We start from the raw sequence: 55851 nt of genomic DNA on the forward strand, positions 1-55851 counted from the left end.
CGACCCTACCCGACGCAGTATTCTTCAATTGCTTGCCAACAACGACATGACGATTGCCGAAGTCGCTGACAACTTTCAGATGACCCGGGCCGCGGTGAAAAAGCACCTGACGATCCTTCGCGAAGGCAATCTCATCTCGGTTCAAGCAGAGGGCAGGTCACGGCTGAATTCGCTGAACACGGATGGGCTGAAGAGAGTAATGAGCTGGTTCGATTACTTCGATGCCTTCTGGGACGAGCGCCTCAACACTCTCAAGACAGAAATTGAAAAGGATATGCAATGACCGATACCGTACTCCAGAAATCAATCTATCTCAAAGCGACGCCTGCACAGGTCTGGGCCTATCTGACTGACCCCGACAAGCTGGCGATCTGGTTCCACAAGCCCAAGACGGCGCTGGTCGAAGGCGAGTATGAAATGTTTGGGACCGAAAGCGGCGATAGGCTGATGTGGGGGAAGGTCCTGGTCGCGAAGCCGTTCACGCAGCTTGAATACACCTTTGCGATTGCGCCTATGGGGGATCAGTCCAGCACGGTCAGATGGTTTCTAACTGAAGTTCCGGGCGGCACAAATCTATCCCTGAGACATGAAGGTCTGCCACAAGGGGCAGAAGCCTATGGACTTACACTAGCGCTCGACAAGGGGTGGGATGATCACCTTGCAAGGATGCGTACCTCCGCCCATGGCGACTAGAACAATCGCTTGCGTTGGAGGCACGGTGTCTGACGTCGCCCTTATAGTCTTAGCTAACTTTTCACTATTATGAAGCAAGGGGTTTGGCCGTCTCACATCGGCCAAACCTGACATTCGTTGCGCCGCAGAAAATAGGTAAAGTGGGCTCTTCAGGAACCTTCGCCGCGTGTTCCTCGAACGGCAAGTCTAGGACGACCCGCCTTTCGCTGCACCGTGTGCGAACTCAACAGATGCGGACGAAGCGGCCCTACGATTTTTCTGTGCAGATGTCGGCTTTGAGAAAACTGTTCAACAAACAGTGGTTTTTGGGAGGCGGACGATAGACCGCCCCCCCTGGGCAGGCGATCTTATCAGGCGGCTTTCACAAGTGCGAAACCGATCTCTGCACCGTGACCCAGTCCGTATCCGAGTTGAATCATCATCTCAGCCATCGGTTCGAGATACCGTGCGTTGCTGAGCGGGCCGCTTTCGATTGCCACCATTCCCAAGTCTTCGACAAAAGTCACGACCAGTGCGCGCGCATCAGCATCATCCCCTGCAACATAGACTGGCACTGGCGAGTCCGTACCAGCCGCCTGTGCCTTGAGAAGATCGGAAAAGACCGTGTTGAATGCTTTGACCACCCGCGTGCCGGGGATCATCGCAGCCAAAGTCTCCCCTGCAGACGTATTATACCCGACCGTCAGGCTCATGTAATCCGGTGCCAGCGGGTTGGTCACATCTATCAGCACCTTCCCGTTGAGCGCGTCCTGAACGGTTTTCCTGGATAGCAGCGCCTTCGCAGGATCATAGTGCAGGGCGAGCACGATTAGGTCGGCGGCCTTGATTGCGGCTTCTGCGTCTCCGTCCTGACCCACAACGCTCACGTCATATCCGGCTTTGCGGCTCAACTCGGCGATTGGCCAGCCCATGTTGCCGCGCCCAAGAATTGCTACCTTCATCAGTTTTCTCCTGTTTTGATGTTGATACCGGACATATAGCAACAGGAGGGTTGGCAGACTTTCCATTATCTGCCAAATAATATGGATTGGCAGCCAAATTCAAGAGACGCGATGACAACGCGGATTAATCCTGACCAGACGCCGATGCCTATCTTCGTTTTGAAAGAGCGGTATGAGCATATCCGTGTGCCGTTCCACGCGCATCGCCGCGCACAACTCATCCATGTGAGCCAAGGAACACTCACCGTTGCCACCCGGCATCATCAGTGGACAATCCCACCACAGCGCGGCGTCTGGATCGCACCCGGCACCGAACACAGGATCGTTTCTGCCACGCCTTTTACGCTGACAACCTGCTATGTCGAGCCAGAGCGCTACGGCGCACGACAACAAGGCGTTGTCGCCATCGATGCACTGACCCACGCGTTGTTACCCGAAGTTGCGGACCTCGGACCGGACTGGAAAACCCCAGAAGCCAAACGGTTGGTCGGCGTGTTGTTTGACCGGCTGAATACCTTGCCTGCTCCCAAAGCGGGTTTGCCGATTTCATCTTCTGCGCCATTGGCACGGTTGGCGAAACTTCTATTGAATGACCCCTCTAATCGCGACCCGCTATCGAAACTGGCCCCACGCGCGGGTCTAAGCGAACGCACCGCCGCGCGGCAATTCTTGTCGGAGTTTGGTATGTCCTTCGGTGTATGGCGGCGACAATTGCGGCTTCAAACGGCGCTGGCTCGACTTGGTGCAGGTGTCTCGGTCACTCAGACGGCATTCGACGTGGGATACAAAGACGTATCATCGTTTATCACGGCATTCCGCACGGAATATGGAACTTCTCCGGGCCAAATGTTCCGAGACAAAATTTAAACGCTCAAAAACCCTCCTTTTTGGAACAATAGAAAAACAGCTTATTTTTGACTGCCAAAAACCCCGTTCAAAACTCAAGTGGTTGTTGAAGGTTTTGGACTCTATTGTGGTAGCAGCCATTCGCCGCGCAGCAGAAATTTGGTAAAGTGGGCTCGAAGCCGATCTTCGTTGCAAAGTGCGTCTAGGGCGGCTTAGCGGGACGGAGCGACCCTTTGAATGTGCCGTCCGAAGGTCCGCTTTCACGCTGACGTGACGTTTTGAAAAACTTCGTATTGCGCCGCGAATGCGCGCTTGTAGGCGGGTCGATCAGCAGCACGGGCGATGTAGTTCATGAACACTGGATAGCTTTCCAATATCCCTGACCCTTCCAGCCTGCGGATCGCGTGGACCATCAGAATATCGGCGGCGCTGAAAGAACCTGCCAGCCAAGTTGCGTCACCAAAGGCATTAGCAAGCTGATCCAGCCGCATTCGTATACGGTCATCGACCATAGCGAACCGCTCGGTCTGCCAACTTTTTTCAGCCTCGAAGTATTTCACGTAATCGCGTTCCACGATGGGCGGCTCGACAGTGTTCAGAGCGGCAAACATCCAGCTGAGGGCCTTGGCCCGAGTAACGTTGTCTTCGGGCAGCAGGCGCGCGTTTCGTTCCGCGATATAAAGGACGATGGCCCCGGATTCGAACAGCACCACTTCACCGTCTTCATAGGTGGGTATCTGGCCAAAGGGCTGAAGTGCGAGGTGCGCCGGTTGCTTCATTTCCTCAAAGGCCACAAGGCGCACATCATAGGGCTGACCGGCTTCTTCCAGCGCCCAACGGATACGCATGTCACGAGCGAGTCCCGCGCCCTTGTCAGGAGACGATTTGCAAGCCGTGATGGTTGGCATCTTCGCTCACTCAACCCTTCGTATTCTGGTTTTCTGTATGCGCTTTGAAATTGTCGAGGATCGCCTGCCAGCCGTCACGCTGCATGTCGATGGCGTTTTCGGTCTCAGCGTCGAACGTGGTTGTCACCTTTGTGCCCCCTCGCACCGCCTCGAACGTGGTGCGCGCCTTGCGTCCGTCTATCATCGCGAGCGTCAGGGCCTTCTTGGGTTTCATTTCCTCGTAAGTCGCCACGAAATCGAAACCCATGCTGCCGTCTCTAGCCTCCATCCGTGCTTTGTGCGTGCCGCCGACGCGCAGGTCAGTTTGTGCTCTCGGGCAACACCAGTCATCGGAAGCAAAATTCCACTGCATGATGTCGACGGGCGAGGTATAGGCCTGCCAGACACGCTCTACCGGCGCATTGACGGTGGTGCTGATGGTGATCTTTTGGTTCGTCATGTTCATACTCCTGTTCGCCTGTCGGTCACGGTAGCATCAACCGCCGCGATTTTGATTCGGTGCATTGTTATTGTCGCTTCGAAGGCACGAATTACAGTCGGGTTTGGAGCAATTTGTCGAGCTGAGCCAATGTGGCTTCCATGCCCTGCTGCATGCCCATATCGATCACCTTTTGCAGCGCCTCGGGCGTCTCGTAGGTCGAGATTATCTGCACAAGAATTCGCGGCGTTGCGTCTTCAAACGTCACATCCCATGTCGAGACGGGCATGTTACGATTGATGCCTCCGTCCAAGTCGCTGAAAGCATCTTGCGCGTGATAGCCGTCCTTTGGTGTGATCGTCTCATAGTCAAAGCGGACCCAATGTTCGTTCCCATCAGGATCGACCATGGCGAAATGCCAATGCCCGCCTTTCTCGAAAGCCATGGATTTGGTTTTTGCCGTGAAAGGTTCGGGAGCGAACCACTGGTCCAGCAGATCGGCCTTGGTATAGCAGTCCCAGACCAAATCCTTTGGCGCGTCGAACTCGCGTAGGATAGTAAGCCTATTGGTCTGCATGTCAGCCTGAAAGCTGTAGTGGAGGTCGGGTTTCATCTGCCTTTTTCCTTCAGTTGTTGGAGCAGTTGATCGAGTTTTCGGTATCGCGATGCCCACTGCTGGCGCTGATTACTGAGCCAGTCCTCGACAGCCGTATATTTTTCTGGATTGAGTTCGCAGGTTCTGACGCGGCCCACCTTTTCGGTGGTGATCAGGCCCGCGTTCTCCAGCGTTCTGATGTGTTTCATGAACGGTGGTAGCGCCATATCGAAAGGCGCGGCCAGATCACTGACAGAGGCCGGACCATCGCCGAGCTGTCTCAAGACCGCTCTGCGAGTGCTGTCCGCGAAAGCGAGGAACACTATATCGAGTTCGGGGCTATTGTTATCCATGGGGGTAAGTATAGAGCGAGTCGTTACTTATCACAAAGGGTAAGTGTCGTCTTGTAGTTCCATGAAACAAGACCGGCCTTTCACGAGCGCCGCAGCATCCTGCAATTTGGGCTCCAAGCCGCCTTCCGCACCGCAGCACATACCCTTGATACGTGGCTGCTTGAATGTTGGCTGTCGCCATCGGCGCAGGGCAGCCCCGCACCTGCAGCGAATGCACACTGTCCGCCCCTTGATGTCGGCCGTAACGAACGGCCCAAAGCGGTCACTCAACGAGGACATGAATTTCTGCGGTTGCAGCCCGCATTGCCGCCGTTCGCCGCGTTTGCACAACTCGGAGCTGGTCGAACTAACAGTGTGCGGACAAAGCGAGAATTCTCTGCAAATACTCCAATGGCCGCTTCTGCCGAGAAGCTTTGGGACTAGAGGATCGGGATGTAGGCCATCGGCGCGAAAGCGACGAATAGTTCTACAGAGATGTCGGTAACTTATAATGGCAATACTAGACCCTTGTTATGATGGTTGGACCAAACCAGCTTACCTCGCTTTATGATTGGAAGACATTTGATGCGGCCAGATACAATGCATGCGGTTTTATTGACTGGTCACGGCGGCATGGAAAAATTGGATTACCGCACGGATGTGCCCATACCGCAGCCAAAGCCTGGTGAGTTACTGATCCAGGTCGCTGCGGCAGGTATCAACAACACGGATATCAACACCCGTATTGGCTGGTATTCGAAGGCGGTTAACGAGGGCACGGATACCGGTGGCGCAACTGGCTTTGACAGTGTGGACGATGATGACGCTAGCTGGTCAGGCACGCCGCTGACCTTCCCGCGCATCCAAGGTGCCGATGTCTGCGGTTATGTCGTGGCTGTTGGTGACGGGGTCAGCGACGCGCGTATCGGAGAACGGGTCTTGGTCCGTAATATGTTGCGCACCTACGTTGATTTTCGCCCCTATGAATGTTGGACTATTGGCAGTGAATGTGACGGCGGGTTTGCCCAGTTTGCGGTGGCCCCAGCGATCGAAACTCATGCGGTCGCCTGCAATTGGACCGACGCTGAACTCGCCTCTGTGCCTTGCGCCTATTCGACAGCGGAAAACATGCTGCATCGCGCAAATGTGGGCGCTGAACGGGTACTGGTGACGGGTGCATCTGGTGGTGTCGGGTCCGCAGCTGTTCAACTGGTCAAACGACGCGGCGCTGAGGTGATTGCGCTGTCATCGGCCTCCAAAACGGCAGAGGTTATGGCGCTTGGCGCGGACCGAGTGATCGACCGTAATGCCGACCTGGTCGCCGAGCTTGGGGCTGGGTCCATGGATGTGGTGATCGACCTTGTCGCGGGGGATCAGTGGCCATCGTTTCTGGATGTGCTTCGTCGTGGCGGGCGTTATGCCACCGCTGGTGCCATTGCAGGACCGCTGGCACAGATCGACGTGCGCACGCTTTACCTCAAAGACTTAACGCTGTTCGGCTGCACCTTTCAGGAAGACGAAGTGTTCGCCAATCTAATCGGTTATATTGAGGCCGGTGAAATCCGCCCGGTTGTGGCGCGGACTTATCCGCTGCGTGATATTGCCCTTGCCCAGACAGATTTTCTTGCCAAAAAGCACACTGGAAAACTCGTTTTAATCCCGCCGCAGGTGACGACATGAAGATTGCAAAAGTAGAACTTTACCAAGTTGATTTACCTTATTCAGGTGGGGTTTACCTGCTGTCCGGCGGGCGAGAATACACCAGCTTTGACGCCTCGATTGTGCGCATTGTCACGGATGACGGCATCGATGGATGGGGCGAAAGCACACCATTTGGATCAAGCTATATTGCCGCCCACGCCCTTGGCACCCGTGCTGGCATCGCGGAAATTGCACCGCATCTGTTAGGGCGCGACCCACGCCAGGTTGATCGTATCAACGACACAATGGATCAAGCACTTGTCGGGCATAACCACGCAAAAACCGCGTTGGATATTGCCTGTTGGGATGTTTTCGGCAAGTCGGTGAACCTACCTGTGTGCGAATTGTTGGGCGGATCAACAGGCATTCGGATGCCGACGATCTCATCAATTTATGCCGGTGATCCTGAGCATATGCGCGCGCGCGTTGCCGATCACCGCGCACGTGGCTACATGGGACATTCCGTCAAAGTTGGTGCGCTTGATAGCGAAGGCGGCCCTGCGCTGGACGCTGAACGCATTGCGGCGTCCCTCGCGGATCGCCAACCGGGCGAATATTTCATCGTCGATGCTAACGGCGGATTGATACCGGAAACTGCATTGCGGATGTTGCGGATGCTGCCTGCGGGCCTAGATTTTGTACTCGAGGCGCCCTGCGCCACTTGGCGCGAAACATTCAGTTTACGCCAAAGGTGTGATGTACCGATAATCATTGATGAGCTGGCACAACAAGACTGTGACATCTCCCAAATCGTGGCACAGGACCTTGCGGACGGCATCGGGTTGAAGATTTCCAAGGCAGGCGGCCTCACCCACGGACGCCGTCACCGTGACATGTGTGTCGCTGCTGGGTTAACTGTGTCTGTGCAAGACACCGTCGGTTCGACCATCGCCTTTGCGGGCATCGCCCATCTGGGGGCGACGGTGCCACAACGATACCTGCGCTGCATTCTGGATTGCCGTGATATGGTTACACTTGAAACCGCCGATTTTGACGCACCCATTACAGATGGCGGCGTCCTTACGCCCATGTCTCCAGGCCTTGGCATCACGGTCAAACGAGACGCCTTGAGCGACCCCGTCGCAACATGGCGGTGATTAAAGTTTATCGGCACAAACCCTGAAGCCGCCATTCGCTGCGGTGCCGAAAAATGTTAATTTGGGCTCATTGCCGCCATCGGATGCAGCACAGCATTGACCCGATCTTGGCTTCGTTTGGTGACACGAGCGGCCCAAACCAGCCATTCGACGGCATTCGAAATCGATTTTCCAATCTCCCAAAACCAGACATTCGCGGACTGCGCAACATCTTGAGATTTCAAACGGGTTAAAGTTCGGTTTTGCTGCCTTTTAGGCCCAACGTTGAGTTTGCAAAGTTCAATCTACGGGCGGATTGGACCACGTTGATGCAGAAAACGGTTGAGAAAGCGCTCGTTTGACCAATCCAAGATGATCCTGACCATAAAACGGTTCTCCATCGACAATATAGGTTGGCGAGCCAAAAATGTTCTGCTCTCGCGCCCAAATCGAATTTTCTTCCAACTTATCTTGAACCGTTTCCGACGCCGCCTGTTCCATCAGCGCATCCGCATCGTGCCCTAAACCCGCAGCCATCTTGGCAAGCGTTTGAGGGTTTGAAAGGTCGGCATCGTAGCGCCAATGGGCTTCGAGCAAGGCATGCGCCATCATATCGGTCTTTGTGCCAGTCTCTTCGAGCGCCAGGATCATGCCGGAGGCGAGGCTGTAATCGGCATCGTGGCATGTCGGTCGGAAATTGATAATTGGAACGTCGCGATACTCTGCCCATCTTTCAATTTCGCGCCCGAAGAAATAGTCCACATGCGCCTGCGTTCGCGCACGAAAAGGTTGGCTGCCTTGCGCTTCCACAACTGGAGATAACAGAACCGGCTTGTGGACCAGGGACACATGATATTCGACGCATAGTTTGCTCAGTTCCGCAGAGCCAAGGTAAGCAAAGGCAGAATGGGCTGAATAGATGTATTCGATAATAGGCAAAATACCACTATGGGGGATTCTGCATCGAATGCCCAGTATGTTCGGCCCAGAGGCGACATTGCTCAACAATCCTGCCACCGCAACGCAGCTTTCGTATTGCTCCCATTTTGGCGATTTGCACCTTTTTTTTGGTCTAACGGTCGGCCAGCAACCCCCGCTGACTAATGACCGCGCGACTCTGCGTCCCTGTTTATCCTGCTCTTTCAAAGCAATTGCCGTTTGCCACAGCCCATGAATTCAGTGACTAAGGTTTAGTGGGTCCCAATTAGATTGAAGTGAGGATCAGGCGGCTGACCCTCAGGCCTGCAACTGGGTCGCCTGACCCTCGATGAAGGCATAGGAGTGCGTGTTGATATCTCCACTCCAGCGCCAGATCGCGAGAAATCCTTCAGAACCAGTACAGAAGGCGTGCGGCATTAGGCTGGGGTGATGGATCATGTCACCCTCCCCCCGCATCCGGGTATCATCTCCTGCTGTCCACAACGCTTGCCCCGCGATAATGACATAGGTCTCGTCAGCATCATGAATATGCAGCGGGTAGTAGCTTTCTGGCCGCATATAAACCAAACCCAGCCTGACATCGGGCGCTGGGATCGGCCCTTCCGGCCCCAATAGGGTGGCCACGCTAATCATTGCGGCGATACTCTTTTCGGTACTCCTTTCGACGGGATTTGATCCCCAGGGCAGCAAATTATGTGCCTTAAGAGCCGCGCGTGCTGCCGGGTGTTCGCTACCAGCCAAGACCGTGCGAATGCCTTCAGCTAGGCAACACGGCCGCACCGGATCAAAGCTCACCGGCGATGGCGTCACCATGAGTGTCTTTGCCGTATGAGGCCCTTGCGGATCGGCCTCGGCCTCGTAAACTCGTGAGATTGCCTCAAGCATTTCTTGAAAAAGATCGTTCTGAACCATCGCCCCCACACTCCGAAAGACGCGTGAATCTAGGCCGATTTGCGCGCTTCAATCTGCGAGGAATGCGACCGGGTCAGGTCGCAATTATGCTGTCAGGAATTTTCGCGACATACGCGTTTGGATACCCAACACATTGTCGGGCAGTGGATGAAAGAAAATTGAACTGTTCCAATACCTGAAGAGCTCTCACCGCCTTCCTGCTGCGGCATTTCTACTAAGGTCACGTTTCCGGGATCGACGCTCTCGGCCCAGAGCGGCCATTTGCTTGGAACCAATCTGCTGCATTGCAGCTTCCCAAAAGCGGACGTCCTGTAGATGCACCCTCTATTCAAAAATGTCTGACAGCTTGGGGGCTCCGCACAAATCGAGACACGTTCGGCAAAGTTCGCTGAGGGGACCGTAGACAGGCACTCTTCCCAACTCACTTTCTTCCCCATAGCGAAGACGTCCAGAACCAAGAAGGTCAGAGATAATTTCGAGAATGCCGCGATCAATGCTGTCGGCATCAGCACCCAATTCAACGCACCTATCTAAGCATGCGATAAGGTTGTGACCAAGCTTTCGCACAATTTTCTCGTCCTCGCCGTGGTCCAGCAAAAACGCTTTCAGGGATAGCTCTATGGAATGTGCGCACAGAGTCATTACGGGCGGTGGTGCGGCAACCTCATATCCGGGCCAAAACCCGACCATCTTATCAGCAGCGTCAGCTGCCTCAAAATTCAGTTTTGCCAGATATTTATAGTAGTTTGCTCTTGAGGTTTCGTCCACGGAAAACACCTCTCTCCCCTCCTCGTGCTACAGTGACAACATATTCTATTCGGTCGACAACGCCTCAGTACCACTATTTGAATGCCTACTGTGGCTTCGATACATCCAAGACCACTATCTTCGTGGCTGAAGAAAGCTCACGGGGCTGATTTTTGCTCAGGGCTTCTAACATCTCTTCTGCGTCGTTGGGCCGCTCACCGACAGATGGCTTGGGGATTGTTTTCCCTACTACTGGGCCGTGCCAGATTACCAAATATACGCCCGTCCCATCTGTCCTGTAATTTTCTGAGTACGCCTCCAATTGCTCACTTGCAGCACTCCAGACATTGGCATGCCACTGTCTCTTGATCTCCACCGGAAGATCAAAGTCGTCGCACGTTAGCAACAGATCAACCCGCGTCTCGTTGGCCATCGCCCCTTCCTTGTGAACACGCACTCCATAGTTTTCCAACGGTTGCTCAAGACCATCTAAGAGCCTGTCCCTGCAGTAGTTTTCTATGTGGGGTTTGTCCCCTTCCCAATACGTCAGATACGTGTCAGTTTGCCCAGTTCGGATCCTAGTTTGGTAAATCTCCAACGCCTCCAAAAACAATATCTGAAGGTCAGACACATTCGTCGGCTTACCCGAAAGCAGTACGCTTCGGACATCCCCCAAAGTGGCAGTAGAATGATGCGTCTCAGCAAACGCACGCCGCGCGTTAGCTAGTGCGTGGAGAACATGGTTTTGATAATCGCCCATGCGTCCAGAGTCTGCGAGGTCTCTGAGTTTGGCAATTGCGTCCTTAGTCTTCCGATCACTGATCAAGTTGATGAGACCGTGTATCCAATTGGTAGCGTCCCAGCCGTTGTGTGACCCTGACCATCCGCTGCTCGGTGGGCTCACCACTGGCCACCGAAGTGCAAATCTATCAACCAAGAAATGGAGTTGCTCGACACTCAATTGCAACGAAGTATGCTCCTCAGTCCTGCGGTTCGATACGATAGCTTTGAATGCCCATAGGTGCTCATCGCTATCATCCGCAAACGAAACAAGAGCAGAGTGGAAACGACTGAAATCAAGCGCGAACGCCGCCGCATGCCATGCGCGCCGATGTTCGTCACTTGCCCACTCGTTTTTTTGGATTCGGGTCTCAACCAAATCTGCTATTTCAGAACGATCAACAAAGCGAACAGCAGCTTTTAGAATGCTCCAGACAGCGCCTTCTGATGCTTGCTCAAACCGCTCCAGCCACTCGACGGCAAGCTCAGGGAGAACGTCTGCGAACTGTTCTTCCGTCGTCGCTCGATGCAGACCAGAGACGTGTTCCTCTTTAACTTCCAAGCCTGGCTCAATCGTGTCCTTGAGAAAATTGAGTTTCGTTGCTCTGTCCTTGAACAGCACATCTTCAAGCTTCGGCTGTAGCTTTTCAGATGCGTTTCCTGAAAAATGTAGACCCCACCTACATGCTGAAAGAGCACAGAGCAGAACTTCTTTGGGCAAACAAGTCAGTGGCTTGCCCGAAAGGTAGACCTCCACACATAATGCTAGTGAGATTGTCTCAAGGTGGAATACCTTATTCTCGCGCACCCGCAGATCAGCGCAGTCTCTGACGCTCGGGATGTCACTCCGATTTCCGGCTGCTTCAAAGCCTGAAATGACAGAAGAAAGATTCTCTTTCCCAGCCATCTCGGCGATTCTTTCTTTAGGGGACGCGGATTCTTTGAATTCATAGAAGTGACCGAGCGAGGCCCGTGCTGCGTCGTACAGCGCGCCAAGGTTTTCCCCCTGCTCAATGCTCTTGCGGACCTCCGTGAAACTCGCATGTCTCCTTTGGGCCTTGAGTTCTCTTTCTTCATTATCCTTTCGTCGATGCTCTCGATGTTCCGCCTCATAGTCGTGCGCGGGTGGACGCAATAAGTCGTCAAGTACCGGTTGAAGCTCGGGGACCGCTACCGCTTGTTCTTTTGCCAGTTCCATCGCAATCCCATCAAAGTCACGATGAGACTGGGCCCACCGAACGAGGTTCTTCCATCGTTCTAGCCAATCCAAAGGTCTGTCATTCGCGGCAATTAGTCTATGCAGGTGATGGACGATGTCGGACTCTCTTAGATGCAGACCGGACGAAAGGTCTGAGAGTCGAAAAAATGTCATCCAGCCATGGCTATCGTTTTCGGCACTATCTAGGGCGAGTTCCTGGATCTGGCGTCTAATGTCGTCATTTTCGCTGAACCAAGGCTGCGCGACCTTTTCCCAATCCGATTTCCTGTATGAGTAGCCACTTAGTCGCGAAATCAGCGACCACAATTCTCCTGCCGCTGGTTTTTTGTCGCGCGATAGGACACGCGGGATGAACTCGAGTAGCCACTCCTCTAGCCCTTTGTGAATGCCCCGCTTGGCTCGGTCAGGATCTTCAGGAATGTCCACGGCAATCGCCTGTGAGATTTCCATGATTTGTTGGTCGGAGCATTCCCTTGAAATACGAAACCCAACGCCAGCGACATTTGGGTCATCCTCGTTTGAAGTGGCTGCTTCATAGGCTTTGATGTGAGCAGCTATCTCTTTCCCGGAGAAAAGTGCATGGTTGTGCGAAATGATCTCGTCTAGCGAAATCCTCAGACTCTCAGTAGTTCCACTCGCCAACAATTCCTCGGAAAGTGCCTTCCAGTCCGTGGGTTTCGAGCTACTCGCTAAAACGTCAATCGCCGCATGTCTTTCTCTTGGTGTCGCATTCTCGTTTATAACGATGCCCCTAAGATCATCCGCGACCTCGGCTGCCAAATCGGTTCCCTGAATCGCATCCAAAAGCGTGCATCTCAATTGGTATGATACGTCAACGTCCGAGACAGCTGCTAAAAACTCTTCCTTTATCGAAATTCGACCAAGACTTCGTCCAAACCGTGTGTACCAGTCCTGACCTCTGAAAAACGGATCTGTTTCGGACAGCGCCTTGAGTGCATCGAGCAAGGCCTTCACTTCACCGTCGGAGAAACCCGATAGATCGCCATATCTCAAACATCCGTAAGGATCATTTCGGATGTTTTGTAGTCTATTCGTTTCGTCTAGCGAAATCGTCCATGCATGGAGCCCTCGAAGTGCAGGAGGCACTTCTCCTGTGCCAAACGTTAGGTAACTCATTACTCGTGCAGGTGAGAGTGTTCGCGGATTTGCCCGAAATTCTCGCGCTAGCCAAAGGCCAGCTAAGAATTCAGCAACCGTCCTATGCGCTGGTTCGACGTTGTCTCTTTCAGCCGTTTTGAAGAGTTTGGTCTTGCAAGCCTGTTCTAAACTTTCCTCTGGATAGGCCTCACTGGCCAATTCTGCAGGTCTATGAAGAATGGGGGAGACCTGGCCACCCAATGAAATGGCGCGTCCTCCCGACATTAGCAGCTGAACACAAACCCACCCGGCTGCCTCGATGATCTGATCGGGAGTTGGCCGATCTGCGCCCTTCGCCTGATGGACTACATTGTCTTCGGCTGCCATCGCCTTGCAAGCAGAAAGGAACAGCTCTGTCTTCGTAGTTGGCCAACCATGGGTTTGGACCGCCCGAGAGAGCATTTTTAAAGTCTGAGGGTTTCTCAGAAGGTCAGTAGCCTCATTCTCTTCTGCATCTTTCAGGAACTGCTTTGCGTCCCCATCAAACGAGAAGTTATCGAGCAGCGCCAGGACCTCATCGTCGGAGAGATCGCCCATATGTGCAACTCTTGCCGTCTCACCGAATGCGGTCCTAATCCGAGGATCAAAAAGTGCGGACCGCCATTCGTAAGACCTGCAACTTACCAGCCAGTTCCTGTAGCCAAGTCGCTTAATCTCAATAAGTATTTTGGTGAATGCCTTCGGAATTTCTTCCGAGGCTACCTCGTCCAATCCATCAATGACCAGAAGCTGATCTTCAAATTCAGGAGTACTGTCAAAGAGGCCACAGACTACATCCTCCGCATGTATTTTCTGCCCGTTGAGCTGAAAGGCCATCTCGTTGCAGGCCTCGGTTTTGCCGCCGCCTGGTGCACCCAATAGAACCTTTGGCTGCTGCAATCGGGCGAAATCCAAGTCGGCCACCGTCGCTTGCGTTCCATCTTCCTTGTCCATTTGAAGAAATCGGTTGATGTACACGCGGTCGCTCCTGTCCGTCCTTGATCACCGTGAGCATTGCCCAATGATGTGCTGACGCCAAGGAGTAAATAGGAACGAAAAACCGCTAACGATCAGGAGCATGCAATATGCAAAGCCGCTCAATGTCTGCTTTCGTTCATGAATATGGGTGCTCTCGGCATTGCAGCGAACTTCCGCTTCCCGCCCATTCTGTGGAACAACTCCGTGTTGCTGCCGCAGAAATTGGCCCCTTGATTGGGGGGCAAGCGCCTTTCCTGTCAAGCGTTTCGTATTTGCTGCGGTGCAGGAAAGATCTGGGCCAGTTTGCGGAGGTTTTGGGCGGTGGCAACGAGTAAAAACTCGTCGTTTGCTCTGTTCGGGCCGTATGCAACATGGCGGGCGAACCTGCCCGGTGCATTCCGTCCCGCAGAACACCGGATTACAATAAAGGGACACCGGACAATAGACCCTGAAGGTCTCTAGTATAGCTTCAGCGTAAAAGGCGCCGCGCATGGATCTTAGCTGAGTCGCCAACCCATCCAGAAAGGCAGGACCTCTTCCGCAATGATCGGGAGCCGAAGTCGAGGCAAAGGGCTGAGCGTAGGCAGTCATTGGTCATGGCACTCTTTCGCCCTTCTCTTTTTCTGGGCCCTAGAAATACGCATTCGGCCAGCTTCAGTTTTCGGACCTGTGCTCAGCCCCCCATGCATCCTGCATCTTTTTCGCCCGGGGACGGGCTTGGCCTGGCACAATGAACCAGTGCGGGTCTTGGCTGCGCAGCTACTGATTTTATTTCCACCAATGGCGCCTCCTTCCTCGGGCGTGGGTTCAGCCAACTCCCGGGGCCTCTCGATTGTAAGATGCGTGATAAGTCGTTTAAATCGCACCGACCTAAGCACCGTGGAAACATCAAGGAAACCAATTCCAAGCTCTTGCAAAATTTGCATTGGCACCTTCGCATAGGCGCTCAGCAAGGTTTTCCGCTCCCAGTAACGGATCGTATCGGGATGCACCTCAATGTGTATCGCCAGTTGTCGGCGCGAAAACCCAAACATGCGGCGAAGCTCTTTCAGGTCTGAACCGGTCACCTTTTGTCCCTCGCGACATCAAACTCTCACTTTACCATGTAGCCCACCCGGCGTACAATAATTTGGATAAGTCCCCAATAATTTCCTTGTTTCGCGCAAGCTTAGCTTGGTGGAGCAATATAAAGTCAGCCACTAGTGCGGAGGGCATTTGTATCGAAAATTTACGCCAGTTTTTCGATGGCATTGTTTCCCTCAACATTCATAGCTTTTCTAACACCCCATGTCGTGCGCGCATGCGGGCGCACGTAGATGTTTAGAAAGTCGTCGAAGTGATGCCAACAAGGGGCACTGACGGCCCCGTTCGACTTGCGCCGTTCGCTTGACACAATAGTTCCAGATGCGCCTCGACAAGGCCTAATGTCCCGTAGATGGCAACCTTGGTGACGCATTCACGGCGAGTGTCAGGGATTGACACATGGCGTTCCAAGACGACTGTGCTAACGCTTGAGAAAAAGATCAGGGGACGAGGGCTTATTCGGGCGGATAGACACCTCAGGCGGCAGACCGGTAATGCCATGAACATCGCCAACTAGAAGCGGGCTGGATCGTCGCCCTGAGCGATAGCAGGATTAAAATGGCCCTAGCCGCTATCCGAGCTCGAAGCTTCGCGACCGGTCAACGACTGGCCCTATGCAGTAGATCATCCAGTGCAAAGCGCAAGATACCATCCCCGCGCGGCCTCTCTCAGCTTGACCTTATTGCCCGCGCGCGAAATGGTGCCTCCGACCATCGATCCCGGATCTTTCACGCAATACTTAACCCGCTGTGGCTGGTGTTTATCGATTTACCGTTAATAAGGCTCCCCAGATGAACCCAGTGACCCAATCCGAGATCAACAAGGCTGCGTGGGGCGCGTGTGATACGTTCCGGGGGGTGGTCGATCCGTCGATCTACAAGGATTATGTTCTGACCATGCTGTTCCTGAAATACGTCAGCGACGTCTGGAAGGACCACAAGGCCCGCTACGTGGCCGAGCATCCTGAAGCGCCCGATCTGGTCGAGGCGATGATGCAGCAGGAGGCGTTTGTGCTGCCTGAGGGCTCCAGCTTCGATGCGCTTCACAAACGCCGTCACGAGGCTGGGAATGGCGAGCGGATCGACAAGGCCTTGCATGCGTTCGAGGAGGCCAATGGCGACAAGCTGCGCGATGTGTTCCAGGACATCAGCTTTAACTCCAACAAACTGGGCGCCGAGGAGCAGAAGAACGACATTCTGCGCCACCTGATGGAGGACTTCGCCAAGCCGCAGCTTGACCTGCGCCCGTCGCGGGTGGGGCAGCTGGACATCATCGGCGGCGCCTATGAATATCTGATCAGCCGCTTTGCTGCGACGGCGGGCAAGAAAGCGGGCGAGTTCTATACCCCCGCCGAGGTTTCCACTCTGATGGCCCGGCTGGTTGATCCGCAGGAGGGCGATGACATCTGCGACCCGGCCTGCGGCTCTGCCTCGCTGCTGATGAAATGCGGGCGGCAGATCCGCGACAGGACCGGGACCAAACGCTATGCCCTGTTCGGGCAGGAGGCCATCGGCTCGACCTGGGCGCTGGCCAAGATGAACCTGTTTTTGCACGGTGAGGAAAACCATCAGGTCGAATGGGGTGACACAATCCGCAACCCCAAACTGCGCACCTCTGATGACATGTTGCGCCATTTCGACGTTGTCGTGGCCAATCCGCCGTTCTCGCTGGATAAATGGGGCACCGAGGCAGCCGAGACGGACAAGTTCGGGCGGTTCCGCCGGGGTATCCCACCCCGGACTAAGGGCGACTATGCGTTTATCCTGCACATGATCGAAACGCTGAAGCCCAAGACGGGCCGCATGGCTGTGGTGGTGCCGCATGGGGTGTTGTTTCGCGGCTCCTCCGAGGGGCGGATCCGTCAGAAGCTGATCGAGGAGAACCTGCTGGATGCGGTGATCGGCCTGCCGGAAAAGCTTTTCTTTGGCACGGGTATCCCGGCGGCGATTCTGGTGTTCCGCAAGTCCAAGCCGGACACGTCGGTTCTGTTCATCGACGCCAGCCGCGAGTTTCAGGCAGGCACTAACCAGAACGCGCTGACCGAGGTACAGTTGGACAAGATCACCGGCGAATTTTCCGCGCGCAAAACCGTGGACAAATACGCCTATCTCGCCACGGTGGACGAGATCGCCGAGAATGATTTCAACCTGAACGTCCCGCGCTATGTGGATACATTCGAGGAAGAAGCTGAGATTGATCTGATGGCGGTGCGGGGCGAACGCACACGACTGAAAAGCGATCTGGTCGAGTTGGAAACCCGTATGGTAGGGTACTTAGAGGAGCTTGGTTATGGCTCTTGATCAGCATCGTGCCCTCAAGGAAGTAGGTGCCGACGAGATTCCTGACGGGTGGTCGCTGTCCGTAGTAGGATCGGCCTGCCGCATAAACAACACGCTTCGCCACCCTCTGTCCGTGGAAGAGCGGAAATCGATGAAAGGGGACTACCCCTACTTCGGTCCGACCGGATGCTTGGATAAGATAGACGAATATCGTATTGATGGTCGCTACGCCCTTATAGGTGAGGATGGCGATCACTTCATCAACTTTTCAGGCAAGCCTCAGACGCAAGTCGTGAGCGGCAGGTTCAATGTCAATAATCATGCCCACGTTGTAGGCGAAGGTCCAAACTGCACAGTTGATTGGTTCTTCTATTCTTTCCATCATCGGCGATTAATACCGCACCTATCCCGACAGGGCGCAGGCCGATACAAGCTCAACAAGGCCGCGCTCGAAAAAATTCCAATGTTGGTCCCCCCACTCCCCGAGCAACGGAAGATCGCGGAGATCCTGTCGACCTGGGACCGGGCCATCGAGACGGCGCAGGCGCTGCTGGCCACCGCCCGCACTCAGAAACGCGCCCTGATGCAATCCCTCCTCACCGGCAAGCGCCGCTTTCCCGAGTTTGAGGGGCAGGAGTGGCGGGAGGTACGGCTGGGTAGTCTTGGCTCTACTTTCAACGGGCTGACCGGCAAGACAAAACAGGATTTTGGAGAGGGAATGCCCTATATTCCGTATCTGAATATCTTTCAGAACTCTCGAATTGATCCATCGCAATTCGACTACGTTGATGTTGATGTGAATGACCGGCAAAACCGTGTCTATTTCGGGGATATTTTCTTCACTACATCGTCGGAAACGCCAAATGAAGTAGGGATGTCTTCGGTTCTCCTCGACGATATTCCAGACGTGTTTCTCAATAGCTTTTGCTTTGGTTTCAGGCTGCATGATTTTGAAACGCTTCGTCCTCGTTTCGCGCGCTTTTTATTAAGGGGCCAAGACTTTCGGAGATTGCTACACCGGCTCGCTCAAGGAGCCACAAGGTACAATTTGTCCAAGAGACATCTGCTGGACCTGCAGTTGACCCTACCGTTGGTCGAAGAACAGGAGAAGATCGCCGATGTTCTAGAGGTAGCCCAAAGTGAGGAGGCAAACCTATCAATACAGATCATGCACCTCCGCACCGAAAAGAAGGCGCTGATGCAGCAACTGCTGACCGGCAAGCGGCGGGTGGTTCTCGATGCCTGACGCTGGCACACAGGTGCCCGACACGAAGGAAGAAGCCGCCGCCAAGTTGCCTGCGCTGCATGTGATGATGGCGATGGGGTGGGAGTATCTGCCCCCAGCGCAAGCCTTGGCAATGCGCGGGTCAGAACGCGCCGTGCTCCTGACGGCTGTTCGGCGAGACCGACTGACCGCGTACCGCTTCGACTTCAAGGGTCAACGCTATCCGCTGTCTTCTGCAGGGATTGCCGCGGTGATCCGCGAGTTGGGCAGGACCGGTTTAAGCGAAGGGCTGATCCCAGGCAACAAGGCGATCTATCAGCACCTGACCCTGGGCATCACCGTGACCGAGTTTGTAGACGGGCAGAAGGCATCAGTGACCGTGCCGCTGATCGACTGGGCGAATCCGGCCAACAATACCTTTCACGTCACCGAGGAGCTTTCGGTCGAGCGGCCCGCCGGACTCGGGCGCTTTCGCCCCGACATCGTGGGCTATGTGAACGGCATCCCGCTGGCGGTGATCGAGGCCAAGCGCCCGGTTTCCTCGACCAAGGACAAGGCCATGGTTGATGAGGGGATCAGCCAGCACCTGCGCAACCAGATGGGCGACGGTATTCAGGACCTCTATGCCTATTCCCAGCTGCTGCTGTCGATCTCGGGCGCAGAGGGGCGCTATGGCACGACCGGCACACCGAAAAAATTCTATTCGATCTGGCGTGAGGAAGACCTGAGCGACGGCGCGATGACCGCCATCCGCAACACACCGCTGAGTGTGGCGCAAAAGACTGCGTTGTTCGCCGACCGCCCCCAGTGGGCTCGACAAGGATATGAGGCGCTGCATGCGGCCCCCGTGCTGTTAACCGAACAGGACCGGCTGATCATCGGCCTACTGCGCCCGGACCGGCTGTTGGACATGGCGCGGCGGTTCACGTTCTTTGACAAGAAGATCGGCAAGATGGTGGCGCGCTATCAGCAGGTGCAAGGCACCAAAGCCATCGTGGAGCAGGTTCGCAAGAAAAAGCCCGATGGCCGCCGTGAGGGCGGGGTGATCTGGCACACGACCGGTTCGGGCAAGTCCAACTTGATGGTTCTGTTGACCAAGGCGTTGCTGTTGGAGGAGACATTGACCGACTGCCGGATAATTATCGTCACCGACCGCGTCGATCTGGAAAAGCAGTTGGCCAGCACCTTTCTGACAGGTGGGGCATTTGGCTCGGACGTGGCGACCAAGAAAGATGGCGAAAAGGCCAAGGTCCAGTCGGGCCGCGATCTGGCCCAGCGAATTGGCCATGGCAACGAGCGGATCATCTTCACCCTGCTGCAAAAATTCACATCCGCCACCAAGCTGCCCGAATGCCACAACCCGTCTGACAAGCTGATCGTGCTGGTTGACGAAGGCCATCGCAGCCAGGGCGGCGAGAACCACGAGCGCATGCGCATGGCGCTGCCCAATGCCGCATTCATCGCGTTCACCGGCACGCCCCTGCTGAAGGAGGATAAGACCCGCAACAAGTTCGGGCCGATCCTGCACGCCTATACCATGCAGAGGGGAGTGGAGGACGGGGCCGTGACGCCGCTGGTCTATGAAGAGCGCAAGCCGGTGGTCGACATCAACGACAAGGCCATTGATGCGTGGTTCGACAAGATCACCGTGGGCCTATCGGACAAGCAAAAATCCGACCTCAAGCAGAAGTTCGCCACACGCGGCCGCGTATATGGCGCAGGCAACCGGATCGATTTGATCGCTTGGGACATCGCCACCCATTTCACCGAGAATTTCGGCAAGCTCGATCTTGGCCTGAAGGCGCAATTGGCCACGGACAGTAAACTGTCTGCCATCCGCTACAAGCAGGCGCTTGATGCGACAGGCATGGTGACGAGCGCGGTCGTAATCTCGGCCCCCGACACGCGCGAAGGCCATACGGAAGCAGACGAGACCAAGCTTCCTGAGGTGCAATCTTGGTGGAAAGCCAATGTTGACGGTGATGCGGCGGACTATGAGACCCGTATTGTCGAGGATTTCAGCACCGATGGGGCACCCGACATCCTGATCGTCGTGGACAAGCTGCTGACAGGGTTTGATGAACCGCGAAACGCCGTTCTCTACATCGACAAGCATCTGAAAGGGCATAACCTGCTGCAAGCCATCGCCCGGGTGAACCGCCTGCATGAGGCCAAAAAGCACGGATTCCTGATCGACTACCGAGGCATTTTGGCCGAGTTGGACACCTCGATCCAAGATTATCAGGATCTCGCCGCACAGACCCAGGCCGGATATGACATCGACGATCTAAAGGGCACGATCGCCAACGTCTCGACCGAGTACAAACGCCTGCCTGCACTGCATGATGCCCTCTGGGCGATCTTCAAAGACGTGAAGAACAGGGCTGACTTTGAGCAGTTCCGTCAGGTGCTGGTTCCGAGCTACACGGAGAGCGATGATGGCGGTTCCGTCGACAATCGGCAGAAGGTCCGTGAAGACTTCTACGACGCCCTCACGGCGTTCGGCATGTGCCTGAAGCTGGCTGTGTCGTCGCGCGCGTTCTTCGAGGATGGGGCTTTTGACGAAAAGACCATCCAAGCCTACAAGCGCGATCTGAAGTTCTTCACCGATCTACGAGTGCAGGCGAAACGCGATGCGCATGAGACCGTGGACTTCTCCGAGTATGAGGATCAAATCCGCAAACTCATCGACAAGCAGGTTATTGGTCAGGAGATTGTTGATTCAGAAGGTGTGATCCTGGTCGGCACTATGGGCAACAACGACGACCCCGCCGAGTGGTCGGAGGAGAAGACTCGCACCGAGGCGGACGTCATCAAGACCCGTATTCGCAAGACCATCGAGCAGAACCTGAATGACGACCCGCACGCCCAACGTGTTTTCTCTGAGATGCTGAAAGAAGCTATCGCCAACGCCGAGGCGATGTTTGAACACCCAAACAAGCAGTATGTGTTGTTCAAGGACCTAGAGGAGGCTGTGGAAAGGCGTGACACGCCCGGTGTGCCGGATCGGTTCACGGATCGCCCGAGGGCACAGGCATATTTCGGTGCGTTCCTTGATCAGTTGGGCGCTAAGGCAGCGGATCAGCCTGAGGACGTCCTAGTGGCCGAGGCCATGTATATCGACGACACCGTGGACAACGCGGTGCAGACCCATTCGATCAGCCCCGGTAACATAGAGACCGAGATCAGCAAGGCTCTGTTACCGCGTTACTTCAAGTTCTTCGGTGGGCTGGATGACGCCAAGACAATGATCGACCGAGTGATCGGCATCGTACGTGCAGGCAAGGCCAAGGGCAGCTGATGCCATCCGAACATTTCTTAACATATGGCGACCAACAGATCTCCTACAACGTGAAGGTTGACAGCCAACGCTCTTCTCGGATTGCAATCCATGTTGATCCGGACGGATCGGTGTCTGTGGACGTGCCCCCGGTGTTTGACGAAGCAGCCATTCGTGCTGCGGTGCAGAAGCGCGCGCGATGGATCGTCGGTCATGTCGCAGAGGCCAGGGCGCGTTTTGCGCATGTCCGACCCCGCGAATATGTCTCCGGCGAGCAGATACTGTACCTTGGGCGCCGCTATGTTTTGAAAGTCCTGCCAACGGACAGCCAACCAAAGCCGGTCCGATTGAAAGGCAATCGATTGGTGGTTGAAACAAAATCCTCCGATCCGGACATCATACGAGGCAAGGTGCGCGGTTGGTATAAGGTGAAGGCGCGAGACTATTTCGTTCGCATGATCGACGAGGCGGCCACGCGCCTACCATGGGTCAATCAAGCGCCGCCACTGCGGCTTCTGGAAATGAACAAGCAATGGGGTAGCTGTTCAGCTGGCGGCAAGATCATACTGAACCCGCATTTGATCAAGTCACCGCGTGTCTGCATCGAATACGTTGTGCTGCACGAAATTGCCCACCTCAAGCATCACGATCATGGGCCCGAGTTTTGGCGGCTGGTGGGCGAAAGCCTGCCGCAGTGGCGCGTCGCGAAAAAGACGTTGGATGATATGGCTGAGATTCTGCTGGCAGAGTAATCTGGCTTGAAGTGCTGCAGGAAAGACAAGCGCCAACTTAAAAGCGTCACTTGGAAGTCTCCACTGTTAGCGAGGAGCTGTGGCGTCGAGCCATGTTCCGGCACTGGTCAGTGCGCCAATTGCAAGACTATCATCATATTGCTTTGGGATGAGATGCGAACGTAAGCGTAATCTTTAGAATCACTCGTCGCGGTGAGTGGTTTCCAAGAGCATTTGGCTTGGCGGGTTGGTTGGCGGGTAAGGAGCCTTGATTCCGCAATTATTGTTAGTTTTCAAAGGTGGGTGGCGGAGACGATGGGATTCGAACCCACGAGACCCTTCCGGGCCTACTCCCTTAGCAGGGGAGCGCCTTCGACCACTCGGCCACATCTCCACCAACGCGTATAACTAAGCAAACATGGATATTACAAGGCAAAACTGCCTGAATATTCCGATTATCTTTTACCCCAAAACAGCCTTCAATGACCGATCTCACAAAAGTCAGGCGCTGTGGGTTTCAGGGATACCCAGCAATTTTATCGACAAACGAACATCCGTTGGCGATTTGCCAAAATGCGAATAGATCAACGCCTATCTCGCACTGAGCTAGCCTTTATCAGCCTCGCCGCAGCGCACGGAAGAGGGCCGACGCACCCCAGCCCGCAATGATCGCGATAGCCAGCGACATCAGGCCATAGAGCACCGATTGCTGCTTTGCCAGCGTGTGAAGCCACCGCTCCAACCCGACCTTGCGCACATCGATGATCGTCTCGTACTTCGACACGACCTGCCCGCGGCGCGTGAGGAAAATGCGGGTGACATAGTTGCCCTCGGTCAGGTTCGACGGCAGGTCCAGCGACGTCTGAAACAACGTCTGCTGAGTCAACTCGACCGCGCCTTCGCGCATTTGGTAGGCGCCGCTGCGCTCGCGAATGCGGATAACGGCGTCAGTAAAACTTTGGGCATCGCGCACGCCGCCGGGTGCGCCGACGGACCGGATTGCGCGGGGGATGGAAATTTTGTGGCGCAAATCCTCGACTTGGCTCAGCACGTCCTTCCATGGCCCCGATGTGGCGACCGCGTAAAAACTGGGGGCGACATCCACCTCGACCGCATCGACATTCACCCAAATGCCAAAGCGCCGCTCTTTGCGGCGCACATCCAACGGCTGGCTGGGCCCGGCGATGGCCACGACGACGCCCAACTCATCGGGTGGGATCGCCTCTTCGCGCTTGATCGCGCCAAATAGCAGTATTTCCGACCCGTCGAAGGTGGTGTCGATGGCGATGGTGTTGCGACTAAGGCCCAGCACGACCTCCTCGGCACGGCCCGGCAGGGCCAGCAGAACCAGCAACACGGCGACCAATCCGCGCATCATGGCCGCACCACGGTGCTGATAGAAAACACTTCGCTGGGCTGTAGCAATAGATCCAGCGCCAGCTTAAAACAGACAGCCAACACGAGGATCGCCAGAAGGATCCGCAGTTGCTCGGCCTTCATACGGGCGCCAATCTGAGTGCCAAACTGCGCCCCGACAACACCGCCGAACATCAGAAGCAGCGCCAGCACCACGTCGACGATCTGGCTGCTGACCGCGTGCAGCATAGTGGTAAACGCAGCGACAAAGATGATCTGAAAGAGCGACGTTCCGACCACCACCTTGGTCGGCATACCCAGCAGATAGATCATCGCTGGCACCATGATAAAACCGCCCCCGACCCCCATGATCGCCGCCAGAACACCGACGGCCATACCAACCAGAACGGGCGGTATCACGCTGATATAAAGGCCGGATGTGCGAAACCGCATCTTAAACGGCAGCTTCTGTATCCACGTATGTTTTTTGCGGGGGACGCGGGGGCCGTCGCGCCGCGACCTGCGGATCGCGCGCAGGCTTTCAAAGAACATAAGCCCGCCGATTATGCCCAGAAAAACAACGTAGAACAGCGTGACCAGCAGATCCACCTGCCCCATCGCCTTGAGATAATTGAACAGCATCACACCAAAGCCGGCGCCGATGAGGCCGCCAATCAGTAGCACCGTTCCCATCCTCAGATCCACGGACCGCCGCCTGAAATGCGCCAGAACAGCGGAAAAGGACGAAGCGACGATCTGGTTCGCGCCAGTCGCGACCGCGACTGCGGGCGGGATGCCGATAAAGAACAAAAGCGGCGTCATCAAAAATCCGCCGCCTACTCCGAACATGCCCGACAGAATGCCAACAAGACCGCCAAGGCCCAGCAACAGGAACGCGTTTACCGAGACTTCGGCGATGGGCAGGTAGATTTGCATCATCTTTCCTAGCGTCCGGCCAGCCGTCTTGGCAAGCGTCAGTGCGCACGCGCGCGCGTTTTGAATGTTTGTTAGCGCGCTGAAGCCAGCTTCCATGCGGCAAAGACAAAAAATACGCCTAGTCCTGCCTCGATCCAGCGGCGGCCATGCGCGTAGGCCTGCCGGATTGGCGCAGACGACAACAGCAGCGCCCATGCACCATGCGCTACCAGTGAGATTGCGAACGCTCCAATTACAAAGCCGATGACGATGGCCGCGCCACCGCCTTGCGTTGCGCCGACCGATGCAATGGCCAGCCAGAATATCAACGCCTTGGGATTCGTCACCTGAAGCGCATATCCGGCCATGAAGCGGCGAGGCAGGCTACGTCGCCGCACCTCGCGCGCTCGGATTGCAGGTGGATACGCTGCCTTGCGAAACGCGCCATAGGCCAGCCATAGCAGATACCCTGCCCCGATCAGCCGCAGAACACCCATTGCCCATGCCGCCTGCGTCAAGATCAATCCGACGCCCAGCAAGGTGGCGATGTTGATCGTCGCGCTGCCTGCCGCGATACCGAACGCCGCAACCATCGCATCGCGCCGACCGTCGGTTTGGGCGACGCCCAGCAGCATGGCGACCGCGGGCCCCGGCGATGCAGATGCAAAGGCGAGGATCGCATAGGCGGCGGCAAAACCGGGCAAAAATGGAAGAAAATCGGTCATGGCGGGCCTTTCACGGGTGCACTATGGCCTATGTTGACGCTTGGCCCTGGTCAAGCGCGCCCAACTCCTTGGTCAGAACAAGTGCATCGACTGCCTCGGCTCCGGTGCGCGCATAATAGCCCGCACGCTGGCCTATCTGAATGTAGCTCGCGCCAGCATAAAGCGCGCGCGCGGCAGCATTGTCTGCCGCGACCTCAAGAAATTGAGTAAGCGCGCCACGCTCTGCGGCCGCAATTTCAATCTGCGACAATAAATCGGCCGCGATACCTTGCCTGCGATAACCCGGGTCCGTCGCCAATGTCAGCAATTCCGCCTCACCCGCGATAACGCGCGCAAGGGCAAAGCCATGCGGGCCAGCGCGCAGACAGCACAGAGGCGAGGCGATCAGGTCAGCAAACTCTGCCACGCTCCAACCCCGGCCCTGCCCCGCGAACGCGCGCGCGTGCAGCCGCGCAAGGGTCTCAGCCGTGCTCATCTAGCATCACCGGCGGCGCGTCACGCGCAGGGGCGGCGTCGGCAGTCCTTAGGTATAGCGGCGCAGGGGGCGCGCCCGGCAATGCGTTCGCAGCAATGCGCGCGATCTGGCAGGCCATCTGGTCCGGCTCAGGCAGATAGTGCAGCGGCGGGCCCAGCGCTTGCGCGTCTGCCAAGGTCAGCATGGCCTGCTGTCCGCCAGGGCGTTCGACATAGACATGATCGCGCGGCGCTGGCACCGCTGGCACATGTGCAGCCGCCTCGCCGCTGGATATCACCTCAAACGACGTCACCCCGATCGACGGTATCTCCAGCGCCAGCGCCAGACCGCGCGCCGCCGACACCCCGATGCGGATGCCGGTAAAGTTGCCCGGCCCTACCCCAACGCCAATCCGCGCCAGATCCGTCCACTCGGCACCACCCGCTGCCAGCACCTCCTCCAGCAACGGCATCAGGCGTTCCGCTTGCCCGCGCGTCATTGCCTCGCTGCGCGCTACCAATATGCGTGGCCCGCACAGCAAAGCGGCCGCGCAATGCGCGGCCGATGTATCAAAGCCAAGGACCAGCGCGTCAGACACCGACGGGCCGTACCTCTGTCACTTCGGGAATGTAATGACGCAAGAGGTTCTCAATTCCCATCTTCAGCGTGATGGTCGAGGACGGGCAACCAGCACAGGCGCCTTGCATGTGCAGGTAAACAACGCCCCGGTCAAAACCATGGAACGTGATATCACCGCCGTCCTGCGCTACCGCAGGCCGCACACGTGTATCCAGCAGCTCCTTGATCTGGTTTACGATTTCGCCGTCTTCGCCGCTATGCTCTGAATGACCCGACGGCGCGGTACCGCCATCTTTCATCACTGGCATCCCGGACTGGAAATGCTCCATGATCGCGCCCAGGATCGCGGGCTTAATATGGTCCCACTCGACTGCTTCAGCCTTTGTCACAGTGACAAAGTCATTGCCAAAGAAGACTGCCGTCACACCATCCACCGCAAAAACGCGCGTTGCCAGTGGCGACGCGCCTGCATTCTCGGATGACGGAAAATCAGCCGTGCCTGCGGGCAGGACGGTTTGGCCCGGCAGGAATTTCAAAGTCGCCGGGTTGGGCGTAGATTCGGTCTGAATGAACATGATGCACCCCTGATTTGCCTCAATGACATATGCGCGCGACCAAACCCCGAGTCAAGGTTTGGAACGATTCTAAGTTGGTACCGCCCATTCACCTTGCCTGAAATATCCCCGCCGGAGGCATTCCTGCCTCAGCAACAATTCCGACATCAGCATTTCGTGTCACGCCTGCGCCGCGCCAGTGCTGAGGCCCGTCGGGGCCGAGATTTACCGCATGCGCCCTAGCGCATTCCGCTGGACTGCGCCCCATCAAACCTTGGAAGGGTCCCACGCGGCCAGAACCTTGGAATTGTCGTCGCTGTCATACTCGTAGAGGACCTCCTCGGTCACGCCCGGCAGCTTGCCAAAATCTGCGGCCAGCGCTTTGGGATACCAAGTTTGCCCGACCCTGCCCGGAAAAATTTCGGACAAAATGCTTGAGGTGCTGCGCGCGCAGAATGCCATTGGAACGGCGCCCGAGGATTTGGCCAACCGCATTGCCCTTTCGGCCTGCGCGGGTGTCACGTCCAGCTCTTGGATTTTGACGTGAAAGGTGTTGCGCGCGTGGTAGCGGGTGTAGACGTCGGCGATCATCGGCGTCACGCCATAGATAACATCTTCTTGCTCGGCGATCGTTTCATGCTCGAACGATCCGGATCCGTCAAAGATCACCCGCTGCGAGCCGTTGATCATCAGCGACGAATGTGCGCCCGACCCGTTATTGTTGTTCAGCATCGTGAAAAGCGTCAGGCGCGGCGGGCCGTCATGTTGGTAGGCCGCGCGCATCACTTCCTCATCCGTCGCCCAGTCACCCTGAGGGGCTGCACAGCCTGCAACAGACAGAATGGCGCACAGTGCCATGATTGCATAGCGCATAAAGTCGCTCCTAATTACTGCCCCGCGGGGCGAGCGATCAACCGTTGACCAGTGCCATGAAAATCAGGACGCAAATAGAAAAAATCGCCACGCGTGTCGACCACTTGATGAACGCATCGAACGTCTTTTCCTGTTCTGTGGTGTCCATCTCGCCATGTTTGTACTCAGCCATGTGAAATACCGTCCTTTTGGTGCCGACATATCCGGCTGATTAAAGTGTTTCGCCCAAATTCTCAATCAGGAAATTCGGCAAACCGCAAGCGGCGCGCGCGGCCTGATATGCCCTCCGCTCCATCAGCCCGCCGAGATTGAATGCGACGGTGCGACATTGTCCACCGCGCATCGCCAGGCTCAAGCCTTTTCCAGCTCGGCAGCCAATTGAAAGCCGATCCTCTCCGGCTCGGCCTGCGCCTCGGGTTTTGGCAGGGCGCGCAGGATGACGCTAAGCTGGCTGACATGCTGCACCAGCTGCGTTTTACTGCCCGACGCATCACTGCCGTAAAAGGTGATTACATCGGGGTCGAAGTACCCCATTCCCTCGATTTTCAGCACACCTGCATCGCCGCCGACGAAGCCCATGGCGACCTCATGCTCATTATCCAGCGCCTTCTCGAAATTCTGGATATAAAGGATCAAACGCTCGTAAGCCCATTCCGCCTCACTCTTATTCTCGAACGGCTTGGCCTTCATGCTGGCGGGCGCATTCTCGGCAGGGCTGGAGTGCGCTTTGCCGGTATGCACCTCGCGGCAGCGCGGCAGGGCATCGGCTTCGACAACCTCGGCTGTCGTGTTGATCTCTTCGCTCACATGCTCTCTCCCTTAACCTGCCACAGCCAAGCGCCATCGTCCTGGCGGCTACGTGTTACTCGGCCCAGCTTATGCAAGTGGTTCAGATGTGCAACCGCCTCGACCAAAGCGAGGCCGTATGTCCCAGCGTCGATGCGGCGTTTAAATAGCGGCGCGAAACAGTCCGCTGCTGTGCGCGGCATGTCCAGATGCGCCTCCAGCCGTCTAAGCGCGCCGTGGTGATTCTCGACGAGTTGGCGCATCCGCAGCGGCAAGCCGGTAAAGGGCAGCTTGTGACCGCCCAGCACCAGATGATCCGGCCGCGCAAATCCGGCAAGCCTATCGCAGGCCTCCAGCCAGTCGGCGACGGGATCGGCCTCAGGCTCGGTCGGATAAACGCCCAGGTTAGGACTGATTGACGGCAGGATCTGATCCCCGGAAATGACCAGATTGCAGTCCCGGCTCCACAGCGTCAGATGCTCAGGCGCGTGGCCATTGCCGGTGCGCACGTCCCATATGCGGCCCGCTGCCTCGATGGTGTCGCCCTCTTGGACCCGCGTGTAGCCCACCGGCAAGGGCGCGCAGCTGTCGGCAAAGTTGTAAGGTCGCGCATCTTTGCGGGCCTCATATATTTCGGGATCCATCCCTGCACTGCGCCAGTAATCCAGCGCTTGCGGCGTCGGGCGCGCCTCTTCGTCCAGAATCAGCATCCGCGCCATCAGCCATGCGGTGCGGGTGGTCACAAGCGGCGCATCAAAGCGCTCCATCAGCCAGCCGACCATGCCGACATGATCGGGGTGGTGATGCGTCAGGATTACGCGGCTGACGGGTTGGCCCCGCAATGGCCCGGCCAGCAGCGCTTCCCATATCGCGGTGTTGCGACGAGATTGGATACCGGTGTCCACGATGGTCCAGCCGCCCGCGTCCTCAAGTGCGTAGATATTGACGTGGTCCAGCGCCATTGGCAGCGGTAGGCGCATCCATAGAACGCCCGGGGCAATCTGGGTCGCGGCGCCCTCTGCGGGCGGTTCGGGCCACGGATACCTTATGCCGGTCTCGTCGGTCGTCTTGGGGGGCATCGGCTATCCTTGGCAATCGAACGGGTGCGCGGTAGTCACGTACCAGTTTCTGAACACCCCCTCCACCCCAAGGATCCCAGCGCCGATGCACACCCGCACCCTCGCCCCAGATGCCGCCGGCATCACTGACGCCGCAAGGCTGATCGCAGACGGCCAGCTGGTCGCGATCCCGACCGAGACGGTCTATGGCCTTGCAGGCGATGCGCTCAATAGCACCGCCGTCGCCCGCATTTTCGAGGCGAAGGGCAGGCCCAGCTTTAACCCACTGATCGTGCATGTCGCGGATAGCGCGGCGGCGCAAACATACGGCGTCTGGTCTGATATGGCGGACCGGCTCGCACAAGCCTTTTGGCCCGGCCCTTTGACACTGGTTCTGCCGCTGCGCGCAGGTGCGGGCCTATCGCCGCTGGTTTCCGCCGGGCAGGACAGCGTCGCGATCCGCGTGCCTGCGCATCCCATCGCACAGGCCCTGTTGGCTGCCAGCGGTGCGCCCCTGGCCGCACCATCGGCCAACCCATCAGGGCGCATCAGCCCGACGCAACCCCAGCATGTCCTGAGCGGCCTGGATGGCCGCATAGCCGCCATTCTGGATGGCGGTCCGTGTGACGTAGGCGTAGAATCGACCATCATTGGCCTGACGGGCACGCCAATACTGCTTCGTCCCGGTGGCTTGCCGGTCGAGGCGATAGAGGCTGCACTTGGCGCACCCCTTGCGCTGCACAGCGAGCATGATGCCATCACGGCCCCCGGCCAGATGGCATCGCATTATGCGCCTACCGCCACCATGCGGTTGAACGCCGACTCTTCCCGCGCCGGAGAGGTGATGCTCGGATTTGGCGGCACCCCCGGCGCTGAGTTGGATCTGTCACTTTCGGGGGATCTAATCGAGGCGGCAGCAGCCCTGTTTGGCCATCTGCACACGCTGGATGTCAGCGGTGCAAAGGCTATTGCGGTAGCGCCCGTACCAGAACGCGGCCTCGGCCGCGCAATCAATGACAGGCTGCGGCGGGCCGCAGCGCCAAAGCCAGACTAGTCGAGCACGCGCGCCTCACTGATCAACAGTATGGGAACGCCGGCCCGAATAGGAAAGGCAAGCCCAGCTGTGCGGCTAATCAACTCGCCAGAGGCTGCGTCATATTCCAGACGCTGGTGGCTATTGGGGCAAACCAGCGCCTCCAACATGCGGCGGTCAAACTCTGGCGCGCCGATCTTATCTGTCATTGCAGCATCCCCTCGCCGTCACCGCCCCGCATAGCGAACTCGATCAATGTTAGCAGCGTCTCGCGCCGCGTGCTCAGCGATGGCGCCTCTAAAAGCGCCTGTTTGTCCTCAGGCTCGAACCCCAGCAGCATTGATAGCGAATTTATCAACAGCTCGTCATCGGCTTCCTTGAGGCTGTTCCAATCGGTCTGCAGATCCTCGGCCTCAAAATACTGCGCCAGTATGCCCAAAAACTTCTCGCGGTCGAATGCGGTATCGCCCTCCTCCGGCCCATTGTCACGTTCGAACCCGGTCCATGACACGCGTGCGCGGCGGTAGGGTGTGAATCCCTCGACCTCTTCGATCAGGCGAAAGCGTGACATGCCAGCTAGCGTGACCATATACCTCCCATCCTCTGTTTCAGAGAATTGCGAGATGCGTCCGGCGCAGCCAATGGTGTGCAGACCCGGCCCAGCGCGGCCCGGCACCTTGTTCGGCTGGATCATCCCGATCAAGCGGCACGGCGTTTTTAAGGCATCGTCGAACATCGCAAGATAACGTGGCTCAAATAGGTGCAGCGGCAGCCGCGCGCGAGGAAGCAAAAGAGCACCCGGCAGCGGAAAAAGCGGAATGACATCGGGAAGATCTGTATTTTGCGTCATGCCCTCATACCTAGCCCTTGGCGCGCGCCGGACAACAGCCCAGCGCGCGCCGTTTGCATGACGTTACGCAAATATCATCGAGCTCAGCTTGCGCCGACCGCTCAGCACAACTGGATCGTTCGGCTTAAGCGCGTCAAAGACCGTAAAGAGCTGCGTCTTGGCCGCGCCCTCGTTCCACTCCGCGTCGCGTCGGAACAGCTCCAGCAGGTGATCGACAGCCTCGCCGCTCTGTCCGCTTGCGGCCAGCGCTACGGCCAGATCGTAGCGCGCCTGATGGTTCGCCGGATCGGCCTCGACCGCTGCCTCCAGCTCGCCTATCGGGCCGGCGTCGGCGGCTTGGCGGGCCAAGGCCAACTGCGCATGCGCGGCTTCGATTTCAGCCGCTGTGCCAATTTCCGCAGGCGCGCCGTTTAGCACGGCCTCGGCCTGCTCAAGCTCGCCCAGGGCGATATGCGCGCGCGCCAAACCGCCAAAGGCAGCAGCGTTCGTGGGGTCCTCTTCTGCGATTGCGGCAAAGGTCTGTGCGGCGGATGTGGCATCACCCTCGTCCAGCATCTCGTCAGCGGCGGCGACAGCTTCGGCCAGACCATCCTCTTCCGGGGCCGCGCCGCCCGCTGCCGCGACGGCGCGTGCGACAAATTCGTTCAATTCAGAGCCAGAGACATTTCCCTGAAACCCGTCAATCGGCTGGCCTTGCCAGAACGCATAGACTGTCGGAACCGACTGCACACGCAGCTGTCCGGCGATGCCCTGATTTTCGTCGACGTTCACCTTGGCCATGCGGACGGCGCCGCCGGCCTTGGTCACGGCAGCCTCCAGCGCAGGGCCCAGGGTCTTGCAGGGGCCACACCAAGGTGCCCAGAAGTCAACGATCACAGGTATGGTCTGCGACATCTCGACAACCTCGGCCATAAAGTCAGCCTCGGATACGTCCTTGATCAGATCGGTCGCGGGGGCCTGGCCACCAAGTTCTATCATCTCATCTCGCCTCGCTAAATTGCGCTTTGAAGACTACATGGCCCGCCGCGCCGCGCCTTGCAAGGGCTCGGGCCGCCGCCGCGCAAACACTGGGCCCCGGCGCCGCCTTACAAATCGAACGTCGCGAACACAGGCGCATGATCGCTTGGCTTCTCCCATCCGCGCGCGGCGCGCAGGACGCGGCTCGAATGGCCCGCGCTTGCGATATCGCCCGTGGCCCATACATGATCCAGCCGCCGCCCCTTGTCGGCGGCATCCCAATCCTTGGCGCGGTAGGACCACCAGCTATAGAGCGGCCCGTCCGGAATATCGGCGCGTGTCACGTCGCGCCAGCCCCCCGCCTCCATCACATTTTCCAGATGCTCGACCTCGATGGGGGTGTGGCTAACGACCTTCAAGAGTTGTTTGTGGCTCCAAACGTCATCTTCGCGCGGGGCGATGTTCAGATCGCCGACAAGGATGGCGCGCTCGGGCCGGTCAGCGCGGGACCAATCGCGCAGGTCCGTCAGATAATCCAGCTTCTGCCCAAACTTCTCGTTCACCTCGCGGTCCGCGACGTCACCGCCTGCGGGGACGTAAAAGTTATGGATGATCACACCATTTTCCAGCCGCCCAGCGACATGGCGTGCGTGACCCAGCGCAGCAAAGTCATGATCTCCGACATCCTCAATTGGAAGCTTCGACAGTATGGCGACGCCGTTATACCCCTTTTGCCCGCGCGCAATCATGTGGGTATAGCCCAGCGCGGCAAAATCCTCGATCGGGATCTTGTCGACCGGGCTCTTGCATTCCTGCAGGCATAGGATGTCGGGGGCCTCTTCGGACAGCAGCTTGCACACTAAGGGCTCGCGCAGCCGGACCGAGTTTATGTTCCAAGTGGCGAGGGTAAAGGTCATGGCGGGCGTCTCCGTCGGGCTGAGGGTATGGCCCTCCTGCGTATCAGAGCGCCGAGAGGCGGGCCATGCAAATCAGCAAAAGTCATTCGCGCAGCATGCCCTTTTGCCAAAAAAAGACCCCGGCAAAAGCCGGGGCCAGTCCAACAGGGAGGTGCATGTACGTGCCGGACATGCGGCCGGATTACAGCGTCGCTGGGACGCTCTGATAGGTGAACAGTCGCCGGACCCTGCACGTTCCAAGGCGCAGCAGGACCTCGCGGAAATCCGCTTAGGACAACAGGCGATATCCCCCGCTTTCGGTGACCAGCAGGCGGGCGTTCGACGGGTCCGGCTCAATCTTTTGGCGCAGGCGGTAGATATGCGTCTCTAGCGTGTGAGTCGTGACGCCCGCATTATAACCCCAGACCTCGTGCAAGAGCACGTCGCGCGCCACCACACCATCGGTTGAGCGGTAGAGGAATTTGAGAATGTTCGTTTCCTTCTCGGTCAGGCGCACCTTGCGCCCACCCTCGTCCACCAAAATCTTTAGCGCGGGCCGGAAGCTGTATGGACCCAGCTGAAACACGGCGTCCTCAGATTGCTCATGTTGGCGCAACTGCGCCCGGATGCGGGCCAGAAGGACAGGAAACTTGAACGGCTTGGTCACATAATCATTCGCCCCGGCGTCGAGGCCAAGGATCGTGTCGGCGTCGCCGTCATGGCCGGTCAGCATCAATATGGGGCTTTTCACCCCCTGCTTGCGCATCAGGCGACATAATTCGCGTCCATCGGTGTCGGGCAAACCGACATCGAGGATGATCAGATCATAGTTGGAATCGCGCGCATGGGTCATCGCCTCGGCGCCGGTGCCGGCCTCGAATACGTCGAAATCTTCGGTCATCACCAATTGTTCGCCCAGCGCCTCGCGCAGATCCTCGTCATCGTCCACGAGTAGGATTTTTTTGAGCTGTGCCATGGGGTGTCCCTCTTTTGGTTCTGTTACTTCCAAGATGTGCCCGTATGCCGCTACGGCAAGAAATGCGTCAACGCGATCACGCCCTAGTGTAGCATGCGCGGCATATGTTTCATTTTCGTGCGATAAAGGCTAGATCGGGACCAAGCCATGAAAGCGTCCGGAATGAGCCTGCGACCCGACATCACCCACCTGCTTGCCCGGGTCCGCGCCGATCTGGCGATGGGCCTGCCAGTCGCGCTGACCAGCGCGGAGGGCGGCGCACTGGTTGCCGCTGCCGAGACGGTTGACGCGCCCCGTCTCGAAGCGCTGCGCAGTCTGGCCGATGAGGCAGGCGTGCCTCTGGCGCTGGCTGTGACCGCCCGGCGGGCCGAAACGCTAAAGGCGCGCGCCTATGACGGCGATTTGGCGCGCATTATCCTGCCGCCGGACGCAGATCTCGCATGCATTCGTGCAGTCGCCAGCCCGGAAAACGATCTGGACAGTCCGATGAAAGGACCGTTTCGCACCCAGCGGGGCGAGGATGCAGGCCTGCACCGTCTTGCATTGTCGCTGGCCAAGTCTGCGCGCCTCTTGCCCGCCATGCTGGTGCTACCATTTCCGGACGCCGCCGCCCGCGCCGCCACTGAAAATCTAAGCGTGCTTCCTGCTGAGGCGGCGAAGGCAGCGATGCGCATTGCCAGCCCGCCCCACGCCGTTGCCCGCGCCCGCGTGCCGCTCGCCGCCAGCCATGCGGGCCGCGTTCACGTATTTCGCCCCGAAGACGGCAGCGAAGAGCACTACGCGATCGAGATCGGTAATCCCGCGCGCAGCACCCCGGTGCTGGCGCGGCTGCACTCTGCCTGCTTTACCGGCGATGTCCTTGGCAGCTTGAAATGCGATTGCGGTCCGCAACTTCGCGCCGCGCTGGCGCAAATGGGCAGCGCGGGCGCCGGCGTTCTGCTTTACCTCAACCAAGAGGGGCGCGGTATCGGCATGGCTAACAAAATGCGTGCCTACGCGCTTCAGGATCAGGGCTTTGATACGGTTGAGGCAAACCACCGCCTCGGATTTGAGGATGATGAGCGCGACTTTCGCATTGGCGCGGGTATTCTGCGCAAAATGGGATTCAGTTCCGTTCGCCTGATGACAAACAACCCGGCTAAAATCGACATGATGCGCCGCAGCGGCGTGGACGTGACCGAGCGCGTACCGCTGATCGTGGGCCAGACCGCACAGAACGCAGAATATCTGGCGACCAAGGCGCGCAAATCCGGGCATATCATGTAGCAGTCAGTTCTTCGGTTCAGCCGTATCGCTGCACGAAGTTGCGCAGGATTTTCTGGGGCGCATGCACATCTGCCGCGCGGCACATGGCGACCAGATCCAACGCCTCTTCTGGGGGGAAATAGCCGTGGTTCTTGTAGGTCTCAATCCGCTGCTCGAAGTCCGCGCCATCGGCCTCTGGATGGAACTGCGTGGCATAGACATTGGATTTATATCGCACCATCTGGAATGGGCAGTTGGGCGCGGACACCAGATGCTCGCATCCGTCCGGCAATGCCTCCAGCGCCTCTTTATGGCCGACAAACGCGTCAAAGCTGTCTGGCAGGTCTGCCAGCAAGGCGTCGGTTCGGCCTGCCTGCGTTACTGTGCAACTCGCCGTGCCGACCGGCTCGCCATAGTGGCCCTTACCGACGGGCGCGCCCAGATGCTGGCCTAGAATGCCGATGCCGTAGCAGCAGCCAAGAAAGGGAATGTCGCCCTCCGTCACGCGCGGCATCAGCGACATAACAGCGGCCTCGATACGCGCATGTTCGGGGGATTTATCCTCAGGCGCGTCGCTGACGCAGCCCGGCCCGCCCCCGACGATGATGCCCGCATAATTCGCCGGGTTCAAACCATCTGGTAGCGCCTCGGCGTCCAGCCGGATGCGATGCGCGCGGGCAGGCTCTAGCCCGCTTTTGCCCAGAAAGGCGGCGAATTCGGCGTCAGACGCGTCCCGTTCGGGGCGAAGTTGCAGGATCAGGAACCGGCTCAATGCGCCTTGGCCCAGTTGGCCCCCTGCCCGGCGTCGACCGTCAGCGGCACAGACAGCTTGACCACCGGCTCGGCGGCGCCCTCCATCACGTCGCGGGCAGCCTTGATGACGGCGTCCACGGCGCCCTCGTCCACTTCAAAGAGCAGCTCGTCATGCACCTGCAGCAGCATCTTGCACGGTAGCCCCTCAATGGCGTCCGGCATGCGGATCATCGCGCGGCGGATCACATCTGCGGCGGTGCCTTGGATCGGCGCGTTGATCGCGGCGCGTTTGGCAAATCCGGCACGTGGCCCCTTGGCGCCAATCTCTGGCGTGTGGATCTTGCGGCCGAACAGCGTCTCTACATGGCCATGCTTTTTCGCAAACTCCACGGTGTCGTCCATGTAGGCGCGAATGCCCGGAAACCGCTCAAAATACCGGTCGATAAAGCCCTGCGCCTCGCTACGAGGAATGCGCAGATTTCGCGCCAGGCCAAAGCCGGAAATGCCGTAGATCACGCCAAAGTTGATCGCTTTGGCCTGGCGGCGGATGTCGGGGGTCATATCCTCCATCGCGACACCGAACATCTCGCTGGCGGTCATGGCGTGGATGTCTTGCCCGTCGCGAAACGCCTGCTTTAGCGCATCGATCCCGGCCACATGGGCCAAGATCCGCAGCTCAATCTGGCTGTAGTCGAGGCTGACCAGCACCCGACCCTCCGGCGCAACAAACGCTTCGCGGATGCGCCGCCCTTCTTCGCTGCGCACTGGGATGTTTTGCAAATTTGGGTCCGAGGAGGCAAGCCGCCCGGTGTTTGCCCCCGCCTGCATATAGGAGGTGTGCACGCGGCCCGTGTCAGGGTCGATGTGGTCCTGCAGCGCGTCGGTATAGGTTGATTTCAGTTTGGATATCTGGCGCCAATCCAGAACGCGGGCGGGCAATTCGTGCTCGGTTGCCAGATCCTCCAACACGTCGGCGCCGGTCGCGTAGGCGCCCGTCTTGCCCCGCTTGCCGCCATCCAGGCTCATCTCGTCGAACAAGATCTCACCCAGCTGCTTGGGCGAGCCGACGTTGAACTTGCGCCCTGCCAACTGGTGGATTTCCTCCTCCAGCGCGGCCATCTTTTGCGCGAACGCACCTGACATGCGGCTGAGGACATTGCGGTCTACCGCGATCCCATTGCGCTCCATATGTGCCAGGACGGGCACCAACGGCCGCTCCAACGTCTCGTAAACTCGGGTGACTTGCGCCTTATGAAGCTGCGGTTTCAGCACCGTCCAGAGGCGCAGGGTTATGTCGGCATCCTCGGCGGCGTACTTCACCGCATCATCCACCGGCACGCGGTCGAATGTGATGGCAGATTTGCCGCCGCCCAGCAACGACTTGATCGGAATGGGTTTATGGTTCAGATACCGCTCGCTTAGCGTGTCCATGCCGTGTCCATGAAGGCCCGCGTGCAGGGCATAGGAAATCAGCATCGTATCATCGAAGGGCGCCACCTCTACGCCGTAGCGGGCCAATACCTTGGCATCGTATTTCATGTTCTGCCCGATCTTGAGGATGCTCGCATCCTCCAGCAGGGGCTTCAACGCATCCAGAACGTCTTGCAGCGGCAGTTGTCCCTCGGCCAGCGCGGCACTGCCGAACAGATCACCCTGCCCCTCGCCCTTGTGGCCCAGTGGGATGTAGCATGCCTGTCCAGGCTCAACGCAGAGCGATATGCCAACCAGTTCGGCCTGCATTTCGTTCAGCGACGTCGTCTCGGTATCGACGGCGACATAGCCGCGCGCACGAATGCGGTCGATCCAGACACCGAGCGCGGCCATATCCTTGACATGCTCGTACTTGGACGGGTCGATCTCGGGCATTTCAGGCGCACTTGTATCGGGCGCACCCTCGGGCGTGTCGTCAATCTCGGGCGCTTCTGCGTCCATCGCGGCGGCAATGCGATTCGTCAGCGTGCGGAATTCCATTTCGGCCAAAAAGCCTAGCAGGACGTCCGCATCGGGATCGCGCACCTCCAGATCGTCCAACCCGAAATCAAGCGGCGTGGCGCAATCCAGCTGCACCAGTCGGCGCGACAGACGGATCTGGTCCGCGTGGTCGATCAGCGTCTGGCGCCGCTTGGGCTGCTTTATCTCGCCAGCGCGGGCGAGCAGCGTGTCCAGATCGCCAAACTCGTTGATTAGCAGTGCCGCAGTCTTGATCCCGATGCCCGGCGCGCCCGGTATGTTATCGACCGAGTCGCCTGCCAGGGCCTGTACGTCAACGACGCGGTCCGGGCCTACGCCGAACTTCTCCTCGACGCCCTCAACGTCGATCCGGCGGTTCTTCATCGCGTCCAGCATTTCGACGCCGCCGCCGACTAGCTGCATCATGTCCTTGTCCGAGCTGATGATCGTGACCCGCCCGCCCGCATCACGCGCCTGCACAGATAGCGTCGCGATAATATCGTCGGCCTCAAACCCCTCGACCTCCTTGCAGGCGATATTAAACGCAAGCGTGGCGCGGCGCGTCAGCGGGATCTGCGGGCGCAGTTCCTCTGGCATCGCTTCACGGTTGGCCTTGTATTCAGGAAACAGATCATTGCGGAACGTGTGACTGCCCTTGTCAAAAATCACTGCCACATGCGTCGGCGCATCGGGCCCTGTGTTCCCCTCGACATAGCGTTGCAACATATTGCAAAAGCCGGAGACGGCGCCGATAGGCAGCCCATCGGATTTGCGCGTCAGCGGCGGCAGCGCGTGATACGCCCGAAAGATAAAGGCAGAGCCGTCGATCAGGTGCAGATGACACCCTTTTCCAAATGACATGGGCTTGCCTCCTACGACGTGGCTTCAGTGTTTTTCTTGGTCTAAGTACCTAGATCCTGACCGCACAGGCAGTGCGGCGGTGGGCGGGCTAGACCTTGCCCACGTAATCGCGGTGAATCATCTTGCAGTCGCAATAGGGGCACTCGACCCAGCCGCGACCGACCGGAATCTGTAGCCAGACGCGTGGATGGCCCGATGCTGGACCGTTGCCGTCGCAGGCAATGCGGTAGTCGTCGACAATCCGCGTTTCGGGCGCTTTGGTCACCATCTGGGCGTTTCCTTTTGGCTGCTCTTCCACTACGCCCTCGTTTATGATGGAACGGCACGGCAGGGGCAAGGGCACCATGGCAGCGAATGCAATCGAAATACGCGGCCTGCGCAAGACATATCGCGGGGCCAAGGGTGCCCCCGAAAAAGAGGCGCTGAAGGGCATTGATCTGGATATTCCAGCGGGCTCGGTATTTGGCCTGCTTGGCCCTAATGGCGCTGGTAAATCGACACTGATCAATATCCTCGCCGGGTTGGTTGTGAAAACCGCCGGTAACGTCCGAATCTGGGGGTTCGATCAGGACGTGAACCCGCGCCAGAGCCGTGCGGCAATCGGCGTCATGCCCCAAGAGCTGAACCTGGATCCATTCTTTACCCCGCGCGCCGCGCTGGAGGTGCAGGCGGGCCTCTACGGCGTGCCAAAATCGCAGCGTCGCAGCGACGAAATCCTCGCGCTGGTTGGCCTTGAGGACAAGGCGCACGCCTATGCGCGCACCCTGTCCGGCGGGATGCGCCGCCGCCTACTGTTGGCCAAGGCGCTGGTGCACACGCCCCATATTCTGGTGCTGGACGAACCGACGGCAGGCGTCGACATCGAGTTGCGCCAGATGCTGTGGGAAAACATTCGGCAGTTGAACGCAGGTGGCATGACGATCATCCTGACCACGCATTATTTGGAAGAGGCCGAGGAGATGTGCGACGAAATCGCAATCATTAACCACGGCGATTTAGTTGCGCGCGACAGCACCGCGAACCTTTTGGCGCAGCTGGACACGCGCAGCATGGTCATCATCCCCGATGGCGAAGTAACCGCACTACCGCAAGCGCGCGGAATTGACGTGACGCGCCGCGAGGGCGGCGCGCTGGCGTTCAGCTATAGCGCGGGCAAGACAAGCGCCGAGGAGGTGCTGGCCGCCGTCCGTGATGCCGGTATCCGCATCCGCGACGTGCGCACCGAGCAGGCAGATTTGCAGGACGTTTTCTTAAACCTGACGCGCAGCCGCTAATACAGCTTAGCACGGCAGCGACGGGGCGTTGCGCCCTTCAGGGCCGGAATACGCCCGCTCAACCCGCGCGATGCGCAACTCGTAATGGGTATACCAGCGTTCGATCCCGTATTTCTGGGCTGCCAGATGCTGCGCCTCGGCCTTCCAAGCTGCGATGCTGGCCTCATCGCGCCAATACGACACGGTGATGCCAAGGCGGTCCGCGCCGCGCGCGCTCTCAGCGCCCAGACAGCCGGGCTGCTTTAGCGCCAGCGCAAACATGGCATCGCCCATCGCGGCATATCCTGCATCATTCTCACCCAGCAGGCTGGTAAAGATCACAGCATAATAGGGCGGCGCCGGCGTCTGGGCAAAAGGACCGGGCGCGCTCACCCCTTGGCCAGCAGCGCACCTAATGGGCGACCGCCGAGCACATGCATATGCAGATGTGGCACCTCTTGCGAGCCATGAGGTCCCGCATTGGAAATCACGCGGAAACCACCCGCTGCGTCAGCGCCATGCAGGCCAGTTATGCGGCACACTTCAGCGATGGCGCGGGTGAAATCCGCGATCTCCGCATCGCTCGCCTCAGCGGCGAAGTGGTCGTAGGATACATAGGCACCCTTGGGGATCACCAGCACATGTACTGGCGCCTGCGGCGTTATATCCTTGAACGCGAGGCAATGCGGCGTCTCCAGCACGGTATCGTTGGGGATCTCGCCGCGCAGGATCTTGGCAAAGATATTCTGGTCGTCGTAGTCAAAAGCCATGATGCGTCCTTAGTCTGCAAATAGATGATCGGTGCGCGCGATGCCCAGCGCCTGATCATGCGTAATGCTCAGGAATTTCGAGATTGGCACAGCATTGTCTTCGTCGCTGGCGTTCTGCTGCATGATATAATGATGCTCGAACCCGGCATCGCGAATTTTGTCGCTCTCATACGTCGTCTCGCCGCGGATTGTGGGCAAAAGCCGCTCTAGCGTTTCTGCGGACGTCTGCTCGCCCGCCAAGCCGACGCGCATGGAGTGGCCGATCAGATAGTCATCGGTGAACACGCATTGAATTTCGAGCAGGCGGGTGACCGAACGGTCGCCGCAGAAATCCTCTAGTAGGTCCAGATTGCCGGGGTCCATGCACACGATCATGCGGTCGGTGTCATGATAGTCGAATAGCATCCGCATCAGCGCGCGGCGGTGGCGTGTCCGCTTGGCAAGTGTCGCCTGAATGCCGCCTAGATCAGGCAATGCGGTGCCTTCCTCGTTAAACAGATACTCAGTTGCCGGCACATTCGTGACTTGCTTGATCTGGTTCAGCAACCGCTTGGCCACGTGCCATTTTTTGCACACGACGATCATCAACTCGCGGTGGCGCCCCAGCGTGCTCTCTGCCTCCCAAAAGCGGCTGGCAAAGCGGCGGCCAATCCGGCCTCGGCCGGTCAAAAACTTAAAGAGGCTGCGGCCCTCGTCCGAAATTTTGAACTCAGCCCGGTCGTCGGCATAGAGTGCCGCCAGACGTGCCTTCAGGTCAGTCGCCTCAGCGCTGATTTTGCGCGCAAAAAGGAAGTCCTGCCCCAACAAAAGGTCATAGTGATCGTTATAAAAAGTCTGCGGCATACCGTAATCGGTGAACATCAAAAAGGTCAGCGTGCGCGCGCGGATCTCAGCCTCGGGCACGATGTGGCGCACCAGCGTCTGAAAGAAAGTCTCGTCCGGAATCCAAGTGGTGCGGAAGAATCGCATGACGTCACGCCGCTGGCGCGTGAAATCAAGGATCCACTCGATGGTTCGGCGGCGCAGGCACCACCACTGACTGCCGATTTGAACCTGAATGTCGCGGGGAATGTCGCGACTAAGACCCAAGCGCCGCTGCAGCGCAAAGGATGTCTCGAACAGCCACTTGTGCTTGCGCTCATTAAAGAAGTGGCGATAGATCAACCGCTCCTCCTTCATGCCGGTCTTGATCCAGTCGCTTTCGAAATAATCAAAGCTCTCGATATAGTCCGCATCTTCGGCGTCGAGGAAATCATGCGCATAGCGGGCCGATTTGATCGCGGCACAATCGCCCGACAGCATATAAAAATGCGTAGCTCGCGGAAAGGCGCGCACCGCCGCCTCGACTGCCAGTAGCGTGGCCTGCACCAGGCTCCACTCGCCCCAGCCACACTTGACCCGCTTGCGCGCGAAACAGACGTTCGGGTTGCCAGCCAGCGCCGCCTTGATCTGTTTGAAATGCTCGGGCTTGGCGCGGCCATCGAAATGTATCGAAATACAATCGCCCACAGCGGTCAACAACTCGGCCTGCGCGATAACGGCCTCCGGGTCCTTGTGGCACAAAAGTATGTAGGCAATTTTCGCCATATGGGAAACAGACTACCCCTTGTTCTGCCGATTGTTTACCGTAATAATCATGAATACCTGCCGTGGAAACCGTAATAATCCTGTTTTATCATGGCAAATAACAATAAGTCCTCAACGGGACACCAGAGGTAAGGCAAGGACCACGAACATGGGGTTTCCCGGCACTTGGATGACCGAGAGCGAAAGCGTCGTGTACCGCGTGGTGCCGAAATGCGCCTGCTCGACCATTGGGCAGATCATGTACTATTCCGATCATGGCGCCTTTTTCGACGGTGATATCCATGACGCCAAAGGCGGGATGCACAAGTGGGCTCTGGATGACAGCCAAGCGCTGATTTCGGCCAACGTCAAGGCACACCAATCCTACGCCTTTACCTGCGTGCGCAATCCCTACACCCGGATCCTCTCCAGCTTTTTCGACAAAATTTGCGGCATCCAGCGCAACGGCAAACGCTACCGGGGCAAGCTGGTGCCGCTGCTTGTGCAGAAATACGGGATTGAGGTCGGCGGTGACGACGGCAAACAGGAGTTTGACCAAATTGCCAGTTTCCGGCGATTTTTGCTATTCGCGCGCGACACCATCCGCTGGCGCCGCCCGATGGAGCCTGACATCCACTGGTCAGCAATGTCGGGCCATGTCAGCACGTATATCGTCAACGGCGGCACGTATGATCGCATCTTTTGGACTGAGGCATTCAACGACGGGATGCAGGACGTGCTGAACGCGATCCAGACGCCACACAAGGTCGATCTGGCCGCGATCCCCCGCTTTAACGAGAGCGAGGGGCACGGCCCCAAACGCGCGCACCCGGTCGAGGATTACTTCGACGATCTGTCGATGCATCTGGTCTATGAGATCTACAAGGCGGATTTCGAGCTGTTCAAATACGACTTTGCGGACCCGTCGAACAAGATGCCGATCGGCGAGATCGACTTGGACGAGGTTCATGCCAAGCTGGGTGAATGACCTTAGTCGGGGCGCGTTCTGGCTGTGAGGGATTTAGGTTCTATCATCCCTAAATACGCTAACTTTTTCTTAACTATGATCTGCCAAATTCAGTGGCACGGTACAGGCTGATCGGCTGGTGCCCCTCCAAAGAAAAGCCGCGCCCCGGCCCCGGTTTGCATCGCGATCACTGCGACCGATACCGGAAAAGGGGCGCGCGCCCTCTGCGCTTATTCTTGGGAGAGATACCTAAATCTCATAACCTGCATAGCAGATTAAATCAGCCCTTCGGCCGCAAATAGCGCCTTCACGTCCGTCTCCGGCCGCGCGCCGTAATGCGAGATGACTTCAGCCGCCGCGATACAGCCCATACGTCCAGCCACGTCCAGTTGCGCACCATTGGCGAGGCCATAAAGGAATCCTGCGGCAAACTGGTCGCCTGCCCCGGTCGTGTCGACAGGCGCGATGCGCGTCACGGGCACGTCTACGCGTTCATTCCCTCGCCGGATGATCACACCCGCGCCCGAGCGGGTGCAAACCACAAGGCCAGTATCTTGCGCGGCGCGGTCCAGCACGGCGTCCAGATCCTCCGTCTCGTAGAGAGACGTCCATTCATGTTCGTTCCCGATCACGTAGTCGAGGCCGCCAATCAACCCAAGAAAATCGGCGCGGTGGCGATCAACGCAGAACGGATCACTCAGCGAGATGCCCGCCATGCCGCCCGCAGTCCTGCACGCCTCGGCGGCGGTGCCAAAGGCGAATTTGCCTTGCGGTTTATCAAAAAGGTATCCCTCCAACAGCAGCAAATCGGTGCCGACCACGGCACTCTCCGGGATGTCCTCGGGGCCCAAATCTGTCGAAATGCCCAAATAGGTATTCATCGACCGCTCGCCGTCGGGCGAGACGAAAATCATGCAGCGCGAGGTGGGCGTGCCCTGCCCCGCCACGGGCGCATTGACGAAATCAGTGCCTACGTGCGTCATATCACCGGCGTAGGCGCGGCCCAGCACGTCGTCGCGCACGCGCCCGACAAAGCCAGTCGTCAACCCCAGCGCGCCGAGACCAGCGATTGTGTTGGCGACGGATCCGCCGGCCATCTGCACGCGATTTTCCATCGCGTCATACAAGGCCGCGCCGCGCGCCTCGTCGGTTAATTGCATCACGCCTTTTTCGATGCCCATACGCTTTAGAAACGCGTCATCGCTGCGGCAGATCACATCGACCACGGCATTGCCGATGCCGACTGCTTGGTATTTCTTCATGTCGTCTTGTCCTCGTATGGGCACAAGTCGCGGATCAGGCATGTGGGACACATGGGTTTGCGCGCCTTGCAATGATAGCGGCCATGCAGGATCAGCCAGTGATGCGCATGGTGTTGAAAATCGGCCGGAACGTGGTCTTCCAGAGCGCGCTCGACCGCCACGACATCCTTGCCGGGGCAGATGCCGGTGCGGTTGCCGACGCGAAAGATATGCGTGTCAACCGCCTGCGCCGGCATGTTCCACCACATATTCAGCACAACATTCGCCGTCTTGCGGCCCACCCCCGGCAGCGATTGCAGGGCGGCGCGCGAATTTGGCACCTCGCCTGCGTAGTCGTCGACCAAAATCTGGCTTAGCTTGATCACGTTCTTGGCCTTTTGCCGGAAAAGGCCGATTGACTTGATATGTTCAGTGACGCCCTCAAGGCCCAGATCCAGCATCTTTTGCGGGGTATCGGCAACGGCGAACAGGCCGCGCGTGGCCCGGTTAACGCCTGCATCGGTGGCTTGCGCGCTCAGCGCGACGGCGACGACGAGAGTATAGACGTTCACATGCTCCAGCTCGCCCTGAGGCTCAGGCTCGGCCTGCTGAAAACGCTCAAAAATGGCGCGGATCGTGTGATAATCGAGTTGCTTGCTCATGGCGCCTCTAATGGCGCGGTTTGCGCCATTGCGCAACATTCGGGTCGCGGCAAAGGGGCGGCACGCGTAGATTGATGGCCAAAGAGGAGATAATCCCATGAGCGATCAGAGCTATCATTTCAATGTTATGCGCCGCGCAATCGAGGTGATCGATGCAGGCGGCCCGGGCATGACGCTGGACCAGCTTGCTGCCGAAATGGGCATGAGCGCTGCGCATTTTCAGCGGCTGTTCTCAGGCTGGGTGGGCGTATCGCCCAAACGGTATCAGCAATATCTGACGCTGGGCCACGCCAAATCGCTGCTGGACGAGCGGCACACAATGCTGGATGCGGCGGACGCGGCAGGCCTGTCGGGCACCGGGCGCCTGCACGATCTGTTCCTGCGGTGGGAGGCGATGAGCCCCGGCGATTTTGCCCGCAAGGGCACCGGACTGCGGATCTACTGGGGCTGGTTCGATAGCCCCTTTGGCACCGCGTTGGTGATGGGCACGGACAAGGGCATCTGTGGCATCGGTTTCGCCGCCGAGGCGGGCGAGAAGGCGACGATGGCAGATTTGGTGGCCCGCTGGCCACGCGCAGAGTTTATCGAGGATGCGGAGCGCCTGCGCCCTTGGGCACTCAACGCCTTCCGCGCCGAACACAATGAGGCGACACCGCTTTTTCTGATCGGTGCGCCCTTTCAGATCAAGGTGTGGGAGGCGCTGCTGGCTATCCCGTCGGGACACGTCACCACCTATAGCCAGATTGCCGGAGCGATCGGCCATCCCAAGGCTGTGCGCGCTGTCGGCACCGCTGTGGGGCGCAATCCGATCAGCCTGCTGATCCCCTGCCACCGCGCGCTACGCAAATCTGGTGGCCTTGGCGGGTATCACTGGGGTCTGCCAGTTAAACGCGGTATTCTGGCGTGGGAGAGCGCGCGCGCCGAGGCCGGATGATGCTTCGTGGAAATGCGCGGATTGCTGCCGATTTGCGCGGTATTGTGTATTGGGCATGGCCCCTTGCCACCCTATAGTCCGCCCAAGTCCGACTGACCGGGCAAAGCATATACAGGGCTAAATTACCATGATCCTAGCGAAAAAATCCCTTCTTCTCAGCGCTGGTGCTGCATTGATGCTGACGACAGCCTGCGACAGCACCCAAGGCTACGGCACTGGCACTGGCACGAACAAGACACAGCAGGGCGCATTAATAGGCGGCCTTGCTGGCGCCGTAACCGGCGCTGTGGCCAGCGACAAAAAGGGTAAGGGCGCACTTATCGGTGGTGCCATCGGCGCACTGGGCGGGGCCGCGATTGGCAACGCACTGGACAAGCAGGAGGCCGAGCTTCGCCGTGATCTGGAAAATGACCGCGTTCAGATTAACAACACCGGCGACCGCCTAATCGTGACCTTACCGCAGGACATCCTCTTTGCCGTCGACAGCGCGGCGGTCAATAGCGCACTGCGCGGTGATCTGCTGACTGTGGCAGACAGCCTGCAAAACTATCCCGGCAGCACAGTGCAAGTCGTCGGCCACACCGACAATACTGGCGCTGCTGCATATAATCAGGATCTGTCCGAACGTCGCGCCAGCGCAGTTGCCGATGTGCTGCGGCAGGGCGGGGTCGCCTACAACCGTGTCCGTACCTTTGGCCGCGGCGAGGATCAGCCAATATCATCAAACCTGACCGATGCAGGCAAGGCGCAGAACCGCCGGGTCGAAATCGTCATCCTGCCGAACGCGCAGTAATCGCCGTCGCACAAGGCAGCATGCGGGCTGCCTTGTGCGCGACCGCCGGGATGCGTGATGCTGGCACATACGATCAGACATTTTGAACCCTGCGATGCCGCTGCGTTGGCGATGCTTATGCACGCAAGTGTCCATGCTACAGGTGGGCCCGATTATACGCCCCGCCAGGTTGGCAGCGTGGAGCCCGCGTGCCATGACGCCGGACGCATTTCTTGCTCGGATAGGGGACGGGCGCGTCATTTGGGTTGCCGTGGATTTACATGGCCGGTTAGTGGGCTTTGCCGAGCTTGGTCAAGACGGGCATATCGACTGTTTTTACTGCCATCCCGCTAGGCAGGGCATCGGGCGCGCGCTGTTCCTATTGCTTGAGGCGTGGGCGAAGGCGCACGGTATTCGCAAGTTGTCGGTTGAGGCCAGTGAGGGCGCGCGCCCGTTCTTTTTGCGCATGGGGTTCTCTTGTGGCGAGCGCCGCGAGATTTGCCGGGGCGGCGAGATGCTGCACAACTGGGCGATGGCAAAACCGCTACTGTTACAGGCACCGGCTGCACCTGCCCTTTCTTGACCTACGCCCTCCTTCGCGATACCCGAATTGCCAACGTGCATAACCTCATAAGGACGGCCCCACATGAGCACCCCTTCCCTTCTAATCCTGCCCGGTGACGGGATCGGCCCCGAAGTCATGGCCGAGGTGACCAAGATCATTGATTGGTACGCTGCCAACAGAGATATGCCCTTCGACGTTACGACCGACCTCGTGGGTGGCTGCGCCTATGACAAGCACGGCACGCCCCTGCATGACGACACTATGGCAAAGGCGCAGGAGGTGGACGCCGTGCTGCTGGGTGCCGTGGGCGGGCCGAAATACGACGATCTGGACTTTTCGGTCAAGCCTGAGCGCGGCCTGCTGCGCCTGCGCAAGGAAATGGACCTCTTTGCCAACTTGCGCCCGGCGCAATGCTTTGACGCGCTAGCGGATTTTTCGTCGCTGAAGAAAGAGATCGTCGCCGGCCTCGACATCATGATCGTGCGAGAGCTGACCAGCGGCATCTATTTCGGCGAACCGCGCGGTATTTTCGTGGAAAACGGCGAGCGTGTGGGCATCAATACCCAGCGCTACACAACGTCTGAGATCGACCGCGTCGCGCGCGCCGCGTTTGAGCTTGCCCGCCGCCGCGGCAACAAGGTCTGCTCGATGGAGAAGGCCAACGTGATGGAGAGCGGCATCCTGTGGCGCGAGGTCGTCACAGCCGTCCACGCCGAAAGCTACGCCGATGTCGAGCTGTCGCATATGTATGCCGACGCCGGCGCGATGCAGTTATGCCGCAACCCCAAACAGTTCGACGTAATCGTGACCGACAACCTTTTCGGCGACATTCTGTCCGACGCTGCCGCAATGCTGACCGGCTCACTTGGGATGCTACCGTCGGCCAGCCTTGGCGCCCCGATGGCGAACGGTCGGCCCAAGGCACTGTATGAGCCGGTTCATGGCTCGGCCCCCGATATCACCGGACAGGGCAAGGCCAATCCCATTGCCTGCATCCTCAGCTTTGCCATGGCGCTGCGCTATTCGTTCGATCACGGCGATGAGGCCGGCAGGCTAGAGCGCGCTGTCGAGGCCGTGCTGGCGCAGGGCGCCCGTACCTCCGACCTGATGGGCCCGGACGGCGGCACGCCGCTGAGCACAGGCCAGATGGGTGACGCGATCATTGAGGCGCTGAACGCGAGCCTTTGATGCCGTTTTAGTGCGAAAATTACAAAAGACCCCGGCGAGCCATCGTTCGGGGTTTTTCGTGCGTTCAAAGCAAGAACCGCGGGACTGGTGATTGGTGCACCATCCGATAATCGCAGCAGCGCCTCTGCGCGGTGACGGTCGAAGACGACGGGCTGCTGTAAAAACCCAGTGCATAAGACGTCGCTTGGGAACGAATGCAATGGTAGCGTGGCTTGCATAAATCGCGGATAGCCATTATTTCCGCGGCACGGTCGGGCTGTAGCGCAGCCTGGTAGCGCACCTGCTTCGGGAGCAGGGGGTCGGAGGTTCGAATCCTCTCAGCCCGACCAGACACCCTATGCTTTCCAGACGCTTCGCCTTTGTCTTGGAAAGACTGCGTGTATTCGGGAGCTTGCGGGCTATCCGTTCAATTGCAGACCCGCTCGTGGTGCCAACCATGCCCCAATTTACCGAGAAGTCTGGGCGCGCCATTTCCGCGATACGAGTTTGGTGAGGGTGTCTAGAGGGTTGCGATCACGGCACGCTGCTCTGCCCAGCCCGGCGGCAGCGCGTGGCGATTGCACCAGTCGGATTTCAGGCCGAGAGGCTGGGTGCCTTCCAAAATGTCCCGGACGATGTCGGGCGCCAGAAAGGCGAGGTCAATCACCTGCTGAACACGGCGCGTCGATGTTCCATGTGTCTCAGCGATCTGCGTGAAGGTTTTGCCAGCCTTCACCTCCTCGAACCACTGATGCGCTTTGGCGATGTTCGCGATCAGCTTCATATCTCGCGTTGTCGGTGTGCCCTCCAAAATCAATCTGGTTTCCACACCGCGCTTGCGCAACTGGAAGAGCGCCTCGAACTTGATTGATGCTTCAGGAATTAATTCTCGATCAAGATCGAATAGCTCTGCGACAGCTTCATTATCGAGGTGGATCACCAGCTTGCCTGGTAGGATCTCGACCCTATCAATTAAAGCAAGAACAGATGCGATCTGGCCGTCCTTAACCTGTGTCTGGAGACGCGCATGACAGCGCCCGATCTCATCACTGGCCGCGTCGTGTAACAGGGCGTTCTGAAACACTGGCGAAGACAAACGTTGGCGAACAAGATGCGCGATCTTAATCTCTAGCTCCTCTGCAGGAAGGCGCCAGCCATCAAGGTTCGCCTCGCCGCTGCATTTGATCAGCCGGTGGGAGATGTAGTATCTGATCCGCGTGCCGCGCTTTGTCTTGGTGTGAGACGGGGTCAGCCTGTCGCCGGTCTCATCGAAGAGCTTGCCGCAGAGGAGAGATGCGTTCTTCGATGTTTTTTTCTCCCGGTCTTTTGCGGTGTTCTGCTGCAGCATTGTCTGAACATGGTTCCAGCGCACCGGATCGATGATTGCGTCATGCTGCCCATCGTGGATGAGCGTTTTGTGACGCACCCGGCCCGCGTAGATTGGATTGGTGAGGATATGATGAATGTGGCTGCGATCGAACGTGCCTCCGCCGCTGACTTTGCCCTTCGACGTCTGGCGCACACGCGAGCGCAGGTTTAGACGGTCCGCTTCCTCCTTCACCGCGCGAGCCGTCCCCAACTTTTCGTATAGATCGTAGATCGTTCGAACGGTCTTTGCCTCTCCCTCATGAATCGTGAGTGTTCGGCCATTAGGCTCATAGCCGATGGGGACCTTGCCGCCCATCCAGAGGCCTCGGCGCTTGGAGGCGGCAATCTTGTCCCGGATACGTTCGGCCGTCACCTCCCGCTCGAACTGCGCGAAACTCATCAGCATATTGAGGGTCAGGCGCCCCATGCTCGTGGCCGTGTTGAAGGATTGGGTGACGGAGACGAATGAGGCATCGGAGGCGTCGAGACGGTCAACAATCTTGGCAAAGTCGGTCAGCGATCTGGTCAGGCGGTCGATCTTGTAGACGATGATCTGGTCGACAAGGCCCTTCTCAACGTGCTGGAGCAACTCCTTCAATCCTGGCCTCTCCATGGTGCCGCCTGAGATGCCCCCGTCGTCGTATTGTGCCGGCAGCAGCACCCACCCCTCGTGCTTCTGGCTGGCGACATATGCAGCACAGGCGTCCCGTTGCGCGTCGAGAGAGTTGAACTCCTGCTCCAGGCCCTCTTCCGTCGACTTGCGGGTATAGATCGCGCAGCGGATTTTCTTCATGGCTTACCGCCGATCCGGCGGGTCAGGCCAAAGAAGCGGGGACCCGACCATGTGGCCCCCGTGATGTGTTTCGCGATGGCGGACAATGACGCCCACGTTCTGCCATCCAACTCAAAACCGTTCTCAATAACCTGCACCTGATAGGTCCGGCCATTCCACTCCCGCACCAGTTGGGTGCCGGACCGCAGGGACGCCACCGGCGCAGCGCCGGCCGAAGTTCCTTTAACAACAGCCCGCAAGGCTCTGCGGCTTGCAGCACTCAGCCCTCCATGGGCCTTGCACTGCCCTGCATAGACCACCGCCTTGCGCAGAAAGGCCACCGATAAATGCGGCGGAGGAGGCGACCCGAAGGTCGCCTCCCATTTCGCCAGAGCGACCCGGCGATCAAGTATAGGATCATGCGGCATCCAGCTGAACCTCGGCCAATGGGGGAATCGATAGTATCGTATAGCGCGCGGGCTTGCCTTCCAGCTTTTGAGTGTCCAGCTCGTAGCCCGCCTTGCGCAGCCCGCTCAGCGCGGCCCTCGTGGAATGAAGTTGCCAGCCAAACTTGTCACTGATCGCCTTGATGTCGGCGCCGTTCTTTTGACCCAAAAGTTTGATCAACTGGTCCTTTTTTGTGATGCGTCCGCCAGCGCCAGCGTTCGATCTCGGGGCACGTTTCTGCGTTGAAATAGCCATGTCGGTCTCCTCAGAAATCAGCGAAAACATTCCGCTGCTACTGAGCAGAGCCCGGATTAACCGGGCGACGCGCGCGCATAAGTCGACGCGTGCTGACAGTACCGCTCTGGCAGTGGAGGAAGTCCAGTCAAACAGAAAGGAAATTCGAATTTCCGGTCAATTCGCAGCCACAGCCGATCTGTCGAGAACGCGCCATCGTGTTATTCAACAAGCCTGAGCAAAGCGGTGAAGTACTTGGCGCTTGGTCAACCCTTGAGATCAACCCCGCTCACGGCCACCGGTTTCAGCGCCAATGACAGGTCGGGGCCATGTGACCGGCTCAGGTCCACGCCAACGACACCATATAGGGCTGCGTGGAAATCGAAGGGCGCGTATTGAACTGCTTGCATGCCCTTTATCTGAGCTCTTGCAAGTGCGGCCATGTTTATCGACGCCTTAACTGTCAGCGCCCCGACAATCGCCTCCAACTTAACATCTCCTGCTGTACTCTACTGTCATCGTGATCCGGCGGACTCATATAAAACAAGAGTGCTTGCCCGCCATCACCGTACCATTTGTGGCAAAGGGGTTGGTTGCGGGAGGGCGAAACCGCCGTCTATTGCCAGTTATTGGCTGCTGACGGTCGGTTCACACTGAGGGTGGTGTGCCTCATTGGAGTGGTCTCATTGGCGACACCGACATCAAACTGATACTGTCAAAGATTACCGCAGAACGAGAAGGTCACAGACGTCGGCGTAGGACAGTGGAAACTGACAATATCAGCGCACGGCAATAAGGATGATGTTTCGTGGATACCGGTGTCCCCTTGGACGGATCGCGGCTCATGACAGTCCCCCTCTTCTACTATGGGTCATAGTCGGCATCATCATTGCAAGCTAGTCAATGCAACAGTCCCCATTTCGCGCCATGAGGTTAGGCGTCAAACCGTTAGCACGTTAGCTCAGAGCCTGGCTAAAATGCGGTTGGCGAGTCCGTGGCGCTTCATTGATTTCTTGAGGAATTTCAATGCCGCTTTGTGATCTCGGCGCTTCGTGACGAAACTTTCCAACGCTTCACCCTCGTGATCAACCTCGCGCCACAGGTAGTGTCGCTCGCCGTTGATCTTCACGAAAACTCGTCCAAATGCCACTGCCAGTTCGAATGCGACCACATCTGCTGCACCCGTTTTCGACGGATTTCTGCGGCGAACATTGGGCCAAACCGGTTCCACCAGTACCGCACCATTTCATGGCTCATGTCGATCCTGCGCTCGTGCAGCAGGTCCTCGACGTTTCGGAGCGAAGGGGAAAAGCGAACGCACATCATGACTGCCAGGCGGATGATCTCAGGGCAGCTGTGAAACTACTTGAAGGGGTCGCGTTTTGTCATGGATAGATGCGACGAAACTGCCCTGCCCGACTCAAGCCAGTTTCTTCTGACAAAGCCCAAATCCGATGTGAGCAAGCGTCTGGTGAACAGGCAGAGCACGCCGCGCAGAAGCCAAGCCTGACCATAAAAGGCGAAACGCAGCGGCGCTCCGAACCCAGCATGCGGTCAGCCGACGGGGTCTCTCCCGGTTTAGGTCGCACGACCCGTTGTGTGGACACGATAATAGTCAAAAGCCGAAATCCCCTTCCGCCTTAGAGATGACTTCAAGGACTGCAATCGGCGAGGGCGCAGCGTTGTCGTTGTCATGCGCTGCGATACCGAGAAAATGCGCGACGAGATCCAGCACAATTTGATCGTCATAGCCAAATACCAACACCATCGGATCATCATAAACCGCAAATACTTTCATCACGACTCCAAGTTTGCTTCGACTTTACGATTCGCTCGTTGTCGCCAAACATTGAGGTCGAATTTCGGCGGATCTGCGAAATTCGCCGCGAAATTCGCCGCCTTTGCCACTTCAACGTCACATTGTCGGTTCAGCGCACTGCGACTTTTGTGAAGCAAGCGAAACTTTCTCACGCGGCCGATCCGGGCAGCCCTCATAGGACTCAAACAGGTCAAGCCCACAGACTGACCTCACAATTTGAGGTTGTGCTCCCATCCGGAGCCCATTTCGCAACGATGACAACGCCAACGAATCTGGGTGTCTTACTCTTACCTCACTCAAGTTAGGTCACCGGTCTGCGCTCAGTTTGTTGTCTAATAGGAAACAATGAGGGGATAATGGCACCACTGTGTATCAAAATCCTTGTAATGTCAGTTTGATGGCGTCACGTTTGTGAGAAAGGCCGTGTAGCAAATCATTCCCAATTGAACCTTGGAGTCTCCCCCATGCAATCAAACACTCCTGCTTACGGGTCAGGTTCTGACAGTCTCGATACGTCTGAAACAGCAAATCGGTCGGTACGTGCCGATTGGAGTGCCTATGCAACGGCCTATGATCTGCTGTCCGAGCACAACCCTGAGTACCAAGCGATACTGCACGACTTTGAGGCTTTCCTTGCGACGATAGAGACGCCGCGCATAATCTATGACATCGGCGGCGGCACCGGAAACTACACCGAGATCGCGGCCCGTGCTTGCCCTGAAAGTGAGATACGCCTCGCAGAGCCCGACGCTGGCATGATCGGGACGGCGCGGTCCAAATTGGCAGCCCATAAAAATATTAGCTATGAAGCTCTACCGCTTGAAAATATCGTAGGGCGAGGCACGGCTGATCTTGTCGTCTGCGTTCACGCGCTTTACGCGATGCCCGCGCCAGAGCAGCGACTCGAGGATATGCGTCGGTTGCTCCGTCCAGGCGGTTGGCTCTACCTCGTCGATCTCGGCCGTCACATGAACGTGGCCGACTGGCGCGACTACCTGTTCTCACAGTTGAAAAAGAAACAGGGGTTGGCCGGCGCGCTCGGGGTCTTCTGGCAGGGTAGAGAGATCGCCAAGCAGAACAAGGCCATCCTCAAGGCACAAAAGAACGGCGTCTACTGGACGCACACCGAGGCCCAGATCGCATCCGCTGCCACCGCAGCCGGTTTCGAAATCCAGAGACAAGAAGTCGTTTATCGTGGCTACAGCGACCTGCTCGTATGTCAAGCCAAGCCATAGTGCGTACGGGCGATAGGATCGAGCATGAACGAACAAGTTATCGACGCGTTGAAGAACGTCCGCTACAAAGTTCTAACTGACAGCAAAGACCTCGAAAATCTATATCGCTTGCGTTACAAATGCTACCGTGCCGGACGATCGATCGCCGAGAACGAGCTTGGCATCATGACCGACGCATTCGACGAGACCGCGAATTGCGTCCATGTCGCGGTTGAAATGGACGGGGAGATTTTGGCGTCGGTGCGCCTCCATTTAATGTCCAAGCTTTCGTTCACATCGCCGACGCTGGAGGTGTTCCCCGAAATTCTGGATAATCTCACGCGCGGACAAACGATCCTTGATGCGACCCGTTTTGTAATCAACCCAGCGGCCCGCAAAAAGCGTGTGCCACTGCATTTTTTGGTCCTGCGCATCCCGTTTCTCGCGACGATGTTCTAC

Annotated in this window: 57 protein-coding genes, 2 tRNA genes and 1 pseudogene (2 of these 60 cut by a window edge); 20 read left to right on the forward strand and 40 right to left on the reverse strand. The window is 58.0% G+C overall.

Annotated features, from left to right (window positions below):
* Both MK6180000_RS14205 and MK6180000_RS14210 read left to right on the forward strand, forming a co-directional pair.
* Positions 1-283, forward strand: partial view of a metalloregulator ArsR/SmtB family transcription factor gene (locus MK6180000_RS14205; protein WP_138935325.1) — the 3' portion only. Its footprint begins 38 nt before the window's first position; the window shows 283 of its 321 coding nt (coding positions 39-321); its start codon lies beyond the left edge, outside the window; the stop codon is at positions 281-283.
* Positions 280-693, forward strand: coding sequence for an SRPBCC family protein (locus MK6180000_RS14210; protein ID WP_138935326.1), 414 nt, complete (start codon positions 280-282; stop codon positions 691-693). The genes MK6180000_RS14205 and MK6180000_RS14210 overlap by 4 nt, the downstream gene beginning before the upstream one ends.
* A 350-nt stretch (positions 694-1043) precedes the next feature.
* Here the strand turns inward: MK6180000_RS14210 and MK6180000_RS14215 are convergent, their stop codons facing one another.
* Positions 1044-1634 (reverse strand): NADPH-dependent F420 reductase, encoded by a 591-nt coding sequence (locus tag MK6180000_RS14215; protein ID WP_138935327.1) that lies wholly within the window; start codon positions 1632-1634, stop codon positions 1044-1046.
* Positions 1635-1745: 111 nt separating this feature from the next.
* Here MK6180000_RS14215 and MK6180000_RS14220 point away from each other — a divergent pair, with 111 nt between their 5' ends.
* A complete protein-coding gene (locus MK6180000_RS14220; RefSeq protein WP_171054634.1) occupies positions 1746-2501 on the forward strand; it encodes an AraC family transcriptional regulator in 756 nt (251 codons plus the stop codon).
* A 239-nt stretch (positions 2502-2740) separates the two neighbouring features.
* Here the strand turns inward: MK6180000_RS14220 and MK6180000_RS14225 are convergent, their stop codons facing one another.
* The 4 genes from MK6180000_RS14225 to MK6180000_RS14240 all read right to left on the reverse strand — a co-directional run bounded on the left by MK6180000_RS14225 (position 2741) and on the right by MK6180000_RS14240 (position 4754).
* On the reverse strand, positions 2741-3388 hold the full coding sequence (locus tag MK6180000_RS14225) for a glutathione S-transferase family protein (RefSeq protein WP_138935330.1): 648 nt from the start codon (positions 3386-3388) through the stop codon (positions 2741-2743).
* 10 nt (positions 3389-3398) lie between these two features.
* Positions 3399-3827 carry an SRPBCC family protein gene (locus MK6180000_RS14230; RefSeq protein WP_138935331.1) on the reverse strand — a complete coding sequence of 143 codons (429 nt, stop codon included), beginning with the start codon at positions 3825-3827 and terminating at the stop codon, positions 3399-3401.
* A gap of 91 nt (positions 3828-3918) precedes the next feature.
* Positions 3919-4419, reverse strand: a complete 501-nt coding sequence (locus MK6180000_RS14235; protein WP_138935332.1) for an SRPBCC family protein — start codon at positions 4417-4419, stop codon at positions 3919-3921.
* Positions 4416-4754, reverse strand: a complete 339-nt coding sequence (locus MK6180000_RS14240; RefSeq protein ID WP_138935333.1) for an ArsR/SmtB family transcription factor — start codon at positions 4752-4754, stop codon at positions 4416-4418. Before MK6180000_RS14240 ends, MK6180000_RS14235 begins: the two co-directional genes overlap by 4 nt.
* 612 nt (positions 4755-5366) lie before the next feature.
* Between MK6180000_RS14240 and MK6180000_RS14245 the strand changes: the two genes are divergently transcribed.
* Together MK6180000_RS14245 and MK6180000_RS14250 are read left to right on the forward strand one after the other, a co-directional pair.
* Positions 5367-6413, forward strand: a complete 1047-nt coding sequence (locus MK6180000_RS14245) for an alcohol dehydrogenase family protein (RefSeq protein ID WP_246040533.1) — start codon at positions 5367-5369, stop codon at positions 6411-6413.
* Positions 6410-7531 carry a mandelate racemase/muconate lactonizing enzyme family protein gene (locus tag MK6180000_RS14250; protein WP_138935334.1) on the forward strand — a complete coding sequence of 374 codons (1122 nt, stop codon included), beginning with the start codon at positions 6410-6412 and terminating at the stop codon, positions 7529-7531. The genes MK6180000_RS14245 and MK6180000_RS14250 overlap by 4 nt, the downstream gene beginning before the upstream one ends.
* A gap of 279 nt (positions 7532-7810) precedes the next feature.
* Here the strand turns inward: MK6180000_RS14250 and MK6180000_RS14255 are convergent, their stop codons facing one another.
* From MK6180000_RS14255 to MK6180000_RS14275, 5 genes are all read right to left on the reverse strand, one after another.
* On the reverse strand, positions 7811-8515 hold the full coding sequence (locus MK6180000_RS14255; RefSeq protein ID WP_246040534.1) for a 2-hydroxychromene-2-carboxylate isomerase: 705 nt from the start codon (positions 8513-8515) through the stop codon (positions 7811-7813).
* A 231-nt stretch (positions 8516-8746) separates the two neighbouring features.
* Entirely contained in the window at positions 8747-9361 is a 615-nt protein-coding gene (locus MK6180000_RS14260; protein ID WP_138935335.1) for a dimethylsulfonioproprionate lyase family protein, read from the reverse strand.
* Positions 9362-9685: 324 nt separating this feature from the next.
* Positions 9686-10129, reverse strand: a complete 444-nt coding sequence (locus MK6180000_RS14265; RefSeq protein WP_138935336.1) for a hypothetical protein — start codon at positions 10127-10129, stop codon at positions 9686-9688.
* An 85-nt stretch (positions 10130-10214) separates the two neighbouring features.
* A complete protein-coding gene (locus tag MK6180000_RS14270) occupies positions 10215-14222 on the reverse strand; it encodes an NACHT domain-containing protein (RefSeq protein WP_138935337.1) in 4008 nt (1335 codons plus the stop codon).
* Between the two features lie 587 nt (positions 14223-14809).
* The gene (locus MK6180000_RS14275) at positions 14810-15289 is read right to left on the reverse strand and encodes an HGGxSTG domain-containing protein (RefSeq protein ID WP_138935338.1); all 480 of its coding nucleotides are present in this window, start codon (positions 15287-15289) and stop codon (positions 14810-14812) included.
* A gap of 807 nt (positions 15290-16096) precedes the next feature.
* Here MK6180000_RS14275 and MK6180000_RS14280 point away from each other — a divergent pair.
* Genes MK6180000_RS14280 through MK6180000_RS14295 form a run of 4 tightly spaced genes read left to right on the forward strand, consistent with a single transcriptional unit; the run spans position 16097 to position 22841 of the window.
* The gene (locus tag MK6180000_RS14280; protein WP_138935339.1) at positions 16097-17605 is read left to right on the forward strand and encodes a type I restriction-modification system subunit M; all 1509 of its coding nucleotides are present in this window, start codon (positions 16097-16099) and stop codon (positions 17603-17605) included.
* Positions 17595-18830: a restriction endonuclease subunit S gene (locus tag MK6180000_RS14285; RefSeq protein ID WP_138935340.1), complete on the forward strand. Its 1236-nt coding sequence runs from the start codon at positions 17595-17597 to the stop codon at positions 18828-18830. The genes MK6180000_RS14280 and MK6180000_RS14285 overlap by 11 nt, the downstream gene beginning before the upstream one ends.
* On the forward strand, positions 18823-22110 hold the full coding sequence (locus MK6180000_RS14290; RefSeq protein WP_138935341.1) for a type I restriction endonuclease subunit R: 3288 nt from the start codon (positions 18823-18825) through the stop codon (positions 22108-22110). The genes MK6180000_RS14285 and MK6180000_RS14290 overlap by 8 nt, the downstream gene beginning before the upstream one ends.
* Positions 22110-22841, forward strand: a complete 732-nt coding sequence (locus MK6180000_RS14295; RefSeq protein WP_138935342.1) for a M48 family metallopeptidase — start codon at positions 22110-22112, stop codon at positions 22839-22841. The genes MK6180000_RS14290 and MK6180000_RS14295 overlap by 1 nt, the downstream gene beginning before the upstream one ends.
* A 283-nt stretch (positions 22842-23124) precedes the next feature.
* On the opposite strand, the gene MK6180000_RS14300 is transcribed toward MK6180000_RS14295, so the two are convergent.
* The 11 genes from MK6180000_RS14300 to MK6180000_RS14350 form a co-directional block, all read right to left on the reverse strand.
* Positions 23125-23214: transfer RNA gene (locus MK6180000_RS14300), tRNA-Ser, on the reverse strand.
* A 222-nt stretch (positions 23215-23436) separates the two neighbouring features.
* Positions 23437-24198: a TIGR02186 family protein gene (locus MK6180000_RS14305; RefSeq protein ID WP_138935343.1), complete on the reverse strand. Its 762-nt coding sequence runs from the start codon at positions 24196-24198 to the stop codon at positions 23437-23439.
* A complete protein-coding gene (locus MK6180000_RS14310) occupies positions 24195-25112 on the reverse strand; it encodes a sulfite exporter TauE/SafE family protein (protein ID WP_138935344.1) in 918 nt (305 codons plus the stop codon). Before MK6180000_RS14310 ends, MK6180000_RS14305 begins: the two co-directional genes overlap by 4 nt.
* A 71-nt stretch (positions 25113-25183) precedes the next feature.
* Positions 25184-25816: a LysE family translocator gene (locus MK6180000_RS14315; protein WP_138935345.1), complete on the reverse strand. Its 633-nt coding sequence runs from the start codon at positions 25814-25816 to the stop codon at positions 25184-25186.
* Positions 25817-25844: 28 nt separating this feature from the next.
* Positions 25845-26291, reverse strand: a complete 447-nt coding sequence (locus MK6180000_RS14320) for a GNAT family N-acetyltransferase (protein WP_138935346.1) — start codon at positions 26289-26291, stop codon at positions 25845-25847.
* On the reverse strand, positions 26278-26868 hold the full coding sequence (gene tsaB / locus MK6180000_RS14325) for a tRNA (adenosine(37)-N6)-threonylcarbamoyltransferase complex dimerization subunit type 1 TsaB (RefSeq protein ID WP_138935347.1): 591 nt from the start codon (positions 26866-26868) through the stop codon (positions 26278-26280). Before tsaB ends, MK6180000_RS14320 begins: the two co-directional genes overlap by 14 nt.
* Positions 26861-27424: a NifU family protein gene (locus MK6180000_RS14330; RefSeq protein WP_138935348.1), complete on the reverse strand. Its 564-nt coding sequence runs from the start codon at positions 27422-27424 to the stop codon at positions 26861-26863. Before MK6180000_RS14330 ends, tsaB begins: the two co-directional genes overlap by 8 nt.
* 246 nt (positions 27425-27670) lie before the next feature.
* A complete protein-coding gene (locus tag MK6180000_RS14335; RefSeq protein WP_138935349.1) occupies positions 27671-28276 on the reverse strand; it encodes a hypothetical protein in 606 nt (201 codons plus the stop codon).
* 37 nt (positions 28277-28313) lie between these two features.
* Positions 28314-28448 carry an aa3-type cytochrome c oxidase subunit IV gene (locus tag MK6180000_RS14340; protein ID WP_138935350.1) on the reverse strand — a complete coding sequence of 45 codons (135 nt, stop codon included), beginning with the start codon at positions 28446-28448 and terminating at the stop codon, positions 28314-28316.
* A gap of 179 nt (positions 28449-28627) precedes the next feature.
* Positions 28628-29083: a DUF6173 family protein gene (locus MK6180000_RS14345; RefSeq protein WP_138935351.1), complete on the reverse strand. Its 456-nt coding sequence runs from the start codon at positions 29081-29083 to the stop codon at positions 28628-28630.
* On the reverse strand, positions 29080-30141 hold the full coding sequence (locus tag MK6180000_RS14350; protein ID WP_138935352.1) for an MBL fold metallo-hydrolase: 1062 nt from the start codon (positions 30139-30141) through the stop codon (positions 29080-29082). Before MK6180000_RS14350 ends, MK6180000_RS14345 begins: the two co-directional genes overlap by 4 nt.
* 85 nt (positions 30142-30226) lie before the next feature.
* Here MK6180000_RS14350 and MK6180000_RS14355 point away from each other — a divergent pair, with 85 nt between their 5' ends.
* Positions 30227-31174: an L-threonylcarbamoyladenylate synthase gene (locus MK6180000_RS14355; protein ID WP_138935353.1), complete on the forward strand. Its 948-nt coding sequence runs from the start codon at positions 30227-30229 to the stop codon at positions 31172-31174.
* Here MK6180000_RS14355 and MK6180000_RS14360 read toward each other — a convergent pair.
* The 5 genes from MK6180000_RS14360 to MK6180000_RS14380 form a co-directional block, all read right to left on the reverse strand.
* A complete protein-coding gene (locus MK6180000_RS14360) occupies positions 31171-31362 on the reverse strand; it encodes a Trm112 family protein (protein ID WP_138935354.1) in 192 nt (63 codons plus the stop codon). The two genes, MK6180000_RS14355 and MK6180000_RS14360, sit on opposite strands and share 4 nt — an antisense overlap.
* Positions 31359-32003: an LON peptidase substrate-binding domain-containing protein gene (locus MK6180000_RS14365; protein ID WP_138935355.1), complete on the reverse strand. Its 645-nt coding sequence runs from the start codon at positions 32001-32003 to the stop codon at positions 31359-31361. The genes MK6180000_RS14360 and MK6180000_RS14365 overlap by 4 nt, the downstream gene beginning before the upstream one ends.
* A 63-nt stretch (positions 32004-32066) precedes the next feature.
* A complete protein-coding gene (locus MK6180000_RS14370) occupies positions 32067-32981 on the reverse strand; it encodes a tetratricopeptide repeat protein (RefSeq protein ID WP_138935356.1) in 915 nt (304 codons plus the stop codon).
* Positions 32982-33088: 107 nt separating this feature from the next.
* The gene (locus tag MK6180000_RS14375) at positions 33089-33877 is read right to left on the reverse strand and encodes an exodeoxyribonuclease III (protein ID WP_138935357.1); all 789 of its coding nucleotides are present in this window, start codon (positions 33875-33877) and stop codon (positions 33089-33091) included.
* 268 nt (positions 33878-34145) lie between these two features.
* Complete coding sequence (locus MK6180000_RS14380) at positions 34146-34832, reverse strand: response regulator transcription factor (RefSeq protein ID WP_138935358.1); 687 nt, start codon at positions 34830-34832, stop codon at positions 34146-34148.
* A gap of 162 nt (positions 34833-34994) precedes the next feature.
* Between MK6180000_RS14380 and ribA the strand changes: the two genes are divergently transcribed.
* Positions 34995-36098, forward strand: a complete 1104-nt coding sequence (gene ribA, locus MK6180000_RS14385; RefSeq protein ID WP_138935359.1) for a GTP cyclohydrolase II — start codon at positions 34995-34997, stop codon at positions 36096-36098.
* 16 nt (positions 36099-36114) lie between these two features.
* Here ribA and MK6180000_RS14390 read toward each other — a convergent pair whose 3' ends face one another.
* The 3 genes from MK6180000_RS14390 to MK6180000_RS14400 form a co-directional block, all read right to left on the reverse strand.
* The gene (locus MK6180000_RS14390) at positions 36115-36849 is read right to left on the reverse strand and encodes a glutamine amidotransferase (RefSeq protein WP_138935360.1); all 735 of its coding nucleotides are present in this window, start codon (positions 36847-36849) and stop codon (positions 36115-36117) included.
* Positions 36846-39641: a DNA polymerase I gene (polA, locus tag MK6180000_RS14395; protein WP_138935361.1), complete on the reverse strand. Its 2796-nt coding sequence runs from the start codon at positions 39639-39641 to the stop codon at positions 36846-36848. The genes MK6180000_RS14390 and polA overlap by 4 nt, the downstream gene beginning before the upstream one ends.
* An 88-nt stretch (positions 39642-39729) precedes the next feature.
* Complete coding sequence (locus MK6180000_RS14400; RefSeq protein WP_138935362.1) at positions 39730-39909, reverse strand: zinc-finger domain-containing protein; 180 nt, start codon at positions 39907-39909, stop codon at positions 39730-39732.
* 76 nt (positions 39910-39985) lie between these two features.
* Here MK6180000_RS14400 and MK6180000_RS14405 point away from each other — a divergent pair, with 76 nt between their 5' ends.
* Positions 39986-40915, forward strand: coding sequence for an ABC transporter ATP-binding protein (locus MK6180000_RS14405; protein WP_138935363.1), 930 nt, complete (start codon positions 39986-39988; stop codon positions 40913-40915).
* 6 nt (positions 40916-40921) lie between these two features.
* On the opposite strand, the gene MK6180000_RS14410 is transcribed toward MK6180000_RS14405, so the two are convergent.
* From MK6180000_RS14410 to MK6180000_RS14420, 3 genes are read right to left on the reverse strand one after another with little or no spacing between them, the layout of a single operon-like run.
* The gene (locus tag MK6180000_RS14410; RefSeq protein WP_212751908.1) at positions 40922-41287 is read right to left on the reverse strand and encodes an antibiotic biosynthesis monooxygenase family protein; all 366 of its coding nucleotides are present in this window, start codon (positions 41285-41287) and stop codon (positions 40922-40924) included.
* A complete protein-coding gene (locus tag MK6180000_RS14415) occupies positions 41284-41664 on the reverse strand; it encodes an HIT domain-containing protein (RefSeq protein WP_138935364.1) in 381 nt (126 codons plus the stop codon). The genes MK6180000_RS14410 and MK6180000_RS14415 overlap by 4 nt, the downstream gene beginning before the upstream one ends.
* A gap of 9 nt (positions 41665-41673) precedes the next feature.
* Positions 41674-43251, reverse strand: a complete 1578-nt coding sequence (locus MK6180000_RS14420) for a DUF5928 domain-containing protein (RefSeq protein ID WP_138935365.1) — start codon at positions 43249-43251, stop codon at positions 41674-41676.
* A gap of 148 nt (positions 43252-43399) precedes the next feature.
* Here MK6180000_RS14420 and MK6180000_RS14425 point away from each other — a divergent pair, with 148 nt between their 5' ends.
* On the forward strand, positions 43400-44218 hold the full coding sequence (locus tag MK6180000_RS14425) for a sulfotransferase family protein (RefSeq protein WP_138935366.1): 819 nt from the start codon (positions 43400-43402) through the stop codon (positions 44216-44218).
* 254 nt (positions 44219-44472) lie between these two features.
* Here MK6180000_RS14425 and MK6180000_RS14430 read toward each other — a convergent pair whose 3' ends face one another.
* Together MK6180000_RS14430 and nth are read right to left on the reverse strand one after the other, a co-directional pair.
* Positions 44473-45459 (reverse strand): adenosine kinase, encoded by a 987-nt coding sequence (locus tag MK6180000_RS14430; protein WP_138935367.1) that lies wholly within the window; start codon positions 45457-45459, stop codon positions 44473-44475.
* On the reverse strand, positions 45456-46100 hold the full coding sequence (nth, locus tag MK6180000_RS14435) for an endonuclease III (protein ID WP_138935368.1): 645 nt from the start codon (positions 46098-46100) through the stop codon (positions 45456-45458). Before nth ends, MK6180000_RS14430 begins: the two co-directional genes overlap by 4 nt.
* Before the next feature lie 97 nt (positions 46101-46197).
* On the opposite strand from nth, the gene MK6180000_RS14440 reads away from it, so the two are divergent.
* From MK6180000_RS14440 to MK6180000_RS14460, 5 genes are all read left to right on the forward strand, one after another.
* Positions 46198-47034 (forward strand): methylated-DNA--[protein]-cysteine S-methyltransferase, encoded by an 837-nt coding sequence (locus tag MK6180000_RS14440; RefSeq protein WP_138935369.1) that lies wholly within the window; start codon positions 46198-46200, stop codon positions 47032-47034.
* A gap of 127 nt (positions 47035-47161) precedes the next feature.
* Positions 47162-47827 (forward strand): YiaD family glycine zipper/OmpA-like lipoprotein, encoded by a 666-nt coding sequence (locus MK6180000_RS14445; RefSeq protein ID WP_138935370.1) that lies wholly within the window; start codon positions 47162-47164, stop codon positions 47825-47827.
* 193 nt (positions 47828-48020) lie between these two features.
* Positions 48021-48389, forward strand: a complete 369-nt coding sequence (locus tag MK6180000_RS14450) for a GNAT family N-acetyltransferase (RefSeq protein WP_246040535.1) — start codon at positions 48021-48023, stop codon at positions 48387-48389.
* Positions 48390-48452: 63 nt separating this feature from the next.
* Positions 48453-49559 carry a 3-isopropylmalate dehydrogenase gene (gene leuB / locus MK6180000_RS14455; protein ID WP_138935371.1) on the forward strand — a complete coding sequence of 369 codons (1107 nt, stop codon included), beginning with the start codon at positions 48453-48455 and terminating at the stop codon, positions 49557-49559.
* Between the two features lie 252 nt (positions 49560-49811).
* Positions 49812-49888 (forward strand) — tRNA-Pro (locus MK6180000_RS14460).
* A gap of 170 nt (positions 49889-50058) precedes the next feature.
* Here MK6180000_RS14460 and MK6180000_RS14465 read toward each other — a convergent pair.
* The 6 genes and pseudogenes from MK6180000_RS14465 to MK6180000_RS14485 all read right to left on the reverse strand — a co-directional run bounded on the left by MK6180000_RS14465 (position 50059) and on the right by MK6180000_RS14485 (position 54157).
* On the reverse strand, positions 50059-51699 hold the full coding sequence (locus tag MK6180000_RS14465) for a recombinase family protein (protein ID WP_138935372.1): 1641 nt from the start codon (positions 51697-51699) through the stop codon (positions 50059-50061).
* A complete protein-coding gene (locus MK6180000_RS14470; RefSeq protein WP_138935373.1) occupies positions 51696-52106 on the reverse strand; it encodes a DUF2924 domain-containing protein in 411 nt (136 codons plus the stop codon). Before MK6180000_RS14470 ends, MK6180000_RS14465 begins: the two co-directional genes overlap by 4 nt.
* Positions 52096-52380 (reverse strand): DUF3489 domain-containing protein, encoded by a 285-nt coding sequence (locus MK6180000_RS14475; RefSeq protein ID WP_138935374.1) that lies wholly within the window; start codon positions 52378-52380, stop codon positions 52096-52098. Before MK6180000_RS14475 ends, MK6180000_RS14470 begins: the two co-directional genes overlap by 11 nt.
* Before the next feature lie 245 nt (positions 52381-52625).
* The gene (locus tag MK6180000_RS20375; protein ID WP_212751909.1) at positions 52626-52802 is read right to left on the reverse strand and encodes a hypothetical protein; all 177 of its coding nucleotides are present in this window, start codon (positions 52800-52802) and stop codon (positions 52626-52628) included.
* 539 nt (positions 52803-53341) lie between these two features.
* Positions 53342-53703 (reverse strand): annotated as a pseudogene (locus MK6180000_RS14480) (IS6 family transposase); the annotation flags it as partial.
* A gap of 271 nt (positions 53704-53974) precedes the next feature.
* Positions 53975-54157 (reverse strand): hypothetical protein, encoded by a 183-nt coding sequence (locus MK6180000_RS14485; protein ID WP_138935375.1) that lies wholly within the window; start codon positions 54155-54157, stop codon positions 53975-53977.
* 485 nt (positions 54158-54642) lie between these two features.
* On the opposite strand from MK6180000_RS14485, the gene MK6180000_RS14490 reads away from it, so the two are divergent.
* Both MK6180000_RS14490 and MK6180000_RS14495 read left to right on the forward strand, forming a co-directional pair.
* Positions 54643-55413: a class I SAM-dependent methyltransferase gene (locus MK6180000_RS14490; RefSeq protein ID WP_138935376.1), complete on the forward strand. Its 771-nt coding sequence runs from the start codon at positions 54643-54645 to the stop codon at positions 55411-55413.
* Positions 55414-55437: 24 nt separating this feature from the next.
* Positions 55438-55851, forward strand: partial view of an N-acyl amino acid synthase FeeM domain-containing protein gene (locus MK6180000_RS14495; protein ID WP_138935377.1) — the 5' portion only. Its footprint extends 318 nt past the window's final position; the window shows 414 of its 732 coding nt (coding positions 1-414); the start codon lies at positions 55438-55440; its stop codon lies beyond the right edge, outside the window.

This window comes from Roseovarius arcticus (genome assembly GCF_006125015.1).
Lineage (GTDB): Bacteria > Pseudomonadota > Alphaproteobacteria > Rhodobacterales > Rhodobacteraceae > Roseovarius > Roseovarius arcticus.

Excerpts from the sequence above, each read along its gene's own strand:
- MK6180000_RS14235 (WP_138935332.1), bottom strand. The coding sequence starts at position 4,419 with ATGAAACCCGACCTCCACTACAGCTTTCAGGCTGACATGCAGACCAAT.
- MK6180000_RS14370 (WP_138935356.1), bottom strand. The coding sequence starts at position 32,981 with ATGATAGAACTTGGTGGCCAGGCCCCCGCGACCGATCTGATCAAGGAC.
- MK6180000_RS14380 (WP_138935358.1), bottom strand. The coding sequence starts at position 34,832 with ATGGCACAGCTCAAAAAAATCCTACTCGTGGACGATGACGAGGATCTG.
- MK6180000_RS14220 (WP_171054634.1), top strand. The coding sequence starts at position 1,746 with ATGACAACGCGGATTAATCCTGACCAGACGCCGATGCCTATCTTCGTT.
- MK6180000_RS14415 (WP_138935364.1), bottom strand. The coding sequence starts at position 41,664 with ATGGCTTTTGACTACGACGACCAGAATATCTTTGCCAAGATCCTGCGC.
- MK6180000_RS14350 (WP_138935352.1), bottom strand. The coding sequence starts at position 30,141 with ATGCCCCCCAAGACGACCGACGAGACCGGCATAAGGTATCCGTGGCCC.
- nth (WP_138935368.1), bottom strand. The coding sequence starts at position 46,100 with ATGAGCAAGCAACTCGATTATCACACGATCCGCGCCATTTTTGAGCGT.
- MK6180000_RS14330 (WP_138935348.1), bottom strand. The coding sequence starts at position 27,424 with ATGTTCATTCAGACCGAATCTACGCCCAACCCGGCGACTTTGAAATTC.
- MK6180000_RS14225 (WP_138935330.1), bottom strand. The coding sequence starts at position 3,388 with ATGCCAACCATCACGGCTTGCAAATCGTCTCCTGACAAGGGCGCGGGA.
- leuB (WP_138935371.1), top strand. The coding sequence starts at position 48,453 with ATGAGCACCCCTTCCCTTCTAATCCTGCCCGGTGACGGGATCGGCCCC.
- MK6180000_RS14210 (WP_138935326.1), top strand. The coding sequence starts at position 280 with ATGACCGATACCGTACTCCAGAAATCAATCTATCTCAAAGCGACGCCT.
- MK6180000_RS14305 (WP_138935343.1), bottom strand. The coding sequence starts at position 24,198 with ATGATGCGCGGATTGGTCGCCGTGTTGCTGGTTCTGCTGGCCCTGCCG.
- MK6180000_RS14450 (WP_246040535.1), top strand. The coding sequence starts at position 48,021 with ATGACGCCGGACGCATTTCTTGCTCGGATAGGGGACGGGCGCGTCATT.
- MK6180000_RS14245 (WP_246040533.1), top strand. The coding sequence starts at position 5,367 with ATGGAAAAATTGGATTACCGCACGGATGTGCCCATACCGCAGCCAAAG.
- MK6180000_RS14475 (WP_138935374.1), bottom strand. The coding sequence starts at position 52,380 with ATGGCTATTTCAACGCAGAAACGTGCCCCGAGATCGAACGCTGGCGCT.
- MK6180000_RS14445 (WP_138935370.1), top strand. The coding sequence starts at position 47,162 with ATGATCCTAGCGAAAAAATCCCTTCTTCTCAGCGCTGGTGCTGCATTG.
- MK6180000_RS14490 (WP_138935376.1), top strand. The coding sequence starts at position 54,643 with ATGCAATCAAACACTCCTGCTTACGGGTCAGGTTCTGACAGTCTCGAT.
- MK6180000_RS14465 (WP_138935372.1), bottom strand. The coding sequence starts at position 51,699 with ATGAAGAAAATCCGCTGCGCGATCTATACCCGCAAGTCGACGGAAGAG.
- MK6180000_RS14405 (WP_138935363.1), top strand. The coding sequence starts at position 39,986 with ATGGCAGCGAATGCAATCGAAATACGCGGCCTGCGCAAGACATATCGC.
- MK6180000_RS14375 (WP_138935357.1), bottom strand. The coding sequence starts at position 33,877 with ATGACCTTTACCCTCGCCACTTGGAACATAAACTCGGTCCGGCTGCGC.
- ribA (WP_138935359.1), top strand. The coding sequence starts at position 34,995 with ATGAGCCTGCGACCCGACATCACCCACCTGCTTGCCCGGGTCCGCGCC.
- polA (WP_138935361.1), bottom strand. The coding sequence starts at position 39,641 with ATGTCATTTGGAAAAGGGTGTCATCTGCACCTGATCGACGGCTCTGCC.
- MK6180000_RS14315 (WP_138935345.1), bottom strand. The coding sequence starts at position 25,816 with ATGACCGATTTTCTTCCATTTTTGCCCGGTTTTGCCGCCGCCTATGCG.
- MK6180000_RS14280 (WP_138935339.1), top strand. The coding sequence starts at position 16,097 with ATGAACCCAGTGACCCAATCCGAGATCAACAAGGCTGCGTGGGGCGCG.
- MK6180000_RS14470 (WP_138935373.1), bottom strand. The coding sequence starts at position 52,106 with ATGCCGCATGATCCTATACTTGATCGCCGGGTCGCTCTGGCGAAATGG.
- MK6180000_RS14440 (WP_138935369.1), top strand. The coding sequence starts at position 46,198 with ATGAGCGATCAGAGCTATCATTTCAATGTTATGCGCCGCGCAATCGAG.
- MK6180000_RS14310 (WP_138935344.1), bottom strand. The coding sequence starts at position 25,112 with ATGCAAATCTACCTGCCCATCGCCGAAGTCTCGGTAAACGCGTTCCTG.
- MK6180000_RS14290 (WP_138935341.1), top strand. The coding sequence starts at position 18,823 with ATGCCTGACGCTGGCACACAGGTGCCCGACACGAAGGAAGAAGCCGCC.
- MK6180000_RS14250 (WP_138935334.1), top strand. The coding sequence starts at position 6,410 with ATGAAGATTGCAAAAGTAGAACTTTACCAAGTTGATTTACCTTATTCA.
- MK6180000_RS14335 (WP_138935349.1), bottom strand. The coding sequence starts at position 28,276 with ATGCGCTATGCAATCATGGCACTGTGCGCCATTCTGTCTGTTGCAGGC.
- MK6180000_RS14215 (WP_138935327.1), bottom strand. The coding sequence starts at position 1,634 with ATGAAGGTAGCAATTCTTGGGCGCGGCAACATGGGCTGGCCAATCGCC.
- MK6180000_RS14430 (WP_138935367.1), bottom strand. The coding sequence starts at position 45,459 with ATGAAGAAATACCAAGCAGTCGGCATCGGCAATGCCGTGGTCGATGTG.
- MK6180000_RS14365 (WP_138935355.1), bottom strand. The coding sequence starts at position 32,003 with ATGACGCAAAATACAGATCTTCCCGATGTCATTCCGCTTTTTCCGCTG.
- MK6180000_RS14400 (WP_138935362.1), bottom strand. The coding sequence starts at position 39,909 with ATGGTGACCAAAGCGCCCGAAACGCGGATTGTCGACGACTACCGCATT.
- MK6180000_RS14340 (WP_138935350.1), bottom strand. The coding sequence starts at position 28,448 with ATGGCTGAGTACAAACATGGCGAGATGGACACCACAGAACAGGAAAAG.
- MK6180000_RS14240 (WP_138935333.1), bottom strand. The coding sequence starts at position 4,754 with ATGGATAACAATAGCCCCGAACTCGATATAGTGTTCCTCGCTTTCGCG.
- MK6180000_RS14420 (WP_138935365.1), bottom strand. The coding sequence starts at position 43,251 with ATGGCGAAAATTGCCTACATACTTTTGTGCCACAAGGACCCGGAGGCC.
- MK6180000_RS14360 (WP_138935354.1), bottom strand. The coding sequence starts at position 31,362 with ATGACAGATAAGATCGGCGCGCCAGAGTTTGACCGCCGCATGTTGGAG.
- MK6180000_RS14355 (WP_138935353.1), top strand. The coding sequence starts at position 30,227 with ATGCACACCCGCACCCTCGCCCCAGATGCCGCCGGCATCACTGACGCC.
- MK6180000_RS20375 (WP_212751909.1), bottom strand. The coding sequence starts at position 52,802 with ATGGCCGCACTTGCAAGAGCTCAGATAAAGGGCATGCAAGCAGTTCAA.
- MK6180000_RS14485 (WP_138935375.1), bottom strand. The coding sequence starts at position 54,157 with ATGAAAGTATTTGCGGTTTATGATGATCCGATGGTGTTGGTATTTGGC.
- MK6180000_RS14230 (WP_138935331.1), bottom strand. The coding sequence starts at position 3,827 with ATGACGAACCAAAAGATCACCATCAGCACCACCGTCAATGCGCCGGTA.
- MK6180000_RS14320 (WP_138935346.1), bottom strand. The coding sequence starts at position 26,291 with ATGAGCACGGCTGAGACCCTTGCGCGGCTGCACGCGCGCGCGTTCGCG.
- MK6180000_RS14295 (WP_138935342.1), top strand. The coding sequence starts at position 22,110 with ATGCCATCCGAACATTTCTTAACATATGGCGACCAACAGATCTCCTAC.
- MK6180000_RS14285 (WP_138935340.1), top strand. The coding sequence starts at position 17,595 with ATGGCTCTTGATCAGCATCGTGCCCTCAAGGAAGTAGGTGCCGACGAG.
- MK6180000_RS14425 (WP_138935366.1), top strand. The coding sequence starts at position 43,400 with ATGGGGTTTCCCGGCACTTGGATGACCGAGAGCGAAAGCGTCGTGTAC.
- MK6180000_RS14260 (WP_138935335.1), bottom strand. The coding sequence starts at position 9,361 with ATGGTTCAGAACGATCTTTTTCAAGAAATGCTTGAGGCAATCTCACGA.